This is a genomic window from Undibacter mobilis, assembly GCF_003367195.1.
Classification (GTDB): Bacteria; Pseudomonadota; Alphaproteobacteria; order Rhizobiales; family Xanthobacteraceae; genus Pseudolabrys; species Pseudolabrys mobilis.
Window position 1 is genome coordinate 2903458 of record NZ_QRGO01000001.1, and the last position, 56780, is coordinate 2960237.

Consider the following 56780-nt stretch of genomic DNA (forward strand, 5'->3'; position numbering starts at 1 on the left):
TCGTCAGCCGTCTCGACGGCGGCCGGCGTTTCAATATGCGACTGCCGCAGCGGCGGCAGGTCAAGTTCCTCCGACGTCGGCAGCGGCTGCATGTCGGCAGGTGCTTCAGCGGATGTATCGACGTCGGCCGAAGCCGGAGCGTCGGACAGCGGAAATTCGGTGCGATCGTTCTCGGTCGGCGAGATGCCGCCGAGCGCGGCTTCGGCGATCGCCTCGCTGGAGACTTCGCCCGTCGTCTCGTTCGACGTTTCAGCGACCGCCTCGGAGCGGCTGGCGTCGCGCGAGCGGTCGGAGCGGCGATGACGGTTGCGGCGGCCGCCGCGGCTGGCGCGGTTTTCGTGCTCGGCTTCGGCCTGGCGGGCGTCCTGCTCTTCCTGGGCGAGCAAGGCCTGCCGGTCGGCGACCGGGATTTGATAGTAGTCGGGGTGGATTTCCGCGAAGGCGAGGAAGCCGTGGCGGTTGCCGCCGTAATCGACGAAGGCCGCCTGCAGCGACGGTTCGACCCGGGTGACTTTGGCGAGATAGATGTTGCCGCGAAGCTGCTTGCGGTTAGCGGACTCGAAGTCGAATTCTTCGACGCGATTGCCGCGCAGCACGACCACCCGCGTTTCTTCCGGGTGGGTCGCGTCGATCAACATTTTGTCGGGCATTGGAATATCTCACTGAGGCCGTCCGGCCCGCCGGTTCGCGCAACGATGGCGCGAGCCGGGGCGCGACCCGAAGAACGGATCGGCGGCGCGGGGAGGATGCCTGATGGGGGTTTGAAGGGTGGGGCGCGTTTTCACGCCGGAACAGGTCAAGGCCGCGAAGCCGGCTGAAGCCCAAGCAGTAGCGTGCCGTCACGATGGGTTCGCGAAAGCGATGGACTTCGAATGGCTTGTGCTGCGACCTTGGCAGCATAAATGTGCGACCCGTAGCGCTTGCGGCGACGCCAAAAACAGGGCGCTGCCGAGATTTCTCATCGCTGACCGGCTGGAGCGCGGGTGGCCAATACGGGGCCAATCGCTGTTCCGGGTGTCCTTGCACCAAGAATCTTGAAGAAACTTGGCACCAAGGGTTTCGGCTCGCTTCGCCGTCCGATCGGCCTGCCTCCTTGGGGGGACCGATCTGGACTGGCGGGCCGGGATGCCCGAACGCGGCACAACCGGAACTAAACCGTCAGCCCTGCCTATGTACGGCCGGAATCTGCTGTTGGCAAGCAAGGGGTTGCCGGCCGGGGTCGCAAACGTCACACCTTCGTGGGAAATGACGCCAAAGACGGCCGAAAACTCAACTTCCATTAACCGGCGCAGCCGCTAATGGGGTAAAACGCGTCTCCGGAAGGGTCGGATTCGGTGGCACGTCGGAAAACTGCAATTTTGGCGTTTATCGCTGCCCTCGCAGGCGGCTGGATGGTGGCTGGCCTGGCGATGGCCCAGACCGTCCAGCTTCCGGCCGTGACTGGCGTCCGGGTCGGAGGTGACGGCCAAAAGACCCGGTTCATCATGGACTTGAGCCAGAAGATCGATGTCGCGGCTTTCGCGCTCGCCAACCCGTACCGGGTGGTCGTCGACATGCCGCAGGTCGCCTTCCGCCTGCCGGACAAGATCGGTGAGCAGAGCCGGGGGCTGGTCAAGGCGTTCCGCTACGGCCTGATCATGCAGGGCGGCTCCCGGGTCGTGCTCGACACTGCCGGCCCCGTGAAGATCGAAAAGGCCTTCGTGCTGGAGGCCGAAGCCGGCGAGCCGGCCCGTCTGGTCATCGATCTGGCTGTCACGGACCGCGCCAGTTTCATGCGGGCTCTCACGCTCGACAATGGACCCGAGCGGCGGTTGACCGGCAAGATGCCGGAAATGCCCCCCAAAGCCGACAATGACAGCCGGCCGCTGATCGTGCTCGATCCGGGGCATGGCGGGATCGATCAGGGCGCGCGGGCGCAGACCGGCCAACTGGAAAAGGACCTGGTCCTGCAATTTGCGCAAACCCTGCGCGCCCGGTTGGAGAAGACCGGCAAGTACCGCCTCGCCATGACGCGCACTGACGACACATTCATCCCGCTCACCGACCGGGTGAAATTCAGCCGGTCGAATGGCGCGGCGCTGTTCATCTCGGTTCACGCCGACGCGCTGCCCAAAGGCGAGGGCCAGGCGGAAGGCGCCACGATCTACACCCTGTCCGAAACCGCCTCCGACGCCGAGGCGGCGCGGTTGGCCGAGGCCGAGAACAAGGCCGATGCGATTGCCGGCGTCGATCTGACGGCGGAGCCGGACGACGTTGCCAGCATCCTGTTCGACCTCGCGCAGCGTGAAACCAAAACCTATTCAATGAAGTTTGCCCGTTCAGTGGTCGGCGAACTCAAAACTGCGGCGCGGCTGCACAAGCAGCCCCTGAAGTCGGCCGGCTTTAAGGTGCTGACCGCGCCGGACGTGCCTTCGGTGCTGATCGAACTCGGCTACATGTCCACCAAGGACGACCTCAAGCTCATGATCTCGGATGCCTGGCAGACCAAGACGGCGGGGGCGGTGGCGCAGGCCATCGATAACTTCTTCGGGCCGCGGCTGGCACGCGGTCAGGCGGGGGCCAACTGATGACGCCAAATGACAGGTTTTGCGCTGGAAATCGGCCTCAGTTTCAACATAAAAGCGGTCAAAGTGTCAGTCTTGCCATGGACTTGACCGCCGTGACCGCAAAGTCCGGGATGTCGATGCCCGAAACCTCAGGGGACAGCGCCGCCACGGGCGGCCGTTGCATCGCTCGCTCATGAAATTTCTTCTGCGCTTCCTCGGCTTTCTGTTTGCGGCGGGCACCATCCTGTTCGTCGTCGGCGTAGCCGCGGTGTCGGGCCTGTTGTGGCACTACTCCAAGGATCTGCCGGACTATTCGCAATTGCGCGATTACGAGCCGCCGGTGATGACGCGCGTCCACGCCGCCGACGGCTCGCTGGTCGGCGAGTATGCACGCGAGCGTCGCCTCTATCTGCCGATCCAGGCGGTGCCGAAGCTCGTCATCAGCGCCTTCCTCGCCGCCGAAGACAAGAACTTCTACGAACACGGCGGTCTCGACTTCACCGGCATTGCGCGCGCCGGGTTCAACTACCTCCAGAATTTCGGCTCGAACCGCCGCCCGCAGGGCGCCTCGACGATCACACAGCAGGTCGCCAAGAACTTCCTGCTGACCAACGAACTGTCGATGACGCGCAAGATCAAGGAAGCGCTGCTGGCGCTCAAGATCGAGCGCACCTATTCGAAGGACAAGATCCTCGAGCTCTATCTCAACGAAATCTATCTCGGTCTCGGCGCTTACGGCATCGCCGCCGCCTCGCTGGTCTACTTCGACAAGAGCGTGGGTGAACTGAATATCCAGGATGCCGCCTATCTTGCCTCGCTGCCGAAGGCGCCGAACAACTATCATCCGTTCCGCCAGCGCGAGCGCGCGCTGGAGCGCCGCAACTGGGTCATCGACCGCATGGCGGAGTCAGGCTTCATCAAGACCGCCGACGCCGAAGCCGCCAAGAAGACGTCGCTCGGTGTTTCCACCAAGACCAGCGTCGCGCACACATTCTCGGCCGAATATTTCGCCGAGGAAGTGCGCCGCGAACTTTACGAGCGCTACGGCGAAAAGAAGCTGTACGAAGGCGGCCTGTCGGTGCGCACCACGCTCGATCCCAAGATGCAGGTGATCGCGCGCAAGGCGCTGACCGACGGCCTCGTCAAATATGACGAGGCGCATGGCTATCGCGGGCCCTTTGCCAAGATCGATATTTCCGGCGACTGGGGCACCAAGCTCGCCGATGTGAAGACGTTGAACGACATCGCGCCATGGCGCGGCGCCGTGGTGCTCGAGGTCAGCGACCAGTCAGCCCGCGTCGGCCTGCAGCCGGGCCGCGATCCGGCCGGCCGCGTCGATCGCGCGCGCGACATCGGCATCCTGCCGCTCGACAACATGAAGTGGGCGAGGGTGTCCGGCAAGGCGCCGGCCAAGGTCGGCCAGGTGCTCAACCCGGGCGACGTCATCTATGTCGAGGCCGACGCCAAGAAGGAAGGCACGTTCCGTCTGCGCCAGGTGCCGGAAGTCTCAGGCGGCATTGTCGTGCAGGATCCGTGGACCGGGCGCGTGCTCGCCATGGTCGGCGGCTTCTCTTACGACCAGAGCCAGTTCAACCGCGCCACGCAGGCGCTGCGTCAACCAGGCTCGTCGTTCAAGCCGCTGGTGTACGCCACCGCGCTCGACAACGGCTATACGCCGTCATCGGTGGTGCTCGACGCGCCGATCGAACTCGACCAGGGTCCCGGCCTCGGCGTGTGGAAGCCGGAAAACTACGAAAACAATTTCTTCGGTCCCTCGACCTTGCGCTTCGGCATCGAGCATTCGCGCAACGTGATGACCGTGCGCCTGTCGCAGGACATCGGCATGCCGCTGATCGCCGAATATGCGAAGCGCTTCGGCGTCTATGACAACCTGCCGCCTTATCTGTCGTTCTCGCTCGGCGCCGGCGAGACCACGCTGCTGCGCATGGTCACGGCCTATTCGATGATCGACAATGGCGGCCGCAAGGTAAAGCCGACCTTGATCGACCGCATCCAGGATCGCTACGGCCACACCGTCTATCGTCACGATGAGCGTGAATGTATCGGCTGCGTCGCGGCCAAGTGGGAGAACCAGCCGGAGCCGTCGCTGATCGACCGGCGCCAGCAGGTGCTCGATCCGATGACCGCGTATCAGATCACCTCGATCATGGAAGGTGTCGTGCAGCGCGGAACCGCCGGTGGCGTCGGCTTCCAGAAGGAAGTCGGCAAGCCTGTCGCCGGCAAGACCGGCACTACCAACGACTACAAGGATGCCTGGTTCGTCGGGTTCACCACCGATGTCACTGTCGGCGTCTATTTCGGCTTCGACAAGCCGCGCTCGCTCGGGCGCGGCGAAACCGGCGGCAAGCTTGCCGCGCCGGTGGTCAAGGACTTCATGAAGTATGCGCTCGCCGACAAGCCGGGCGCTCCGTTCCGCGTGCCGCCGGGCATCAAGCTGATCCGCGTCGACGTCAAGACCGGCGTGCGCGCCGGCCCCGATACGCAGAAGGCGATCCTCGAAGCCTTCAAGCCCGGCACCGCGCCGCCGGATGGCTATGCGACGGTTGGCTATGACAACGGGCAGGGCGGTCAGCCGGGCGGTGGTGGCTTCTTCGGCCAGCGCATTTCGCCGGAATCGGGCCGCGCCGTGCGTTCGGGCACCGGCGGGTTGTATTAGCCTCTCGTCATACGATGACGCTTACGCGGCCGGCGCTTGCGCCGGCCGTTGTCTTATGACGCGCCACAGATCGCCGAACAGCGACTTTATCGTCGCTTGTGCGTTCGTCGCCAGCAGCGCCGCCGCGAACACCATGGCGATGGCCGCGGACTCGCTGCGATAGGTGAAGTGCGAATGCGTCTGGGTGTGATTGTTGAGGATCTCGAACCACGCCATCGCAATGAGCGTCGGCCAGCTCAGCAGCAAAAAGCGCCGCCAGTCGAAAGCCTGCCAATGCGCACGCAGGAAGACAAACATCGCGGCGGCGAGTGCGGCGACGACGACGCTGCCGACCGAGATGAAAGATTGCAGGATCATGGTCAGCGTCGGGATCAGCGGATACATCGGCACGACGGAGTCGGCCTCGACGCCGTAAAGACGCAGCGCGATCTGCTTGATGATGGACAGGCCGGCCTGCTGGCCGTCCGGCGACATCCACACCGCGAGCAGCCATTCGGTGGCCCAGGTCACGCCGTAGCCGCCGAACCATGCGAGCGCGACGAACCCGGCCATCAGCAGGGCCGGGATAACCGTCTGCCTGGCGATCGGCATTGGGCTCTTCAATTCGGTCGCGATGACGATGAAGGCGAGCAGCATCGGCATCAGCGGCGGATTGATCAGGAAGTCGACGAAATTGAACACCGCGCCGAACGCGGCCGCCATGACAATGGCCAGCGTGAGATTGCGCGTCCTCGGATAGAGGAAGGCGAACAGCCCGGCGCCGGCGAGGATCAGGATCGTGCTCAGCGTATGCGTGGTGATGTTCCACATGCGCCAGATGTCGGTCAGGCTCATCTGCACGATGAAGAATGCAAGCGCCGGCGTGGCGCCGATCGCGCGACGCATGCCGATGAAATAGAACGCCGTCGCCGCATAGAGGAGTACGAGGTTGATCATGCGCACGGTCTCGAGGCTGAACACGCTCAGCATCGGCCACAGATAGACGCGGTAGCCGTGCCAGTAGCGCGCATAATCGGTGCGCTTGTCGGTCGCGACGCCTTTGGCGAGACTTTCGACTTCGCCGCAGGGGCCGACATAGGGCGAATGCATCACCGGCCGCAGCGCCGCAATCAACGGATCGGATTCGGGGTCGATCGCCACCAGAAGCCCGGCGCATTCGGTGAACTGGTGGCCGCCGCCATGCATGAACCGCGTCGGCTGCTCGTCGTTCGCCAGATAACCGTCGGCGAAGGCCTGGACGATATGGCCGCGGATGGCCGGCAGGTCGGAGGCGCTGCGCGTTGCGACGAGCAGGCCGACAAACAAAGGCTGGAGCAGGAGAACGAGGGCAATGGCCACAAGGCCCGCGGCTAAAACCCGCCGCAGCAGACGGTCGACCGGCAGGGGCGGTATGTCGCCGGTGGCGTTCGGGGCCAATGTCATCAAGGGGTATTCGAGCTCCGCTAGCCTCATCTCCTAGTCAAACCTCGGCGTGGCGTCGAGGCTGTCGGGTGTCCTGCGAAGGAGTTTTTCATGCGGTCTTTAATGTCCTTGACCTGTGTTCTGGGGGTGATCGCTGGCGGCGCTGCCGGTGCTGCGCCGGTCGAAGTTGGCGTGCGGCCGCAATTCCTGATCCGCCAGATCCGCAATCCGGATTTGAAGGCGAAGCTCGAAGCCTGTCTCGACAGACCGCTGGAGCGCAAGTTGTTCTCCATCGCGCATCGTGGCGCGCCCTTGCAGTTTGCCGAGCACACCGCCGAATCCTATGTCGCCGCGCACCGCATGGGCGCTGGCATTCAGGAATGCGACGTTGCCTTCACCAAAGACAAGAAGCTGGTCTGCCGTCACGCCCAGAACGACCTGCATACGACGACCAACATCCTTGGCACCCCTCTCGCCGCAAAATGCACCAAGCCGTTCACGCCGGCCGAAGGCGACAAGCCGGCCTCCGCCGAATGCCGCACCAGCGACATCACGCTGGCCGAGTTCAAGACGCTGACCGGCAAGATGGACGCCGCCGATACAAAGGCGACGAATGTCGCGGATTACATGAACGGCACCGCGCGCTGGCGCACCGATCTCTATGCGGCGGCCGGCGGCACGCTGATGACGCACGCCGAATACATTGCGATGGGCAGGAAGATGGGCGTCAAGTTTACGCCTGAACTGAAGACGCCATCGGTGGCGATGCCCTATGAAGGCTGGACGCAGGAACAATATGCGCAGGCGATGATCGACGAATATAAAGCCGCAGGCGTGCCGGCCGCAGACGTGTTTGCGCAATCATTCCGGCTGGCCGACGTGCTGTACTGGATCAAAGCCGAGCCGGAATTCGGCAAGCAAGCCGTCTATCTCGACGATCGCGATGAGACCGATAAGGCGTTCGATCCGATGAATGCCGCGACCTTCAAGCCGTCGATGAAGGAATTGAAGGCGCAGGGCGTCAATTATATTGCGCCGTCAATGCCGCTGCTGGTCACGGTCGAGAACGGCAAGATTGTGCCGTCGACCTACGCCAAGGAGGCCAAGGCCGCAGGGCTAAACATCATTACCTGGTCGCTGGAGCGCTCCGGCCCACTGCAAAAGGGCGGCGGCTATTACTACAAGTCGATCAACAGCGTCGTGAACAATGACGGCGTGATCTACGAAGTGGTGGACGTCCTGGCGCGGGAGGTCGGCGTTGTCGGCATTTTCTCCGACTGGCCGGCGACGGTGACTTTCTACGCCAATTGCATGGGGCTGAAGTAGGCCGGAGCCGGTCGGGCGCGTTTAAAGCTTGTCGCGAGCCGCCTGGCGCGAGGGGGATGGTCAGGCGGCTCGCGTGATCGACGGCGGCCAGGGAGGAATAAACCGCCGTGCGATCAGCCGTGATGCCCGGGTTCAGCTGTTCCTGAGCGCCTTTTCCAGCACGTCCATCATGCGGGTCAGCCAGCGGCGCGCCTGGCCTTCATTGCCGAAACGTCGATTGGCGAAGTCGGCAATTTTCGTCCAATCGAACGAAGCCGAGGCGAGGGCGGTACGGCCTTGCTGCAATACGTCCTCGTAAGCCGCACGCGTCTCAGGCGTGAGGCCGTTGACGGCCGCTTGCTCGTCGGTTTGGCCGGCGAGATCAGCGTCGGCGAACTGCCCGGCCAGATAGCCGTACAAGGCGTCAGGATGGCTCACGGGCAATGATCTTCCGGTGTGGCGGGCCGCGGAAACGACGTCAGCAGCAGACAATTATTGCCGCCGGTGGCCCGCAGCACAACACGGAAGGCGCAAGTTTGACTCCAGCCGATGGCGTTGGGCGGATTGCCGACCGTGAAGGCCACGGTGCCGATGTTCGCTGCATTGGCGTAGTCGAAGGCGCGCGTGGTGCCGACATTGACGGGGCCGCCGGCGAGGCCGCCGGTTGCGCGCCAGGTGTTGATCGCAACAGCGTTCGCGGCCAGCGCGGCCGTGATCGTTGCCTGCGCGCCAGCGGTCGTCGGGTAGCTGCCGACGGCAGGCACTCCGGCAAGGAAGAGGCGATTGATCATCTGCGCCAGCGGCTGGTTGACGTGTCGGGCGATCGTGTGGCCGCCGGCGGCTTCCTGAGCATTGAGCCATCCGGCGCCGAAGGCGGCGGGTACGCATTGAGCCTGCACAAGGCTGGGCACAAGGGCAGCGGTGCCGGATATCAGTATCGCGGCGAACAGACTTCCTATGCGGGACATAGGGCAGCTCCTTTGATCCGATGGGGGAAGGTGCGAGCCCACCGCGCTACAACGCACCTTGCAGCGCGGGGGCTCGCGGCGAGCGCCGCCCGGGGGAGGCAGCGCTCGCATCACGGTCGGTCTCGTCAGACGAGGCCCTGCGCCAGTGCCCAGTTGTTGCCGCTGTCGAGCGTGGCGGTCATGCCGTAGACATTGACCGGGAAGTCGACCTGCTCGGAGTTCACCATGGTCTGGGTATCGACCACCTGACCGGGCTCGAACGAACCGAACGAGATCCAGTATTCAGGATGGACGCTGAACACCGCGGCGAAGTTCGGCTCGGCCGCCACCACATGCGTGCCCTGGCCCGACATGCCGATACCCACGGTCGCGGCGCCCTTCGGAATGGTGCCGTCGCAATCGACGGTGAGCGAGCCGGCGGTGCCACCTGCGGTCGGGCTGCCGAACTGGAACGCGCCGGCGCTGTCGGTGAAGGTGGTGAGATTGGCCGTGGTCAGGTCGGCCGGAATCACCTGCTGAGCCTTGAAGGTGATGCCAGGCTTGAGCGTGCCTTGCTCGGACCAGACGAACGAGTAGTCGATCGACCAGGTGAAATCGACGTCGACGCCGTTCGCCACCGGCTTGGCAAACCAGGCCAGCGTGTAGATGTAGGGCGTGTTGACGTCGATGCCCTGCTGATAGCAGAGAAAGTCGTGCTGGCTTCCGCTGCGGTTCTTGAAGCGAAGCGTGTAATTCTGGGCAGCCATATTTCGTCTCCTTGACGTTGAGGGCCGCGCTTGAGCGCGGGGTTGCTGCTTGGGGACCGGGAGCGGCGGATGCAGCTCTATGTTCGTTGCCGGACCGAAAGCGTTCCCTTTTGCGGAGGAGGCGTGAGCCGCTCGTCGGCCGTTGGACGGCCGTCCGTCGGATGGGAAAGCGCGCTGTAACCCAAGGTTGTGATTAGGCACGGGTCGACGCTCGGATGCAATTCGCGCTTGACGCCATCCACAAGGCGTGTTCTAAAAAGGAACACTTTTGAGACAGTAATATTATATTATATTGTTGTATTTATTAGATATTATAAGGGGTGCTAAGTATAGAGTTCTGTATAGCGGGTGTTAAAGCGTGGTCATGCGTATCGGCTATGCGCGCATATCTACAGATGGACAGTCGATCGACTTACAGGTCGATGCATTGAAACGTTTCGGTTGCGATCTTATATTTAAAGATGAGGCGTATTCTGGCGCCAGTCGCAATAGACCCGGTCTGGGGCAATGCCTTTTACAACTGAAGGTAGGCGATGACCTGGTTGTGTGGAAACTCGACCGCCTGGGCCGGTCGTTGCCGCATCTCATCGAGGTCGTGAGTGAACTCGACCGCCGCCGTATCGGCCTGGTTTCACTGTCGGAAGCGATCAATACCGGTTCGCCGGGCGGCGTGCTGGTGTTCCACATCATGGCGGCGCTGGCGCAGTTCGAACGCGCTCTGATTTCCGAACGGACAAAGGCCGGGATGCTGTCGGCGCGCCAGCGGGGCCGCCATGTCGGGCGTCCGCGCAAGCTGGACGACGGGCTGGTCATCGCGGCGATCTCCGAAACCGATGGCAAGCCCGGCGGCATCGCCGACGCGGCCATGCGCCTCGGCGTTAGCCGGGCCACCGTCTACCGCGCGCTCAAACGCGTTCATTGCGCCTGAATACGACGGATTTTCTGCCGGGGTTGCGGGACTCCTCCGGGGAGGCTACATGCGCAACGCAATCGAGCACGGAATTTGCAGTTATGCGCGCGGAAACCCAGAATCTCGTCGATGAGATCAAGCAGTCGGTCGGGCTGCTGAGGAGGCATCTTTGACGTCGATGCCGCGACACGACGTCTGGCCGAACTGAACAAGGCGGCCGAAGACCCCAATCTCTGGAACGACCCGATCAAGGCGCAGAAAGCCATGCGCGAGCGGGACGCGCTGGAAGACCAGCTCAAAGCGCTGGCCCGCATCGAGCAGGACCTCGAAGACAATCTGATGCTGATCGAACTCGGCGAGACCGAGGGCGATGCTGCGACCATTGCCGATGCCGAGGTGGCGCTCAAGGGCCTCAAGGGCGAGGTGGCGCGGCGCGAGCTCGAGGCGCTCCTGTCGGGAGAAGCCGACGCCAACGACTGCTATCTCGAAGTTCACGCCGGCGCCGGCGGCACCGAGAGTAACGATTGGGCCGGCATGTTGCTGCGCATGTATGTGCGCTGGGCCGAGAAGAAGGGCTACAAGGTCGACTGGCTCGAAGAGAGCGAAGGCGAGGGCGCCGGCATCAAGTCGGCGACCGTGCAGATCAAAGGTCACAACGCCTATGGCTGGCTCAAGAGCGAGAACGGCGTTCACCGTCTGGTGCGCATCTCGCCATTCGATGCCAATGCGCGGCGGCACACGTCATTCGCCAGCGTCGTCGTCTATCCGGTGGTCGACGACAACATCAAAATCGAGATCAACGAGAAGGACGTGCGCACCGACGTGATGCGCTCGGGCGGCGCCGGCGGCCAGCACGTCAACAAGACGGAATCCGCGGTGCGCCTGACGCACGAGCCGTCCGGCATCGTGGTAAAGTGTCAGCAGGACCGCTCCCAGCATCGCAACCGCGCCATGGCCTGGGACATGCTGCGCGCCAAGCTGTTCGAGCGCGAAGTCAAGAAGCGCGAGGCTGTCGCGGAAGCGGAACAGGACGCCAAGACCGATATCGGCTGGGGCCACCAGATCCGATCTTACGTTTTGCAGCCCTATCAGATGGTGAAGGACCTGCGCACCGGCGTGTCGACGTCCGACAGTTCGGGCGTGCTCGACGGCGACCTCGATCCCTTCATGCAGGCTGCTCTGGCGCAGAAGGCGTTCGGCGGCGGGCCGGAAAGCGTCGAGGACGTGGAGTAAACTCGGCGCGGAAAGGCCGATCTGTGGCCACGGTGCCGCTGTTGCGGCGGCTGAGCTACTGCGCCGCCGCGCCGGTGTCACTTGCGCCCTGCAAGAATTGCAGAACCGTCTCAGTCTGCCCGGGAATGAAATGCCGTGCATCAGGGAGATAGCGCATTGTGAGGTCGGGTACGTTCTGGTCCAGTCGGTGCCGTGTGTCCCGCGCGTCGATGAACACATCCTTCCCGCCAAGGATGGCCATAACCGGCATCTTTAGCCGTTGTAACGCTTCGTCGCTGAACTGAGGAAGCGACGATCTCCTCGGGATAAAGTGCGTGAATATCTTGTTGGAGAGATCAACAATTGCGGCAGCAGATGGCGGCAAAGGTTCGTCCATGCGTCCGCCAATACGTTCAAGCATTTTGCGTCGCCCCCAAGGTCCGAGTAGCAGCAGTGGGATTGCCCAAAGCAGGATGTTTTTGGCTTTGCCCACACCGCCGGGACTGAGTAGCACGAGCTTGCTTACGCGTTCGGGTCTGCGGGTGGCATAGTCGAGCGCCACCCAGCCTCCCAGCGACATGCCGACAAGGGCGGCAGTAGCGAGGGAGAGTCCATTCAAGACATCGTCAAACCATTCCATATGCGCATCGGAATCGTAGGGCGGCCGAATCTGTGCGCTGAGGCCCGCATCACCGATTATGTCGACGCAGAAAACGCGAAAATGTTGACTCCATATCGGAATGTCGACGGTCCAGCTTGCGGCGTTGGCCGCTGTCCCATGCAGTAATATCAACGCCGGCGCATTTTCGGGACCGCTCTCAACGACGAATGTTTCACCGTGGCGGGTGGCAATTCGGTGCTGGCGATGCGCAACCGGCCAGTGTTCCAGGATTTCTTTATAGCGTTCGAGGACGATCTGTTGGCCGTGCGGGGATTTGAAGACTGATGCCAATGGGTCAGGCCTCCACGCACGCGTCGACGAGTCTAAGGAGACCGCTCACGTCCGAGGGCGTTCCGACGACGATCACCTTGACGGCGCGTCGTATCGGATCATGCGCGATGTCAATCGATAAGGCGTCAGGATGCTGCTCGCTGCTTGTTGCAGCGCCAAGCACGACCGACGTGAGCCGGCGCAGAAGCTCCTGATCAACGTCAGGCACATCGATGACCGCTGTGACACGGGTGCCTGATGTCTTCGGTGCCGAACCCGCTCCGGCAAAGGCGTCGAGATCGGAACGCAGGATCCGATATTGCTTGCCGATCTTCGTCGCGCGGAGGCGGCCGTCGTGAATAAAGCGCAGCACGGTCTTGACGTGCAGCTTCAGCCGCTCCGCCGCGGCATCCACAGTAAGGAGATCGCGTGCCATTAATTGCTCCATATTATTCCTTTAAAATGGTATTATAAGGAATAATAGGGAGTCAAGAAGTCGTGACGGAACGTTAGACCCGCCGAGAGGCTTTTCTGACCGTCGGCGAAAGCGTGATGGCCAGCACAGCCGGACCGCGGGAGCCTCTTTAGTCTGACAAATAACAAGGGCCGCTGGACGAAGTGCGGCCGTCAGATAACAGGAGAGTGTCGTGTTCAAAGTGACCCGATCCTTCAACGCCGCTTATGCCGTGATAACGGCCGCGCTCATTGCCGGCATCTTCACCGCCGCGACCGCGCCGGGCAGCCGCCTTGCCATGGCCCCCGGCACCGAAGCGGTGCAGACCGCAGCGAAATCCTGCGCGGGTGAGCCGTGGCCCTATCTCAATTGCACCGGCGGGCAAACCGGCGAACAGACCGTCCGCGTGATCAGGATCAACTGATTGCGAGTGACGAGCGAATGCCAAAAGCGGCGCCAGACGGGCGCCGCTTTTGTTTTATCGGGCCGTTTAGGGATGCCTCAGATATTCGAGCCGAGCACGCCGGAGCCGAGGCGCAGGCCAGCGCGCAGAAATTTCTGCGGGTCGACGGGGCGCTCGTCGATGCGTGTTTCATAATGCAGATGCGGGCCGGTCGAGCGCCCGGTTGAGCCGATGCGGCCGATGGTCTGGCCGATGGCGACCTGCTGACCGACCTTCACCTCGATCTTCGACATATGGCCGTAGCGGGTGGAGAGGCCATTGCCGTGGTCGATCTCGACCATATTGCCGTAGCCTCCTTGCCAGCTCGCTGTGACGACGCGGCCGCTGGCGGTAGCGCGCACCGGGTCGCCGGTATCGCCGCGCAGGTCGATGCCGGTATGGATCGCCGGCCCCCTGAGGAAGGGGTCCATGCGCGAACCGAAAGGTGAGCTCATGTCCATCGAGCCCACCACTGGCTTGCGCACTGGCACATTGGTGAGCGTGCGCATGTAGCGGTCGATCTGCGCGTGGGCGACATTGATACGATAAAGCTGGCGCGCAAAGGCGCTGGTGTCGCCTTTCGGCGCTTTGAGGGGAATGTAGGGCCCGCCGGTCGCGCTCGGCGCTGCGGGCGAGACCTTCGGCACGCTGATGCCGAGATCGGACAGCACGCCGCCGATGGCGCGCGCTTTGCTGTCGGCCTTCTCTTCCATGTCGGTGAGGGTGGCGGTCTGCTTGCGGTCGATGCGGTCGAGCGACAACGACACGCGGGCGAGCATGCCGTCCATGCCGGCGGAATTGGCAGCGTCGGCGAGTCTGGTGTTGCCGCTGGTGCCTTCGCGCGACTGCAGGCGGGCCTCGCGGTCGGGTGGCGCGGTGAAGATCACGGTGTCGCTGATGGGCGAGGGCTTAACGGGCGCGTTGCGCAGTTCCGGCACGCGCGCCGGCTTGATCGAGCCGGTGGTCACGACGTCGCCGGCGATCGCGGCGGTGCGTTGTTCGAGCAGCTGCTGGCGGCGCAGCAGCGCCTGAACTTTCTGATCGAATTGTTCCTGATCGAGCAGTTGCCGGCTGGTGATGCGATCGATCTGGCCGCGCAGTTCGGCGATGCGATCCTCATAGGCGAACTGCATCGAGGCCTGGCGCCCGATCAGACCGGTCAAGACGTCATCACGGAAAGCGAAATAGGTGCCGGTCGCGATCGACCAGACGCCCATGATCACCAGGGTGCCAACCACGATCCAGAACGCTACCGGGCCGACACGTACCTGCCGGCCATGATGGACGAGCGTATAGTCGTGAGCGTGGCCCTTGTTGGCCGCGTGCGCGCGATGGAGATGTCGCGAAACCGATTCTGCCGACGGAGTCCGGGACTGGCCGGGGTGGTCGTACTGGGAATAGGCGACTTGGGACATGAACGCTCCACGCGAGGCCGCCGCCGCGTGGGTCGGGACCATGCCCCGATATCAGCCCGACATGGTTAAGAATCCGGTAAAAAGATGATGTCAGGGGCTGGATTCGTGCCGCATCGTCATGGGCTTAGTCCGCGACCAAAGCGCGCGCGGCCTCCAGCACCGCCTCGGCGTGGCCGGCGACCTTCACCGACGGCCAGACGCCGGCGATCCGGCCCTTGCCGTCGATGAGGAAGGTGCTGCGGATGACGCCGAGGAACTTGCGCCCGTACATCGATTTCTCGCCCCACGCCCCGTAAGCTTGAAGCATTGTGGTTGTCTCGTCCGAGGCAAGCGCGACGCCGAGCTTGTGTTTGGCCTTGAATTTGGCCTGTGCGACGACCGGATCGGCGGAGACGCCGAGGATGTCGGTATTGGCCTTGGCGAAAGCGGTCCGCAGCCGGGAGAAGTCCATGGCCTCCTGGGTGCAGCCGGGCGTGTCGGCTTTGGGGTAGAAGTAGAGGACGAGGTTGCGGCCCTTGAAGCTGGATAGCGACACTGCGCTACCGTCGTCGCGGCTCAATTTGAAGGCGGGGGCCTTGTCGCCGGGTGCAAGCCCGGGCTTTGTCGCAGAAGATTTCGCGGTCTTCTTCACAGCGGGTTTGGCGGCCTTTTTCACAGATGCTTTGACGGACTTTTTCGTGGGCATGTGCCTTCCTTTCGTCGCTTTCGCGCGGTCATTCTCGGCCATGCCATTTGCGTCGGGCGGCTGCAACCGGCCCTCGCGCATGGGGACAAGGCCGGTGCGTGCCAGTGGCCGCCGGTTTCACAGAATGGCATACCGCCGTGGCAGGGGAGGCGCGGCCCGAGTCGATCATCCGACGCCTTTCCACGGATATTTCATGAGGGCATGAGCAGCCAGCCGCATCATCCCGGCCCGCGGGCCGCGCAGGAGATCGAGCCGCATGATGCGGCCGCTCGCGCTCGCCACGATCATGCGCCCAAGGCTCACAAGGATCACGCCGAGCGGCACCGCCATGGCCACGATCTCGCCCATGTGAGGCCGGCCAAGGATGCGTCAAAGACGGGTCGACACCGGCGCAAGCGGAGCGTCAGGCGGCGCTGGAGCCGGCTCCGCCGCAGTGTCGCGCGCGTGTTACGCCATCGTACGTTCCGCCGGCTGTTCTGGAGCCTGACGCTGGCGACGGCGGTGATCATGGTTGCTGCCGCCGGCCTGTGGTGGCGGCTCAATTCCGGCCCCATCGAACTCGACATCGCCACACCGTGGCTCAAGCAGGCGATCGAGGAGAATTTCGGCGCCGGCGACAAGGTATCGGTCGGCGGCACGCAAATCGAACGCGACGAGCGAGGGCGCACCTCGCTGCGCTTGCGCGATATCGAGGTGCGCAACGCCGAAGGCGTCGTGGTCGCCAGCGCACCCAAGGCGGAGGTCGGCCTCTCGGGTCTCGGTTTGCTGTATGGCCGCGTGCGCGCGCAGAGCCTCAATCTGGTCGGCGCGGCGATGTCGATCCGGATCGAAACCGACGGTCGCGTTACCGTTTTCGCCGGCGGCGAAGGACGCCCCATCATGTCCGCGCCGCCAACGCTGGAGCCTGCGGTGGCACCGAAGAGTGACGCACCGCCGCAGGACGCGTCTGCCATCGAGTCGCCCCGCGCTGCCTTCGCCGATCTCGCCGGCATCATGACGTGGATCGACAATGTCGGCGCCAGTGGTCTCGACGGCCACGAGTTGCGCGAGGTGGGTCTCAAGAACGGCAGCCTGATGGTCGACGACCGCCGCACCGGCAAGCGTCTGACCTTCGACCGCATCAATGCCAGCCTGACGCGACCGGAGCAGGGCGGCGTCGTCTTCCGACTTGAATCGGTCAATCCCGAGCGGCCGTGGATCATCAGCGCCGCCATGCGGCCGCTCGGTGATGGTGTCCGCGCGCTCGGCCTGGAAGCGCGCAAGGTGTCGACAAGCGACCTCATGCTGGCGGCTCGCCTCGATACCAGCGGGGTTGAGGTCAACCTCCCGATTTCCGCTTCGGTGCGGGCCGAGGTCGGTGCCGACGGAAAGCCCGGTGTTGTGCAGGGTGAATTCTTCTCGGACCCCGGCACCATCATCGACCATGGCAAGGAGACGGTTCGCTACGACATCGATCGCATCGATGCGCGGTTCAACTGGGACGCGCGGCGCGGCAATCTGATCGTGCCGTTCCAGATCAATGCGGGATCCAACCAGTTCACCTTGCGTGCGACCCTCGAGCCGCCGGCGCCCAACGACGCGGTCTGGCGGCTCGACGTGACGCGCGGCGATCCGGTGATCGATCCGGTCATTCTCGGCGCAAGTAGTCCGAAGGCCAATGACGGCCTGGCGCTCAACCGCGTCAATATCCGCGGCCGCTTCGACCCGGCGAAAAAGCGCTTCGATCTCGATCAGGGCGACATCAGCCGCGTCGACAGCCGTCCCATGTTCAATGTCGCTGTGGCAGTAACGGGCAGCCTGGATTTTTCAGGCGAGCCGCACATCGCTTTCGGCGTTGCCGGTACGCGCATGCAATTGCCGACCATGATGAAGCTGTGGCCGATCTTTGCCGCCCGCGAGGTCCGCGAATGGGTCGACGGCCACATCAGCAGCGGCATCGTCGAGCGCGTCGTCGTCGCCGGCAATGCGCCGATGAGCAATTTCAAGGATGGCGGTCCGCCGACGCCCGAGGATGGCTTGTCGGTCGATATCGAAACCAGCGGCACGACGCTGCGGCCGGTTGACGATCTGCCGGAAATTCGCGACGCCGATCTCACCGTCCGTGTCACCGGCGCCTCTGCCACGGTCAATCTCGGTCGCGGGACGGTCGAAGTTGCGGGTGGCCGCAAGCTGAACGTTGCCAGCGGCGTGTTCTCGATTCCGAATACGCATTTGAAGCCGTCGCCATCGACTACGACGTTTCGCGCCGACGGGACGGTACCGGCAGCTGCGGCGCTGCTGGCGTCCGATACCTTGCGCGACAAGATGGGACTGACCATCGACCCTGCGACCAGCCGGGGCACCATGTCGGCACAAGTGACGATCAAACTGCCGTTGGCCAAACAAATTCCGCCGGATGCCACCAGCTATTCGGTCGATGCCGATCTGCAGAACTTTGCCGCCGACAAGTTGCTGCTCGGTCAGAAGATCGAAGCCCAGGCGCTCAAGGTGAATGCCTCGAACACCGGTTATTCGATCAAGGGCGACGTCAAGGTCAACGGTACCGCAGCGAAGATCGATTTGCGCCGCGGCAAGGGCGACGACAGCGCCCAACTTTCCATGACCGCGTCGATCGACGAAGCGGCGCGGCGGCGGCTCGGTTTCGATTTCGGCGCATCGGTCACGGGTACGATCCCGATCAAGGCGACCGGCGCGGTCGGCGACAACATCAAGGACGAACGGCTTAATATCGATGCCGATCTCACGCCAGTGAAGATCGACAGTCTCTTGCCGGGCTGGGTCAAGCCGGCCGGCAAGCCGGCACGCGCAACCTACGCCATGATCAAGAGCGCCAACCGGACGCGATTTGAGGATCTGAGCATCGAGGGCGCCGGCGCCAGTGTCAAAGGCACGGTCGAGATCGACAATAACGGCAATTTGTTGCTGGCCAACTTCCCGACCTTTGCGCTGTCCGATGGCGACAAGCTGTCGGTGAAGGTCGACCGCGGCGACAATGGCGCACTGAAAGTGCTGATGCGCGGTGACGTCTATGACGGGCGCAATTTCGTCAAGTCGTCGCTGGCGGGCGCCGACGAGGACCCCAAGAGCAAGCAGATGGATCTCGACCTCGATATCCGCATCGGCGCGGTGGCGGGGCACAATGGCGAGACCTTGCGCGGGCTGGACCTGAAGCTGTCGCGCCGGGGCGGGCAGATCCGGACATTCAATCTCAACGCCAAAATCGGCCGCGACACGCCGCTGTCAGGCGACCTGCGCATGCGGGCGCGCGACAATCACCGCGTCGTCTATCTCGAGACCGACGATGCGGGCGCCCTGTTCCGCTTCACCGACACCTATCCGCGCATCTTCGGCGGGCGCATGTGGCTGGCGATGGACCCGCCGACGCAGGAACAGAAGCCGCAGGTCGGCACTATTGTGGTGCGCGATTTCGTGATCCGCGGCGAGCCCGCGCTCGACCGCATCGTGGCGACCAGTGGCGCCAGCGGTCCGCAAGGCATCGGCTTTGCCGAGGCGAGCGCCGGCTTCACCAAATCGCCGGGCCGCATGTCGGTGCGCGACGGCGTGGTGCGTGGTCCGCTGGTCGGCGCGACGGTGGAAGGGCAGGTGGACTTTGCCCGGAGCGAACTTCATTTGCGCGGGACCTTCGTGCCGCTCTACGGCCTCAACAACATCTTCGGCCTCGGGCAGATTCCGATCGTCGGCCTGTTCCTTGGGGGCAGCAATGAGGGTTTGCTCGGCATTACCTATGAGGCGACCGGCGCGCCGGGCGCGCCGCGCATCACCGTCAATCCGGTGAGCGCCATCGCGCCGGGGCTGCTGCGCAAGTTCATTCCCTCGCCGGGCACGTTCGATCCGAAATTCATGCCGGCGCCGCAGTAATCCGGCCTCATGGTTCGAGACGCAGCGCTTCGCGCTGCTCCTCGCTATGAGGCCGGGCGACGGTTACACCGGCTTCAGCAGCACGTGCTTCTTCTTGCCGAGCGAGAGCTTGATGACGCCTTCAGGCGTCAGATCCTTCTGCGTCAGCGTCATCTTTTCATCGGTGACGTTGGCGTCGTTGATTTTCAGGCCGCCGGCCTTGATCTGACGGCGTGCATCGCCATTCGAGGAAACGAGGGCGGTGATCTCGGCAAAGGCGACGAGCACGCCGACGCCGGCCGCGAGCTTGTCGCGCGCGATCTCGACGGTCGGCAGATTTTCCGCGAAGGCGCCTTCGTCGAAGGTCTTGCGCGCGGTCTCGGCGGCTTCGTCCGCCGCGGCGCGGCCGTGCATCAGCGCGGTCGCTTCCGTTGCCAGTACCTTCTTGGCCTCGTTAAGCTCGGCACCCTGCAACGCGCCGAGCCGCGCGATCTCATCGAGTGGCAGAATCGTGAACAGCTTGAGGAAGCGCGTGACGTCGCCGTCCTCGGTGTTGCGCCAGAACTGCCAGTAGCCGTAGGGCGCCAGCAGATCGGCATTGAGCCACACCGCGCCGGCGGCAGTCTTGCCCATCTTGGCGCCGGAGGCCGTGGTGATCAGCGGCGCGGTGAGCGCGAACAAATGCGCGTTGTTGAGCCGGCGGCCGAGATCGATGCCGTTGACGATATTGCCCCACTGATCCGAGCCGCCCATCTGCAGCGTGCAGCCGTAGCGCTTGTTCAGCTCCGCGAAGTCGTAGGCCTGGAGGATCATGTAATTGAATTCGAGGAACGACAATTCGTGCTGGCGCTCGAGCCGCAGCTTGACGCTGTCGAAGGACAGCATGCGGTTGACCGAGAAGTGGCGGCCGACGTCGCGCAGGAAGTCGATGTAATTAAGCGTGTTCAGCCAGTCGGCATTGTTGGCCATGATGGCATTGCCGCCATCGCTCTCGAATTTGAGGAATTTCGAGAAGGTCTTGCGGATCGAGGCGAGGTTCTCGTTGATGACCTCTTCGGTCAGCACCTTGCGGCTCTCGTCCTTGCCGGACGGATCGCCGACGCGGGTGGTGCCGCCACCCATCAGTGCGATCGGCTGGTGACCGGTCTGCTGGAGCCAGTAGAGCATCATGGTCGGCAACAGGTGGCCGATATGCAGCGAGGGCGCCGTGCAGTCATAGCCAATATAGGCCGTGATCCGGCCCTCGGCCGCCTTGGCGTCCAAAGCGTCCGGCTCCGAGATCTGGTGGATGAAGCCGCGCTCGCTGAGAATGTTAAGGAAATCAGACTTATAGGTGCTCATAGGGGGCCTGTTTGCGCTTCGCCTGGCGTGGTGTAACAGGTCCGGCATTGGATTCAACTCAAGGGGATTGGGGCCTTGGCGAGCGGCAACAGGGGGCTGGCGATCGGCCTGATGAGCGGCACCTCGCTCGACGGGGTCGATGTCGCCGCCATTGAGACCGACGGCGAACGCATTATGGCGTTCGGGCCGACCAGTTACCGCGCTTACGCCGACAACGAGCGGGCCCTGCTGAGGCAGGCCTTGATGGACGCGCGGGCGCTGACGTCGCGCACCGCGCGGCCGGGCGTACTGGCCGAAGCCGAAGCCTTCATCACCCGCGCCCATGCCGAGGCCGTCGAGGCGTTTCTCGACGCCGAAGGCATCGCCCGCAAGGCCGTCACCATTGTCGGCTTCCACGGCCAGACCGTGCTGCACCGGCCGGGCGACGGACTGACGGTGCAGATCGGCGACGGCGCGGCTTTGGCCAAGCGCCTCGGCCTGACCGTGGCCTACGATTTCCGCGCCGCCGATGTTGCGGCCGGCGGGCAGGGCGCGCCGCTGGTGCCAATCTTTCATCGAGCATTGGCGCGCAGCATCGAGCGGCCGCATCCGATTGCCGTGCTCAATATTGGCGGCGTTGCCAATGTCACCTGGGTAGACGGTGGCGATCCGGTCGCCTGCGACACCGGGCCGGGCAATGCGCTGATCGACGATTTCATGCGCGCCACCACCGGCGCGCCGCTCGATCGCGACGGCGACCAGGCTGCGCGCGGCAGGGTGGATGAAGACTTCATCGCCCGCGTGCTCAAGCATCCGTTCTTCGACCAGCCGTGTCCGAAGTCGCTTGATCGCAATGATTTTGCGCTGGCCAATGTTGGGCTGCCGGAGCTCTCGGTTGCCGACGGTGCCGCGACATTGTCGGCACTGACCGCGGCGTCGGTGGCGCGCGTGGTCGCGCGGCTGCCGCAAGCGCCGAAAGCATGGATTGTCGCCGGCGGCGGCGCCCGCAATCCGACCTTGATGAAAATGCTAAGTCAGCGCCTTGCGCCCGCCACCGTCGAGACAGCCGACGCGGTCGGCTGGTCGTCGCAGTCGATCGAGGCGCAGGCCTTCGCTTATCTGGCGATGCGCACGCTGGGCGGACTGCCGATCACGTTCCCGCAGACCACCGGCGCGCCGCAGGCGATGAGCGGCGGCGTTATCGCAACGCCATAACTGCGTTGCCGTCAGGCTCCGCGAAGGCGTGGCGTCCAGGAACGCATCCCATGAAATAGCGGACAACCGTGAGTCCTGGATCATCCGCTTTCGCGGATGATGACCGACTTCGTTATGTCGCCGGTGGCTTACGCTGCCGGCTTGCGCTCAGGGGCCTTCAGCCGCTTGTCGAGATACTGCTCGACCGAGCCCAGCAGGGTGTCGACCTTGCCGTCGAAGAAGTGGTTGGCGCCGGGCACGACCTTCTGCTCGATGACAATGCCCTTCTGCGTCTTCAGCTTCTCGACCAGCGTGTTGACGTCCTTGGCCGGCACCACGGCATCCTTGTCGCCGTGGATGATGAGGCCGGAGGACGGGCAGGGCGCCAGGAACGAGAAATCGTAGAGGTTGGCCGGCGGACAGATCGAAATGAAGCCCTCGATCTCCGGGCGGCGCATCAGAAGCTGCATGCCGATCCACGCGCCGAACGAGAAGCCGGCGATCCAGCAGCTCTTGGCTTCCGGATTGATGGTCTGTGCCCAGTCGAGCGCGGCAGCCGCGTCCGACAGTTCGCCGGTGCCGTGGTCGAAGGAGCCCTGCGAGCGGCCGACGCCGCGGAAGTTGAAGCGGAGCGCCGAGAAGCCGCGGTGCACGAAGGCGTAGTAGAGCTGATAGATGATGGCGTGGTTCATCGTGCCCCCGAACTGCGGGTGCGGGTGCAGGATGATGGCGATCGGGGCGTTCTTCTGCCGCGCCGGGTGATACCGGCCTTCAATTCTGCCGGCTGGTCCGGTGAAAATGACCTCAGGCATGATGGTCAACCTCTAATTCAAAGCCGCGGCTCAAGCCTTTGCGGCATCGTGATATTTTACGTCGCTCGCGACCGAACAATACCTCTTTAGAATTGTTCTAATTATATGGTTTTCGCTGGTCAGCGCCGCAACAATGGCTATAAGTGGCCCTTGTGGATGGCGGCTTCTAACACAGGCGCCAGGGCGAAAAGCAAGCTTTTTGCGAGGCCTAGCACCCGGTGCGGGCTGAAAAGGTATTCAGGTACACGAAGGTTTCATGAGCGCGCGTGCCTATTTCGACTGGAATGCGACTGCGTCACTGCGGCCTGAGGCACGGGGCGCGATGCTCGCTGCCCTGGACCTGACCGGGGCGGCGTCCTCGGTTCATTCCGAAGGCCGCGCAGCCCGCGCCTTGGTCGAGAAAGCCCGCGCTCATGTGGCAGCCTTGGTCGGGGGCGAGGCCAAGTCGGTCATTTTCACAAGCGGCGCCACCGAAGCCAACATGCTGGCGCTGACGCCGCACCTGGTCGTCCTCGGCAAGCAGGTGACCTGCGACCGCCTGATCGTGTCGGCCATCGAGCATGCCTCGGTGCTCAGCGGTGGCCGGTTTCCGGTCGAAGCGGTCGAGCGTCTGCCGGTGACGGCGGAGGGCGTGGTCGATCTTGTCGCTCTGCGCGGTCTGCTGACCAAGGGCGGGCGGCCGCTCGTGTCGGTGATGCACGCCAACAACGAGACCGGAGTCATTCAGCCGATCGCGGAGATTGCTGCGCTGGTCCACGAAGCCGGCGGCATTCTCCATGTCGACGCGGTGCAGACGGCCGGCCGGATCGACTGCGATATCGCGACGCTCGGCACGGATATGTTGACGATCTCCTCGCACAAGATCGGCGGCCCGCAGGGCGCCGGCGCGCTGGTGCTGAACGGTCCGCAACCGGCGACACCCTTGATCAAAGGTGGCGGGCAGGAGCGCGGTTTCCGCGCCGGCACCGAAAATGTCGCGGCCATCGCCGGCTTCGGCGCCGCGGCCGCAGCCGCCACTGCCGGCTACCAGGTCGACGCGCAGCGCATGTCGGCCTTGCGCGATCGCTTCGAGACCCAGTTGACGCGCGCGACCCCCGACGCGGTCGTGTTTGGCGCCGAAGTTCCGCGCCTGCCCAACACCACCTATTTTTCGGCTGCCGGTCTGAAAGCCGAAACGGCCGTAATTTCCTTCGATCTCAACGGGGTGGCCGTTTCGTCCGGTTCCGCCTGTTCGTCGGGCAAGGTGACCCAGTCTCACGTCCTGACCGCGATGGCTGCAGACCCGGCGCTGGCCGCCGGCGCGCTGCGCGTCTCGATCGGCTGGACCACGACCGAAGCCGACGTCGAAATCCTTCTAAATGCTTGGAAAAAGGTGTCTGCGTCCCTAACTAAAAGGCACGCGCACGCCGCTTGAACCGAACTCAACCAGGAACGATCGCGACCAGACACGCGAACCGACCATAACCGACTGATCCAACCCGCGGTCCTTGAAACCGTGAGCGGAGGGAAGAATGCCGGCCGTACAAGAGACCGTCGATCGGGTCCGACAGATCGACGTTGACCAATACAAATACGGGTTCGTCACCGATATCGAATCCGAAAAGGCCCCCAAGGGCCTCAGCGAAGACACCGTCCGTTTCATCTCGGCCAAGAAGAACGAGCCGGAGTGGATGCTGCAGTGGCGGCTCGACGCCTTTCGTCGTTGGCTAACGATGAAGGAGCCGACCTGGGCGCGCGTCCACTATCCCAAGATCGATTATCAGGACGCTTACTATTACTCGGCGCCGAAGGCGTTCAAGGCACCGAAGTCGCTGGCCGACGTCGATCCCGAACTGCTGCGCACCTATGAGAAGCTCGGCATTCCGCTGAAAGAGCAGGAGATCCTTGCCGGCGTCCGCAAGCAGAACGAGCCGTCGACGCTCGATGGCGACATGCTGGAAGGCATGCGCTCGTCCGGCCGCGTCGCGGTCGATGCCGTGTTCGACTCGGTGTCGGTGGCAACGACCTTCAAGGAAGAGCTCAAGCGCGCCGGCGTGATCTTCATGCCGATGTCGGAAGCGATCCAGGAGCATCCCGACCTCATCAAGAAGTACCTGGGTTCGGTGGTGCCGACCTCGGACAATTTCTTTGCGACGCTGAACTCGGCCGTGTTCTCAGACGGCTCGTTCGTCTACGTGCCGAAGGGCGTGCGCTGCCCGATGGAGCTGTCGACCTACTTCCGCATCAACGAGCAGAACACCGGTCAGTTCGAACGCACGCTCATCATCGCCGACGAAGGCGCCTATGTGAGCTATCTCGAAGGCTGCACCGCGCCGATGCGCGACGAGAACCAGCTTCATGCCGCCGTGGTTGAACTGGTCACCCTGGATAACGCCGAGATCAAGTATTCGACGGTGCAGAACTGGTATCCCGGCGACGCCAACGGCAAGGGCGGCATCTACAACTTCGTCACCAAGCGCGGCGACTGCCGCGGCAAGAACTCGAAGATCTCGTGGACGCAGGTCGAGACCGGCTCGGCGATCACTTGGAAATATCCGAGCTGCATCCTGCGCGGCGACGGTTCGCGCGGCGAGTTCTATTCGATCGCGATTTCGAACGGCCACCAGCAGGTCGATTCAGGCACTAAGATGATCCATCTCGGCAAGAACACCGTAAGCCGGATCATCTCCAAGGGCATCTCCGCGGGCAAGTCGCAGAACACCTATCGCGGCCTCGTCACCGCGCACCGCAAGGCCACCGGCGCACGCAACTTCACCAATTGCGACTCGCTGCTGATCGGCGACAAGTGCGGCGCGCATACTGTGCCGTACATGGAAGCGAAGAATTCCTCCGCCGTGTTCGAACATGAGGCGTCTACCTCCAAGATCTCCGAGGACATGCTGTTCTACTGCCAGAGCCGCGGCATGTCGGCGGAAGAGGCGACCGCGCTCGTGGTCAACGGCTTCGTCAAGGACGTGCTGCAGCAGCTGCCGATGGAATTCGCGGTGGAAGCGCAGAAACTGATTTCGATCAGCCTTGAAGGCTCGGTCGGTTAAGAGAGTCAGAGAGAAGAAAATGTCACTGCTTGAGATCAAGAACCTGCATGTTGAGATCGAGAATGAGGGCAAGAAGATCCTCAACGGTCTCAATCTGACCATCGAGAAGGGCCAGGTCGCCGCCATCATGGGGCCGAACGGCTCCGGCAAGTCGACGCTGGCTTACGTGCTTGCCGGCCGGCCCGGTTATGCCGTGACCGAGGGCGACGTTTTGCTCAACGGCGAAAGCATTCTCGAGATGGAGCCGAACGAACGCGCCGCCAAGGGCGTATTTCTCGCCTTCCAGTATCCGGTCGAGGTGCCGGGCGTTGCCACGATGACGTTCCTCCGCACCGCGCTCAACGCCCAGCGCAAGCTGCGCGGTGAGAACGAAGTCTCGACGCCGGAATTCATAAAGATGGTGCGCGACACCTCCGACAAGCTCGGCATCAGCCCGGACATGCTGCGCCGCGGCGTCAATGTCGGCTTCTCGGGCGGCGAGAAGAAGCGCGCCGAGATTTTGCAGATGGCGATCCTGCAGCCGAGCCTTGCCGTGCTCGACGAAACCGACTCCGGTCTCGATATCGACGCGCTGAAAACCGTGTCGGAAGGCGTCAACCGCCTGCGCTCGCCGGAGCGCTCGATGATTGTCATCACGCATTATCAGCGTCTGCTCGACTACATTGTGCCGGATGTCGTTCACGTGATGGCCAAGGGCCGCGTCGTGCGCTCGGGCGGCAAGGATCTGGCGCTCGAACTCGAGGCCAAGGGCTACGCGCAATACACGGACGAGGCGGCGTAGGAACGCACGATGGCTGATGTAACTCCCATCAGGACCCCCGCCGAGCAGGCGATCGCAGCCGCCTTCGATAGCGCGCGCGGCACGCTGCCGGGCAAGGGCGCGGTCGCGTCGCTGCGCGAGGACGCTTTCAGGCGCTTTGACGCCACAGGCCTGCCGACGCGCCGCGTCGAGGCGTGGAAATACACCGACCTGCGCACCGGTTTGCGCGAGGCGCTGCCGCTTGCTGCGCCGCCGGATGCGGCAGCGAAGGCAAATGCGAAGAACGCCGGCGCCGTGTTCGCGGCGTTAAAGCCGCGCAAGCTGACTTTCGTCGACGGCGCTTTCGTGCCGGAACTGTCCGACCTGTCGCCGGAAGCGGGGCTGTCCATCGGCTCGATGGCCGAGGCGCTGACCAAGGGCGATGCCGACGTCACGGCCAAGCTCGGCCAGACTTTTGAAACCGACGACATCGCTGTCGCGCTCAACACGGCGCTAATGGGCGACGGCGTGGTGATCCGCGTCGCTGCCAATACGGTGCTGACGCGACCGCTGCATCTCGTCTTCGTGACGCAGAGCGAAGCCTCATCCTTCACGCGCTCGCTGGTCGTGGTGGAGAAGGGCGCGAAGGCGGTCATCGCGGAGAGCCATGAAGGCGTTGCCGCTCAGGTCAACACGGCGCTCGAGCTGATCGTCGGCGACGGCGCGGAAGTCGATTACTACAAGGTGGTCGCCAATCGCGGCATTCATCTCGGTAGCTTGTTGCTGAGCGCCGGCAAGAACGCGCGCTTCGACACCTTCGTGCTCAATCAGGATGTCGGCATTGTGCGCAACCAGAGCTTCGTTCGCTTTGCCGGCGAGCATTCCAAAGGCGCCATGCGCGGCGTCAATCTGGTACGCGGCAAGGAGCATGTCGACAACACGCTGCTGATCGAGCATGTCGCCGCCCATTGCGCCGGCCGCGAGCAGTTCAAGGCGGTGCTGGACGGCGAAAGCCGTTCGGTGTTCCAGGGCAAGATCGTGGTCAAGCCCGGCGCGCAGAAGACCGACTCCAAGATGATGACGCGGGCACTGCTGCTGTCCGACGACGCTGAGGCCGACAACAAGCCCGAACTGGAAATCTTTGCCGACGACGTGGTTTGCGGCCATGGCGCCACCGCCGGCGCGCTCGACCCCATGCTGAAATTTTATCTGATGTCGCGCGGCATCGACGAGCAGCAGGCCGAGGCGCTGCTGATCCAGGCTTTCATTGGCGAGACCGTGGAAGAGATCGCGGATGAGGGCTTCCGCGACGCCATCATGACCGCGGCGCTCGCCTGGCTGGAGACGCGGGGATGACCATGCATCCAGCGGTTACCAACGGTACCTACGACGTCGAGCAGATTCGCGCCGATTTCCCGGCGCTGGCCATGCAGGTCTACGGCAAGCCGCTGGTCTATCTCGACAACGCCGCCTCGGCGCAGAAGCCGCAGGCCGTGCTCGACCGGCTGATGAAGGCCTATACGCGTGAATACGCCAATGTGCATCGCGGCCTGCATTATCTTGCCAATGAGGCGACCGAGGCTTACGAGGGCGCGCGCGAGAAGGTTCAGAAGTTTATCAACGCGCCGCGCAAGGAAGAGATCATCTTCACGCGCAACGCCACCGAGGCGCTCAATCTGGTGGCCTCAAGTTTCGGCGCCGGGCGTTTCAATGCGGGCGACGAGATCGTCCTTTCGATCATGGAGCACCATTCCAACATCGTGCCGTGGCATTTCCACCGCGAGCGCAGTGGTGCGGTGATCAAGTGGGCGCCGGTGGATGAGGAGGGCAATTTCCTCCTCGATGAATTCGAGAAGCTGCTCACGCCGCGCACCAAGATCGTGGCGATCACACAGATGTCGAATGCGCTCGGCACTGTGGTGCCGGTGAAAGAGGTCGTGCGTATTGCCCATGCGCGCGGCATTCCGGTGCTGGTGGACGGTTCTCAGAGCGCCGTACATATGGATATCGACGTCCAGGACATCGGCTGCGATTTCTTCGTCATGACCGGCCACAAGCTCTACGGCCCGACCGGCATCGGCGTGCTCTGGGGCAAGATGGAGCACCTCGAGGCCATGCGGCCGTATAACGGTGGCGGCGAGATGATCCGTGAGGTGTTCGAGGATCGCGTCACTTATGGCGAACCGCCGCACAAGTTCGAGGCCGGCACGCCGCCTATCGTTCAGGCGATCGGCCTGGGCGCTGCACTCGATTACATTCAATCGATCGGCAAGGCGCGCATTCGCGCTCACGAATTGGAATTGTTCAAATATGCCCACGAGAAGCTGGGCCAGATCAACTCGCTGCGCATCATTGGCACGGCCAAGGATAAAGGCCCGATCGTCTCTTTCGAGATGCAAGGCGCACACGCTCATGATATTGCCACTGTGATCGACCGCTCCGGCGTCGCCGTTCGCGCCGGCACCCATTGCACCATGCCGCTGCTCGCGCGGTTCGGTGTTACAGCGACGTGCCGGGCTTCGTTCGGCCTCTATAACACCAAGGCCGAGGTGGATGCTCTGGCCAGTGCGCTGATCAAGGCGCAGGAGTTCTTCGCGTGACTGACAACACCAGCGACGACACCGTGAAGCAGGACGCGCCCATTGCAGTGGCGCCGGAAATCAGCGACCCGAACGCGGCCGTGAGCGGGTCTTCTGCGCTGCCGCAGGAGGAGCTCAACCGGATGACCGACGAGATTATCGCCGGCATCAAGACCGTCTACGACCCGGAAATTCCGGCCGACGTCTACGAGCTCGGCCTGATCTACCGGATCGACATCGGCGACGACCGCACGGTGAAGGTCGATATGTCGTTGACCTCGCCGAACTGTCCGTCGGCGCAGGAACTGCCGATCATGGTCGAGAATGCGGTGTCCGCGGTGCCCGGCGTCAAGGAAACCAAGGTTTCCGTGGTCTGGGACCCGCCGTGGGACCCCAGCCGCATGTCGGACGAGGCTCGCCTCGTTCTCAACATGTGGTGAGTTTAAAATTCAGGAATCGGTGCTTAGATAAGGGTCAACTGACGAGGACAATTATGGCGACTGCCAATCCGAGACCGAGGCCCCAGGTGATGCGGCTGACCGAAGCTGCCGCGACGCGCATCAAGGCAGTCATGGCCAACGCTGACAAGCCGGTCGCGGGCCTGCGCGTCGGCGTCAAGAATGGCGGCTGCGCCGGCATGGAATACACCATGGAATATGCCGATGCGGTGAAGCCGACCGACGAGGTGATCGAGGACAAGGGCGTCAAGATTCTGATCGACCCCAAGGCCGTGCTGTTCCTGCTCGGTACCGAGATGGACTTCAAGACCGAGAAGCTGTCGTCGCAGTTCGTCTTCAACAATCCGAACCAGACCTCGGCCTGCGGCTGCGGCGAGAGCGTCCAGCTCACGCCGGCCAAGGCGGGCGACGAAGCCGCCGCGCATTAGAGAAAGCGCCGGTCATGGACAATGATTTTCTCCATGACCTGTTCGCCGAGTTCGGCGCGATCGAGATCAAACGCATGTTCAGCGGGCGAGGGATTTACGCCCGCGGCGTGATCTTCGGCATCGTCTCAAGCGACGATGCCATCCATTTCAAAACCGATGAGACGACGCGCGAGGCCTACGCGCGCGAAAACACCAAGCCGTTGACCTTCACCAAGAAGAGCGGCCAGCGCATGGTGACCTCCTACTGGCGCTTGCCGGAGCGGCTTTACGACGACCCGGGCGAACTGGCGGAATGGGCGCGCGCCGCGGCGAGGGTGGCGCAGGACGTTACGCGCGAGAAATCCACGAGCAAGAAAAAGCCAGCGACCAGGAAGCCGGCCACCAAGTCACTCAAGACGGTCAAGCCGGCCAAGAAAGTCAAAGGTCGCAAGAAAGTCCCGGCCAAGGCGCGCAGCCGTCCGGTGAAACGCCGCTAGACCTGCTTGACTCCCTCACGGCTTTGCCCGCGGAATGGCAAGGATTTCGGGGGCTGGAAGCGTTATGGCGTGGCGTGGGACTGCCCGGGCAGTCGTCCGGACCGTTGGGGTGGTGTCGTCACTGGCGATGAGCGCGGCCGGCATGGCTCGCGCGGAAGTTCCGGTCACGCCAAGGGCGCCCGGGTTCTGCCAGGATGCCGCGGAGAATGATGACAGCGGTGCCTATTTCGCCATTGGCGAGAATTGCATCAAGGTCAGCGGCAGCATCTCCTACACCTACCAGCAGGCGAAGCAGAGCGCGGGCGTGCCGCGCTTCGTCAACCGCAACGGCACCGTGTCGCAGAATACGGTGTCGCGGACGGCGACCGCCAGCACTGGTCTCGAAGTCAGACGCCAGACGTCGCTCGGCGAATTCAAGTCCACCATCGGCGGAGAATGGTCGAAGTCGACCGACGATGGCACGACCAGCGGCAGCGCCTATTTCACCGGCTGGAGCGTCGGTCTGGCCGGGTTGACGGTTGGCTACACCGGCACACTGATGGGCTTCTGGGAGGGCAGCTTTCTGACCAGCGCCAGTTCGCCGGGGCGTTCTGCGACCTCCGTCGTCTATGAGCACGCGCTGGATGAGCGCAACAAGATCGCCGTTGGCATCGAATCCAGTTTGCCGACCTCGCCCAATGCCAGCACCGACATCTGGAGTTTCGATTTCTCCAACCCGGTCTACGCGATGCGCTGGCGGCGCGAGACCGACGCCTTCACCACGCATGTGTCGGGCGTACTGCGCCGCGCCGACTTTTCGCGCTCGCCTTTGCTGCCGTTCCTGCCGGACACGGCTGCGACCCGCACCGGCTGGGCCCTCAGCGCCGGCATGAAGATTCCGACGCCGTTCATCGCCGAAGACGATGAGTTTAGTTTTCAGGCGACCTATGCGGTCGACGCCTCATCCTATCTCGGCACCACGAACGATCTCGTCGTCTATCAGAGCATCGTGCGCTCGCTCGGCCCGACCAAGGGTTGGAGCGCGGTGGCGTCCTTTCACCACGCATGGTCGGAGCAATTCGAGTCGAACATTTTTGCCAGCTTTGTCTCGGTCAAGGCCGAGCTTCTGGCCGCCAAGCCGCAAAGCGACACCTTCCGCACGGCGGTCAATCTCTACTGGAAGCCGGTCGCCCACCTGAAATTTGGCGTCGAGCTTGGCTATGTCGATATCGCGATCGAGCCGAACGGCTTTGCCGGGTATTTCAGCGGCAACAGTGGCCGCTCGTATATCGGCACATTGTCGGTGTCGGCCGAGCTGTAGCGGGGAGGGCGAGGGATCGCCGCTAGGCGACCTGCATCGCCTGTTCGGGCAGGACTTCCGGATCGGCCTCGCACAGCACGCGGTTGCGGCCGTGGCGCTTGGCGGCATAGAGGCAGTTGTCGGCGCGCTCAATGAGAGCGGCCGCGGTATCGCCGGGCTGCAGGGAGGCGACGCCGATCGAAATGGTGACCCGGCCGAGATGCTCGCCGGTGGAGCGCTTCATCAGTTCCTTGGTCATCACGGCGCGGCGGATGTGGTCGGCGACGGTGAGGGCGGCGCGCAGCACCGTGTTGGGCAGGATCACGGCGAATTCCTCGCCGCCGTAGCGTGCCGCGGTGTCCTGTCCCTTGACGTTCTGCTTCACGGACATGGCAACGAGGCGCAGCACCTGATCGCCGGTCAGATGGCCGAAGGTGTCGTTGAACTTCTTGAAGTGATCGATGTCGGTCAGCATCAGCGACAGCGGCTCGCCGGTATCGCGCGCGAAGGCGATCGCGTCCTGCAACGTCGTATCGAAGAACTTGCGGTTGGCGAGCTGGGTCAGCGGATCCGTCAGGCTCTCGGTGCGCACCGCTTCGAGATTGACCTGAAGCTCGGTGATTTCCTTCTTGGAAGCCGACAGGCGCTCTTCCAGTTTATGGTTCGACTCTTCCATTTCCTTGGCGGTCGCCACCAGGCCTTCGACAATGGCGCGCAGGCCTTCGCGATCGGAGGCGCCGATCATCTCGCTCATGTCGGCCAGGCTCTCGGTATAGGTCGAGGCGCTGCCGGCGGCGGCGTCGATCATCGCCATGACCTGCTCGATCTCGCCCATCACCTTGGAGCCCACGGTGTTGATGCGATCGGTCAGCCGGCTCGGCGCCAGGAAAGTTTCATAGACATTGTCGAGATCGGCCTCCGACAGGGTGCCGTTCTGACTCAGGGTCTCGTTGATTTTCTGATTGAGCGACGGCTGGTAGCCCGTCGCGTAGGAATACCAGATTTCATAATTGCGCGGTGTCGCGGGCTGACGCAGAGCCTTGATCTGGCTCAGCGCGATATCGCAGAACGCCATCGTGCGTTCGTGTTCGTCGCTGTGCCCGCTCATCCGTAAAAAACCCCCTGGAGGCGTCGTTGCCTGTGGGCGTTATGGCGCGTCGCTTCGTGGCCGCGTCGCGTCCCCCGACCGGAACGGTATGCGAGGGATATGAATGAGGGGTAAATACGGAACCAGTTAAGGTGGTAGGTCTGCACCTTAACGCTGGAAACAGCGTAAAGATGCTCAAGCTTTGATGTTTACCGGCCTCAACAGGAACGCCGGCAAATGGCTGCCATCCGTATCGGCGGTTTCGCGGCTGGGACGTTCCCGATAAGGTTGTGACTCTGCGGCTACCGGCGGCGGCGAACTCTCGACGCGCTGCGGCGCGCGCTCCTGCCTGGGCTGTTCCTGCCGGTCGCCACGGCCTTCCTGACGTCCGCCTTCGCGGCCACGACCACCACCACTGCGACCTCCGCGGCCGCCGCGTCCACGGCTGGCGCTGCGATCCTGGCCGCCGCGATGGCGCGGGCGACCATTGGCGTCGTCGGCGCCGACGACAACCGGCTCGCCCATCCACGGAATGGGAGCCCCGATCAGCTTCTCGATCGTCGCAACCGACTTGGCGTCGAACGGCGCTACGAGCGAGATCGCAGTGCCGGTCAGGCCAGCACGGCCCGTCCGGCCAATGCGGTGAACGTAATCGTCCGGATGATGGGGAACGTCAAAGTTGAAGACATGGCTCACCGCCGGGATGTCGAGGCCGCGGGCGGCGACGTCGGATGCGATCAGCAGCTTGGCATCGCCCTTGCGGAAGGCATCGAGCGCGGCCGTGCGCGTCGACTGGTCGAGATCGCCATGCAGCGCCACCGCATTGAAGCCGTGCTTCACCAGCGATTTATGCAGCGCCGCGACTTCGAGCTTGCGGTTGCAGAAGATGATGGCGTTCTTGAAGTTCTCGGCGGTGTTGATGAGATGGCGCAAGGTCGCGCGCTTCTCGTAATCCTCGCGGCCGACGGCGACCTGCAATTGCGTGATCGTGGCGGCGGCGGTGGCGGGCTTCGATACTTCGACGCGCACCGGATTGTGCAGGAAGTTGTCGGCGATGCGCTGGATTTCCGGCGGCATGGTCGCCGTGAAAAACAAGGTCTGGCGCGTGAAGGGCACCAGTTTGCCGATGCGCTCGATGTCCGGGATGAAGCCCATGTCGAGCATGCGGTCGGCTTCGTCGATGATCAGGAGTTCACAACCCGAGAGCAAGAGGCGGCCGCGCTCCGAATGATCGAGCAGGCGGCCCGGGGTCGCGATCAGCACATCGACGCCGCGAACGAGCTTGGTGTCCTGGTCGCCAAAAGAAACGCCGCCGATCAGGAGGGCGACGTTGAGTTTGTGGTTCTTGCCGTATTTCTCGAAGCTTTCATAAACCTGCGCAGCGAGTTCGCGGGTCGGCTCGAGGATCAGCGTGCGTGGCATGCGGGCCCGCGCGCGGCCTTTCTCGAGCATGGTGATCATCGGCAGGACGAAGGCGGCGGTTTTCCCGGTGCCCGTCTGCGCGATGCCGAGAACGTCGCGGCGCGCGAGAACGTGGGGAATGGCCTGGGCCTGGATGGGGGTGGGTGTTTTGTAACCGGTCGCTTCGATAGCGCCGAGAACCTTTTCGGAGAGTCCAAGTTCAGAAAAACTTGTTCCGATTTCAGAAGAGCTCATGAAACCTCAAAGGGCGAACAATCGCCAAGCGCCGCGCCGGACGTAAAACCAGTTGTCAAAACCGGGTACAATGCGCGGGAGCACGGTCGAATCTGATGGGTGCTCGGACCGGCTGCCCGGAACATAGGGTGGACGGCCGTAAAGTCAATCCTTCCGCAGCGCGGTATGGCTAATTTTGGCTGATTTTTCGGGCTTTTTGCCCTCTGGAGGCTCTGAAATGGCAACTTCGCTCCCCCTCGTGCTGGTCCCCGGCCTCCTGTGCAGCGCCCGGCTGTATGCCCCTCAGGTCGAAGCGTTGTGGCCGAACGGCCCGGTGACGGTGGCCGATCACCGGCGTGACGACGATGTCGCGGCGATCGCCAAGCGCATTCTCGACAATGCGCCGCCGCGCTTCGCGCTCGCCGGCCTGTCGATGGGCGGTTACATCGCCTTCGCCATGATGCGGCTGGCGCCCGAGCGTATCGACCGCCTCGCGCTGCTCGATACATCGGCGCGGCCCGACACCGAGGAGGGCAAGGCCGGCCGCGAGAAATTCATCCGCATGGCGCAAGACGGCAAGCTGATGGAGATCGTCGACACGCTGACGCCGAAGTTCCTGCACCGGAACCACGGCGGCGACGAGCGGTTGAAAGGCATCGTTCGTGCCATGGCGCGCGAGACCGGGGTCGAGGCTTTCGTGAGCCAGGAGAGGGCGATCATGGGGCGGCCGGATTCACGTCCGCTGTTGTCGTCGATCAAATGCCCGACTTTGGTGCTGGTTGGCGATGGCGATGAACTGACGCCGCCGGAGCTGGCGCGCGAGATCGCCGGCGGCATTGCCGGATCGAAGCTTGTCATCGTGCCGGACTGCGGGCATCTGTCCACGCTCGAACAGCCGGACGCCGTCAACCAGGCGCTGGCCGCATGGCTCCAATCGTGAGCATGGCAAAGGAAATCGTATGAGCACCGTGCGCGACAATCCCGGCGTCATCGCGCCGCCGCCGCTGATCGCGCTGGCGGTGCTCGTCGCCGGCCTGCTGCTGGACTGGCTGTTGCCGGCGTACCTGCTGAGCGTGTTGCTGTCCTGGGGCACGCGCATTCTGCTCGGCCTCGAACTGATCGGCGGTGGCGCGGCGCTGATCGTCATCGCCATGCGGGCGTTCCGCGCGGCCGGCACGCATGTCGAGCCGTGGAAGCCGTCTACCGCGCTGGTGGCCGGCGGCCTTTACGCTTACGTGCGCAACCCGATCTATGTCGGGATGATCCTGATCCTCGCCGGGCTTGCTGTCCTGCTGGCATCGGACTGGATGCTGGTTCTGACCATTGTCGTCTTCATTCCGGCGATCCATTTCGGCGTCGTGCTGCGCGAGGAGCGCTATCTCGCGGCGAAGTTCGGCGCGCCCTACCGGGGCTATCTGCAAAAAGTACCGCGCTACGGCTGGCCGTTCTGAGCGCGGCGGCACAGCGCACAAAAAAACTGCGACTTTGATCTGGCGCAGATTGTCGCCGCGCCGGCCGTTGCTATGCTGACCAATCAAGGCGAGTCAGCCGGAGTCGACGTTTGTTCGCAAAATCGTTCGCGGTATTATCGTTGCTGGGCGCGCTTTCCGTCGTCCCGGCCATCGCTGCGACCGATCCTGTGCCTCAGCCGGACACGCTGGCGACGCCGCAATTCACCGCCGAGCCGGTGTTCCGCGACCTCAATCTGCTGGGTAACTGGGCCGTCGATTGCGACAGACCGGCGTCACCGGCGAACCCGCACGTCAATGTCAGCGCGCCGGGTGCCGGGCTGATCGTCGAACACCACGACGTCGGCGCGGACTTCGCGCCCAATCTCTATCACGTCGTTGCCGCGCGCCGCGTCGACAAGCGCGACGTGGAAGTGCGCGCGTTATTCCGCCCCGGCACCGAGAGCGAAGACGCGCAGATTTTGGTGCTGCGCATCGGCAAGGCGAAGGGCGCCGATACGCGGCGCACCATGTTCAACCGCGGCGAGGATGGCGTGCGCGTGAAGAACGGCGTCGCGGTGCGGAGTGGGGCGAAGACGGCGGTGTTGAGGAGGTGTGGGTAATCAATATGGTTTCTTGATACCGATCGGCGTTGTCTTAGGCGTTTTCGGGAACCTCTATATCGTCGTCATCTAATTCGATATCGACCCCGCTCGCTGATGGGTCAGATTTGTCGCCTGCGGCGAGTTGTCGTTTAAGCTGCCGTAATGTGTTGATGTAGTAAGCCTCGGCTGCGCGCCAATGGCGGAATATCCGACAGCGTATTTTTGAGACAAATACTTGTGGCTCTAAAGCCAAGAACAAAGCAGAGGTCGAAGAGATGCTAGAGAAAATCTCATTCCGAAGCGCATTGTTTTCCGGGAGGTGTGCAGGGTTGAAGTTCTCGTAGACGAAATTTCGTACAGCCTCCCTGTGGAGACGCCAGTCACGCGCATCAACGCTAACTGGTTTGTGATTATGGAAATCTAGAGCCGGTCCGACGTGATTTAAGTGTTTAAATAATTCATGCGTGCCGCGGTCAAACATGGCGCTTGATATGATAACGACATCGACGTCGGACGTCTCTGCGAATGTTCGCCCAAACTTGTGTGGTGACGGGCTAAATCCGAGCTTGGCGCTTCCAACGATGCAGACGTCTTGATAGCCGATCTCGAACCGATCTGCCACCTGCTCTCTAAATATTAAATACTTCATCGGGCTGCTGGCAAAAACAAACGGAACGCCTTCGAGCAAGAAAACTTTGGCGACTACATCGAAGTTGTCCATTGCCCCCAATAGCGATTTGAGATCGTTGGGTGATAATGAAGTGCTGTTGACTAGAATATCGAGAAGTTTTTTCTGTTGAGGATCGTTCGCTGGGGGTGTTTGAGTCTTAGTCACAATCGTCCTCTCGATAACAGGCGCAAGCAGATTCATAAATATAAGTCGGGCTACTGGCCCTAATTGTCGGGACTTCTTTTTTCATCTGCAAGCCGTTTGCGCGCTTCGGCGCGTAGGGCGGGGAAGTCGGCCTCGTCGGCGCAGCCGCTGGCGATACCGGCATCCCAAAGGCTGCGAAAGCGTTCGACATCGCCGTCGTTTAGCATGAGTGGGCGAGTAGATGTGTCCGACATCGTGTCTACCTCATTCTGCTGCCGCCACTCTCGGACGGCCTTGATCTTTCGACATCAACCGTTTTGCAAAATTCCTCATGGTTTGTGGCCATGAGGTAGTCGTTACTATAATTCAGGTCTTTAGTATCCGAAGAATCTCGACCACAGCGACGGCTGTGAGACAAGGGAAGTGATGACGGCGAGCACTAGGCCGACGGCTATGGGGCCAACGATGAGCGCTTCAAACTTTCCGTATCTGACGAAAATGGCGTGCTTGGGGTTTTTCATGGCTGTCTCGCGTGCTGTTACTTCGAAAATACGCGAGGACGTTTCTTGAGCAATTTATTTTCGGCTACGTTGGTCTGAGGGTATGGGTTTGCTTCCTTGGCGGTTTCTGAAATTCCTACCGCCTGCTAAGTAAGTGTTTGATTTGTTGAGCTACTTCTTAAGTAGCTACGACCTAAGGCGACTGCGGCCTTCTGTTAGAAAGAAACGTCGCCGAAACCCTCTCAAGGCGGCGGTTCCGGGTCCTTGCCGTCACATTCGACGTAAGCCTCTGGCAGAATTTAGGGAATCCGGAGCGCCGGCGAAGGGTAGCCCCGGCGGAAAATTCCCAATGGGAGCACGTCAGTTTTCTCGGCGTTCGGCTTCGCTGCGCTCCTCACGATGTATCCGATTGAACGCAGCACTGGGTCCCCGCTTTCGCGGGGACGAACGGAGAGGGGCCGTCATTCCGGGACGGCCGTAGGCCGGACCCGGAATCCAGAAACGGATTCGGAGCTTGCGTCTGGATTCCGGGTTCGCGCGTTTCACGCGCGCCCCGGAATGACGGGAGATCAAACGTCCAGCAACTCCTCTGACGCAAACTCTGCCTTCTCCTGGATGAACTCGAAACGCGCTTCGGCCTTGTTGCCCATCAGGCGCTCGACCGAGCTGGCCGTGGCTTTCTCATCGCCTTCGGACAAGGTGACCTTGAGCAGCGTGCGCTTGCTCGGGTCCATGGTCGTTTCTTTGAGCTGCGCCGCCATCATCTCGCCAAGGCCCTTGAAGCGCGAGACCTCGACCTTGGCATTGGCGTTGAATTCGGTCTTGAGCAGGTGATCCTTGTGGGCGTCATTGCGCGCATAGAAGATCTTGCCGCCGTGCTGCAGGCGGAACAGGGGCGGCACCGCGAGATAAAGCCGGCCGAGATCGATCAGCTTCGGCATCTGCCGGTAGAAGAACGTGATCAAGAGCGAAGCGATATGCGCGCCGTCGACGTCGGCGTCGGTCATGATGATGATCTTCTCGTAGCGAAGATCGGCCTCGCTGAAATGCGTGCCGGTGCCGCAGCCGAGCGCCTGAATGAGGTCGGCGAGCTGCTGGTTTTGCGCCAGCTTGTCCTTGCCGGCGGAGGCGACGTTCAGAATCTTGCCGCGCAATGGCAGCACGGCCTGCGTGCGGCGATCGCGCGCCTGCTTGGCCGAGCCGCCGGCCGAGTCGCCTTCGACGATGAACAGTTCGGAGCCTTGCTCGGCGGTATTGGAGCAATCGGCGAGCTTGCCGGGCAGGCGCAGTTTACGCACCGCGGTCTTGCGCGCGTGATCCTTTTCCTGTCGGCGGCGCAGGCGGTCCTCGGCGCGCTCGATGACGAAGTCGAGCAGCTTGTTGGCCTGCAGCGGGTTGCCCGACAGCCAGTGATCGAACGGATCCTTGATGGCGCCTTCGACGATCTTCTGCGCCGCGGCGGTGGCGAGGCGGTCCTTGGTCTGGCCCTGGAATTCCGGCTCGCGAATATAGACCGACAGCATCGAACCCGAGCCGACCATGATGTCTTCGCTGGTCACCGGGGCGACGCGTTTTTCCTGGCCGATGCGCGCGGCGTGATCTTTCAGGCCGCGGAGCAGGGCAGAGCGCAGACCTGACTCATGCGTGCCGCCATCCGGCGTCGGGATGGTGTTGCAATAGGAATTGGTGAAGCCGTCGGCGTCGGCGGTCCACGCCACCGCCCATTCCACCGAGCCGTGCTTGCCGCTCTTGCCCGACGCACCGGAGAAAATATCGGGATGCACGAAGGTCGCGCCTTCGAGATTGGCGCGCAGATAGTCGGCAAGACCATTGGCGAAGTGGAAAGTCGCCTGCGGCGGAATGTCGGTGCCTTCGACCAGTGACGGATCGCAGGACCAGCGGATTTCGACGCCGCCATAGAGATAGGCCTTGGAGCGCGCCATCTTGAAGACGCGCGCCGGATCGAACGCCGCCTTCTTGCCGAAGATGTCGGCGTCCGGCTTGAAGCGGATCTTGGTGCCGCGGCGGTTCGGCACGCGGCCGAGCTTTTCCAGTTTGCCCTTCGGCTTGCCGCGCTCGAACACCATTTTGTAGAGCTGCTGCTCGCGCGCGACCTCGACCTCAAGCCGCTCGGACAAAGCGTTGGCGACCGAGACGCCGACGCCGTGCAGACCGCCCGACGTCTCATAGACGTTGGAGTCGAATTTGCCGCCGGCGTGCAGCGTGCACATGATGACTTCGAGCGCCGACTTGTTCTTGAACTTCGGATGCGGATCGACCGGGATGCCGCGGCCGTTGTCGTTGACGGTGAGGAAGCCGTCGGTGTCGAGTTCGACCTCGATCCAGTCGGCATGGCCGGCCAGGGCCTCGTCCATCGAGTTGTCGATGACTTCGGCGAACAGGTGATGCAACGCCTTCTCGTCGGTGCCGCCGATATACATGCCGGGGCGGCGGCGCACCGGTTCCAGACCCTCGAGAACCTCGATGTCCTTGGCGCTGTAGCCGCCGTCGCCGGCGCTCGCCTTGGATGGCTTGCGTGCGGATTCCTTCGGCGCGGGGCGGGCGGCGGCCTGACGGGCAGGGGCCGCGAACAGGTCGTTCTGCTTGCCGGATTTCTTGCTTGCTGCGGATTTGGCCATAGTTACAAGACGTTCGTTGTAGGACTTCGCGGATCGGATGAGGAAAACAGGCCGGACACATAGGCGTTCGGCGAATCGTTTGTCAGCGACTATGCCATGGCCAAGCTTCATTGGCCTGCCTTGGGGTCTAAACCAAGGCGGCGGCCGGGAACCTTGTGTCGCACTGGCGGCGTCCCGGGGGCCGCGCTAGATGAACCTCTGAATGGACTTCCAAAGCATCATTGAAGGGATTGTCGCCTTCGCGCGCGAAAACGCGGCGTGGGCGCCGCCAATCATGTTCGTACTCGCCTTCGGCGAGTCGCTGGCTTTCGTCTCATTGCTGTTGCCGGCCTGGGGCGCGCTGGTGGCGCTCGGCGCGTTGATCGGCAGCAGCGGCATCAGCTTCTGGCCGGTATGGGTCGCGGCTGCGCTGGGCGCGGCGCTGGGCGATTGGTTGTCCTACTGGATCGGGCAGAAGCTCGAATACCGGGTGCAGCATATCTGGCCGCTGTCGCGTCACCCCGACCTGATCCCGCGCGGCGAGCGGTTCATGCGCAAATGGGGCGTGCCGGGCATTTTCATCGGCCGGTTCTTTGGCCCGCTGCGCGCCTCGGTGCCGCTGATCGCCGGCATTTTCGAAATGCCGTTCTGGACGTTCCAGTTCGCCAATGTCGCCTCGGCTTTCGTCTGGGCGGCGGTGTTGCTGACACTAGGCGACGGCATCTCCCGGTTGTTGTCGCTGTGGCCATGGTAACGAGGCCGTGACCGGGGTGCGGCGTATGGCGCAGGAATAGCGCTGGCGGCGTGGTGTTAGCTTGTCAGCCGGCGCCCTCGTGCGGCGCCCATACAGTTTTCCATGGAGATCAGGATGCTCGAGCTTTCACGCCGCAACCTCATGACCGGCGGCGCCGCTGCAGCCGCCGCGGTCACCACCGCGCCGCTCATCCTCGCTGCCGCGAATGCGCAGGCCGCCGGTGGCGCCGTGTCGCCGCTGACCGGCGTCTACGCCTACAAGATGGGCGATGCCGAAATCATCCAGGTGTTCGACGGCGCGCGCACCTTTCCGATTCCAGACAACTTCATCGTCAACCTGTCGAAGGAAGAGACCGCCAAGGCCTATGCCGCGCAATACATGCCGGCCGGACAACTGACGATCACCTTCTCGCCGCTGATCGTGAAGGTCGGCGGCAAGACCATCGCCATCGACACCGGCAACGGCCTTGGCGCCAATGCGGCAACCAAGGGCGCGGTTGGTAATGCGCGGCACAGCATGGCGGCGGCCGGCATCGATCCGAAGTCCGTGGACATCGTGCTGATCTCGCATTTTCACAGCGATCACATCAACGGTCTGAAGAATGCCGATGGCTCGCCGGCCTATCCGAATGCGCAGATCATGGTGCCGTCGGTCGAACAGGCTTTCTGGACCGACGAAAGCAATGCGAGCAAGGCGAACGGCCCGAACAAAGGCAATTTCGCCGGTGTGAAAAAGACCATGGATGGGCTCAAGACCACGCCATTCGATGCCGGCAAAGAAGTTGCGCCGGGCATTACCGCGGTGGCGACGCCCGGCCATACGCCGGGCCACACCTCGTTCGTGATCGCCTCGGGCAACAAGAGCGTGATGGTGCAGGGCGATGTCACCAATCATCCGGGCGTGTTCATGCCGAATCCGGGCTGGCATCTGATGTTCGACAATGACGCCCAGACAGCCGAAGCGACGCGGCGCAAGGTCTACGACATGGCCTCGGCCGACAAGATGCCGATCATCGGCTACCACTTTCCGTTCCCGTCGGCCGGCTTCGTCGAGAAGAGCGGCACTGGCTACCGCCTGGTGCAGGTCCACGCGCTAAGCTGACGCATTTTCCGATTTTGATGCTAAAGGCCGCCCCGCCGGGCGGCCTTTTTGCATTTCGGTTTCGTTTTTGACGGGATTGACCGGTTCCGCCGCGCGCCCTATATCGCCGCTCATGACGACGATTGGCACCCGAAATTTACGTCCACGCCGCCGTACCGGCACGGCGCGGGGACTTTTGCGCGCTTAAAACGTCCCTGTGCCGCTGGATTTGACCGCGGCCTTTTCCTGTCTCCCGACCGCGTCATCCCAGCACCTATCATGTTCCCGTCAACGGGAACGACCACTCTGCTCGGCCGCTTGATGCGGCATCTGAATTCAAGGGTCTAAGATCATGGCGACAAAGGCAAAGATCGGCGTCCTCGGCGCTTCCGGCTATACCGGTTCCGAACTGGTGCGGATGCTGCTGCGCCACCCGCGCGCCGAGATCGTGCTGCTCACTGCGGAGCGTTCGGCCGGCAAGCCGATGCGCGAGGTGTTCCCGCAGTTCTCGCCTTATGAGCTGCCGACGTTGGTCGCCATCGAAGGCCTCGACTGGAAGGCGCTGGCGCTCGACGTCGTGTTCTGCGCGTTGCCGCATGCGACGACGCAGAAGGTGCTCAAGGACCTTCTCGCCGCCGCGCCGGAGACCAAGGTGGTCGATCTGTCGGCCGACTTCCGGCTGTCGGACACCGCGGCTTATGCCAAGTGGTATGGCCACGAACATCATGCGCCGGAGCTGCAGAAGGAAGCGGTTTACGGCCTTGTCGAAATCCACCGGCGTGACATCCGCAAGGCGCGGTTGGTCGCCAATCCCGGCTGCTACACCAGCGGTGCGCAACTGCCGCTGACGCCGCTGATCAAGGCCAAGGCCATCGACCTCGACGAGATCGTCATCGACGCCAAATCCGGCATGACAGGCGCCGGCCGTTCCGCCAAGGAGGCGATGCTGTTCTCGGAAGTGTCCGAAGGCTTCAATGCCTATGGCGTCGGCAAGCACCGGCACATGGCCGAACTCGATCAGGAGTTTTCGCTGGCCGCCGAGCGGCCGGTGACGGTGACCTTCACGCCGCATCTCCTGCCGCAGAACCGCGGCATCCTGTCGACCATCTATGTGCGGGGCCGGCGCGGCCGCACCGCGCAGGATCTGCACGAGATCCTGTCGAAGTTCTACGCGAAGGAACCCTTCGTACATGTTCTGCCGTTTGGCGAAACGCCGCACACGCGGCATGTTCGCGGCTCGAACATGACCATGATCGGCGTTGCTGCCGACCGCATCGAAGGCCGGGCGATTATCATCTCCGCGCTCGACAACCTGGTGAAGGGCGCGTCCGGTCAGGCGATCCAGAACATGAACCTGATCATGGGATACCCCGAAACCATGGGCATCGATCAGGTCGCGCTGTTTCCGTAGCGATCTGTCATTCCGGGACCGCCCGTTAGGGCGGGACCCGGAATCCAGCTACACTGACTGCGTTCGCTTCTGGATTCCGGGTTCGCGCTTTCGCGCGCCCCGGAATGACGAAGGAGAGCCGGGTCATGTTCGAGGTCGCGAACCAGCCGCCGCCGCTGGAGCCCTATAATCTCTTCGCCAGCGACACGGTGCTGCGCGAATGCGTGACGCGCGAGAAGGCGGACTGGGCCGAAGGCGGCCTGCAGGCGCTCGGCGCGACATTGGGCAAGCCCGAGACGATCAAGCTCGGCTTCGATGCCAACAGGTTTCCTCCGCAACTCAAGACGCTCGACCGCTACGGCCACCGGCTCGACGAGGTCGAGTTTCATCCGGCCTGGCACGAACTTATGGCCATCGCGCTGCGCGCCGGGCTGCACTCCAGCCCCTGGGCCAAGCCGCAAGCCGGCGCGCATGTCGCGCGCGCCGCTGGCACCTACATGCTCAACCAGATCGAGAGCGGCGTTTATTGCCCGATCGCCATGACCTACGGCTCGGTGCCGACGCTGCAGCACGCGCCGGACGTCGCTGCGGTGTGGCTGCCGAAAATCTACAGCCGCGACTACGACAAGCGATTCATGACCGTGGGTCAGAAGTCCGGCGCGCTGCTCGGCATGGGCATGACCGAGAACCAAGGCGGCTCTGATCTGCGCACCAACGCCACGCGCGCCGAGGCGACGGGCGACGGTTCGTTCCGGCTATATGGCCATAAATGGTTCATGTCGGCGCCGATGTGCGACGGCTTTCTGGTGCTGGCGCAATCGGGCAAGGGCCTGAGCTGTTTCCTGATGCCGCGCTTTGCGCCGGACGGGACACGCAATGCGATCCGCATCCTCCGCCTCAAGGACAAGCTCGGCAACAAGTCCAACGCCTCGAGCGAAGTCGAATTCGAGGGCGCCTATGCGCAACTGATCGGTGAGGAGGGGCGCGGCATCCCCACCATCATCGAGATGGGCAACCACACGCGGCTCGAATGTTCGATCGGCTCGTCGTCGCTGATGCGCGCCGCCGTCGTGCAGGCGATCCACCATGCGCGGCACCGCGTCGTGTTCCAGAAGAAGTTGGTGGATCAGCCGCTGATGACCAATGTGCTCGCCGACCTGGCGCTGGAATGCGAGGCGGCGACCATGCTGACCTTCCGCCTGGCGCGCGCCTATGACGAGGATGACGACGTCGCCACCGTGTTCCGCCGCGTCGTCACGCCGGCAGCGAAGTTCTGGATTTGCAAGCGCACCCCCAACGTCACGCTGGAGGCGATGGAGGTGCTGGGCGGCTCCGGGTACATCGAGGAAAGCGTCATGCCGCGGCTTTACCGCGAAGCGCCGGTCAACTCGATCTGGGAAGGGTCGGGCAATGTCATGTGCCTCGATGTGCTGCGCGCGCTCGGCCGCACCGCCAATGCGGCGGAGATTCTCCACACCGAGTTGCGCGTGCCGGGCGAGCCGCGGCTCAAGGCTTTTGCTGGCGCGCTCGAGCAAAGGCTGCTCGGCGCCGAGCGCAATGACGAGGCGCAGGCTCGCGCGCTGGTGCGCGATCTGGTGCTCGCTTTGCAGGCGGCGCTGCTGATCAAGCATGCGCCGGCCGTTGTTGCCGACGCGTTCTGTGCCTCGCGCCTCAGCGGTGAGAGTGGCGGTGCTTTCGGCACGCTGCCGCGCGGCGTCGATACGCGCGCCATCATCGAGCGCGCGGGGCCGGTGCATTGAAAACGCTTGTGCCGGGCGCGCTGCGGCATTGATACCGCCGCGCTGACCCGGGATCGTTCAACATTCAGCGTTCTTGGCGGTGCCGGTTCTGCTGTGCATGGTTTCGCTTCGCGGCACGATGCACGGCGCCCGAGACAAGATTCAAAGCTTGCCGATGATCGCCAGTGCCAGCGCGACCTGCGCGCCAAATCCGACGGCGAATGTCAACGTGCGCAACACCGGCACACCGAGCGCATAGACGATGGCATGCGCCAGCCGCGCCCAGAAATAGACCGCGCAGGCGATTACGGTGCCGCGCGTCGAATAGCCGATATTGTCGAGGATCAGCACCAGCGGTGCAAAGACGACGAGATTATCGACGGCGTTGGTGTGCGCGAAATACAGCCGTTGCGCCCACGGAGTTTGCGGTTTGTCGTCGCGCGACGGGTTGGCGAGGGTGCCCCAAAGGCCGCGCACCATGATGCGGTCGAGGATATAGGGAATCCACAGCACCCCGGTCAGGATGACCGTGAAGGTGAGCCACATCAGTTCGCGCGACATCGCAGCCTCCGTGTCCGACGCCGGCACCGGCCGGCGGCTCGGAGACTAGCCGATCCAACGGACGTCGGCCATCGAGCCGCGGTGGATAATCATCCGAAGATGGAACGGGCGATCACATACAGCCCGACGACGATGACGATGCCGGAAAAGACACGGGTCAGCGCGTTCTTGTGGCCGGACAGATGTCGGGCCAGGCGCGTGCCCGCAAGTCCGCCGACGGCGCCGCCGGCAATGAACAGCAAGGCCAGCGGCCAATCGACGAGGCCGGACCAGGCATAGCTGGCTGCGGTGGTCAGGCCGAAGGCCGTCACCGAAACCAATGACGATCCGATGGCGTTGATGAGCGGCATGGCGGTGGCGCCGATCAAGCCGGGAACAATGAGGAAGCCGCCGCCAATGCCGAAGAAGCCGGACAGCACACCGACCACGAGGCCGCCGCCGATCAGCCAGGGCAAAAGCTCACCGACGCTTTCCTGGGTGAGCTTCACGTCCGGATTGTCGCCGGACCGGCGCGGCCGCAGCATCAACACGCCGATCACGACCATCAGGCCGCCGAACAAGGCCAGCAGCCGCGATCCATCCACCATTTTGCCGAGCTGAGCGCCGATCGCCGCGCCGGCGATGCCGGACATCGCGAACACCAGCGCGCAGGGCCACTTCACCGTCCGGGCGCGGGCATGGCCGGCAAGATTGGCGGCGGCGCTGGCCGCGACTGCAATAGCGCTGGTGCCGATCGCAACATGCGGCGACGGCACGCCGACGACATAGACCAGCAGCGGCACGGCGAGGATCGAGCCGCCGCCGCCGATCAGGCCAAGCGTGAAGCCAACCAAGCTTCCCGAGCCGAGGGCGAGTATCGTCTGCAATGTCGTCATGGCGGGCTTTGATGGCTCAGGCGCTGTGCATCCGCCGGTTCCAGGGCATCAGCGCCAGCACGCGCGCCATGCCGCAGAATCCGGTGACGCCGGCGACCAGAAGACCGGCGCCGACAAAACCGGAGAGAGCGTAGAAAACCGGATTGACGAGAAAGCCGAGCAGGGCGCCGAGCAGCGCCAGACTGCCGGCGCCGATCTGCACCTGCCGCATCATGTCGATCGGCTGCTTGCGGTCGAGCGATACGGGCAGGCCGGCTTTCTTCCAGGCGTCGATGCCGCCTTCAAGGATAAAGGCCTCGCAGCCACCGGCAACGTTGGCGAGCTTTCCGGCATTTGTTTTCGTCCGCATGCCCGAACGGCAGTGAAAGATGAGCACGTCATCGCCGGGCCGCGCCGGCATATCGCGATCGAGAAGGCTCAAGGCGTGGTGCCGCGCGCCCGGAATATTCTCGCGGGCGTGTTCGTCGGCTTCGCGAATATCGACGAGCACGGCGCCCGTCTGCATCAGCTCGGCGGCGCGGGTGGGCGATATGGTTTTTAGTTCAGTCATGGCGGTTTTCCCTGTGTGCGCCCGTGTTACGGGCAATAGATATCTTTGAGCAGCGCGAGCAGGCGCGCCGCGTTCTTGTCGGCGATGCGGTAGTAGATGGTCTGGGCATCGCGCCGCGTGGCGAGAAGGCCGTCGTCGCGCATCTTGCCGAGATGCTGCGACAGCGCCGACTGGCTCAGATCCACCGCGTCGGCGAGCGCGCCGACCGACATCTCGCCGACGATGGCGAGCCGGCACAGGATCAGCAGCCGGTTCTCATTGGCGAGCAGTTTCAACAGCCCGGCCGCTTCCGCCGCCTTGCGTTCAAGCTGTGCCATGCTCTTATCGCCGGACGAGATCTTGATCGCCGTGGCTTCAGGCATCGAAGTCTCCATAAATTAGATGTTGCTAAATTAGTGTCTGCTAATATATACGTCAAGTCCAAGAATGGACGTTGAGGCAAAAATTCAAGGAGACGTGCGATGTCAGCGGTCGCTAACACACTGAAAAAGCCGAAAATAAGGGCTTTTTTCGACGAGCCGACCAATACCGTGAGCTATCTCGTCTGGGACGGCGACACCTTGGACGGCGCGGTGATCGATCCCGTGCTCGACTACGATTTCCGCACCGGCGACTGTTCCACCAAGTCCGCCGACGCCATTCTTGCCGAAGCGAAAAAGCTCGGCGTTAAAATCGGCCAGGTGCTGGAAACCCACGCCCATGCCGACCATCTTTCGGGCGCGCCTTACATCAAGCTCAAGACCGGCGCGACGGTCGCGATCGGCGAACATATCCGCGACGTGCAGCGCATCTTCCGTCCGGTGTTCAACGCCATTGACGTATCGGGAGACGGCTCGGAATTCGACCGCCTGTTCAAGGATGGCGAGACATTTACGATCGGCGGTCTCGGCGGCGAAGTCATGCACACGCCCGGCCATACGCCGGCTTGCGTGTCTTACAGAATCGGCGATGCCGTGTTTGTCGGCGACACCATGTTCATGCCGGATTACGGCACCGCGCGCGCCGACTTCCCCGGCGGCAATGCGCGCGATCTTTATCGCTCGATCAAGCGCGTGCTGTCATTGCCTCCCGAGACGCGGCTGTTTATGTGCCATGACTACAAGGCGCCGGGCCGCGACAATTATGCCTGGGAGACGACCGTCGCCGAGGAACGAGCCCGCAACGTGCATGTGCATGAGGGTGTGAGCGAGCAGGATTTCGTGTCGATGCGCGAAGCGCGCGACGCCACCTTGGCCGCGCCCTTGCTGCTGCTGCCGTCGATCCAGGTGAATATCCGCGCCGGCAAGTTTCCGCCCGCGGAAGTGGACGGCGTGCATTATCTGAAGGTGCCGATCAAGCTGGCGTCATAAAGCGTGCTTCAGTCCCGGACTTTCACATAAGAGCCCGGCGCGTCCTCGATCGGCTCCAACTGGCCGCCGCCGATCGTGCGCGCCGGCACTTTCTCGTCGCTCAGCTGGCCAATCCAGTCGATCCAGTCCGGCCACCATGAGCCGGGGTGCTCGATCGCGGTCTTGAGCCACTGATCGACGTCATCGCCCTTGGGCGCTCCGCCAAGCCAGTACTGGTATTTGATCTTCGGACCTGGCGGGTTGATGACGCCGGCAATGTGGCCCGAGCCGGCGAGCACGTAGCGCACCGGACCGCCGAAGAACTGCGAGCCGTACAGCACCGATTTGGCCGGGGCGATGTGATCCTCGCGCGTCGCGAGATTGTAGACCGGCACCGTGACGTCGCTGAGCTTGAGTTTGGTGCCAGCGATTTCCATCTCGCCTTTGGTGAGGCGGTTGGTTTGATAGCAGTTGCGCAGATAGAAAGAGTGGTTGGCCGCCGGCATGCGTGTGGCGTCCGAATTCCAATAGAGAAGATCGAACGGGTAGGGCTTCTTGCCCTTAAGGTAGTTGTTGACGACGTAAGGCCACACCAGATCGTTCGAGCGCAGCATGTTGAACGTATTCGCCATGCGCGAGGCTTCGAGATAGCCCTGTTCCTGCATCTGCTGTTCAAGGGCGCGGATGCGATCTTCATCAACGAAAATCTTGAGGTCGCCGGCGAAGGTGAAATCGACCTGCGCCGCGAACATCGTCGCAGAGACGACGCGATCCCGTTTCTGGGCTGCGAGCCAGGCCAAAGTCACGGCGAGCAGCGTGCCACCGACGCAGTAGCCGATGGTGTGGACCTTGCTCTCGCCGGTGATTTTCTCGATCACGTCCATGGCCTCGAGCGGGCCTTCCTTCATGTACTGCTCGAAGCTCTTCTGGGCGAGATGCGCGTCGGGATTGACCCATGAAATCACGAACACCGTGAAGCCGCGGTCGACGCACCATTTGATGAAGGATTTTTCCGGCGTCAGGTCGAGGATGTAAAATTTGTTGATCCAGGGCGGCACGATCAGCAGCGGGACCTTGAGCACCTCGTCCGTCGTCGCTTCGTACTGGATGAGCTGCATCAGATCGTTCTGATAGATCACCTTGCCGGGCGTGAGTGCGAGGTTGCGGCCAACCTCAAAGTTGGAGGGATCGGTCTGGCGGATCTTGAGATTGCCGTGCCCGGCGACGATGTCCTCGCTCAGCATCTGAAGGCCGTTGGCAAGGTTTTCGGCGTTCGAAGCGAGCGTCTCGCGCATCAGTTCGGGATTGGTCAGCACAAAATTGGACGGCGCTAGGGCATTGGCGAACTGCTTGATATAGAAATCGGCCTTGCGCCGCGTGAGCTCATCAACGCCTTCGGCGTCGCTCACCAGCTTTTCGCTCCACTGCACCGTGAGCAGATAAAGTTGCTTGAGGAAGTCGTAGAACTGGTTCTGCGTCCATTCCGGATCGGCGAAGCGCTTGTCTTTTGGATCGGCGGTGACGATCGGCGTGAATTCTTCGCCCGAGAGGCGATGCATCGCGCTCGCCCACAGATCCAGATAGGAACGGCCGATGTCCTGCTGCAGTTGCAACGTGCGCTCGGGGGCGGACAGCCAGTATTCGAGGACCTTGGAGACGGTCTTGACGATGTCGGCGATGTCGGCGGCGAAGGCGTCCTCGACCTTGCCTTCCTCGCGCGGCTTCATGTAGGCGGCCAGCGCCTTGCCACCTTGCTCGATGGCACGAGCGAGATTGCGCGAGAACACCTCGACATCGACGGAGCCGAACGCCATCTGCTCGGCGGACGCCTTGCCATTTCCGGATGTGGCGGTTTGCGCTTTGTCGTTACCGCGCTTGTCGGCGGCCGGTTTGGCGGCCACAGGCGGTTTGAGTGTCACGACATTGCCGGCCTCGTTTTCGGAGGCGGCTCGGGTCCCGGAACTGGGCGTTTCCATCGTCATTCTTTGTTCGTCCCCGGGGCTCTCTTGGACCGGGTGCGCGAGGCATCGCAAGGCAGGATATTAGGCAAAATCACGCGCCATCGTCCCGAATGTTAGGCGACCCGCCCAACACCTTGCTGGCGCCATATTAGCCGGTTAGCGCGTTTATGCTATAATTCATTGAGTCTGCGTCGTTTTTTTGGCAATCGGCTTTCGGCAATGCAGCGACATGCTGAGATTGTAATGAGGTGCTTGGTGAGGATGTGGCGGCCATCGACCATGGTGCTGGCGATTGCAGTACCGCTGGGTGCCCAACTGGCGCTGTCCGGCTGCGCCGCCGGCGGTATGGGCGATCAACTGCCGCATGCGATGGGCGGTCTGCCGCAAAGCGCGCCGGCGCGGCCCGACAAGCCCTATGCCTATCCGGGCGTTTACGACACGCCGGCCGCGCGCAGCACCAAGCCGCTCGATGACACCGAGCAACTCAGGCTGCAACGGGAGCTTCAGGGCGTGCGCGACCGCCAGGAAAAAGTGACGGCCGACCCGGACGCGCCGCCGCCGGCGGACCAAAAGCCCACTAAAAAGAACGCCACCGGCCCGAAATCCGGGCAGGCCACTGGCGCAAAAACGAACCCGTGATAAAAGCCAGCCGGGGTTACCAAGGCCAGCCGGAGAGGGCGGCCCAGGCTCCAGCCAAGGTCTGAGAACGATGGAAGAATTCTACCGAATCCGCCGCCTGCCGCCCTATGTCTTCGAAGAGGTGAATCGCGCCAAGGCCAAGGCTCGGAACGCCGGCGCAGATATCATCGACCTCGGCATGGGCAACCCGGACTTGCCGGCGCCGCAGCACGTTCTCGACAAGCTCAAAGAGACGCTCGGCAAGCCGCGTACCGACCGCTATTCCGCCTCGCGCGGCATTCCCGGCCTGCGCAAGGCCCAGGCCGCCTATTACGAGCGCCGCTTCGGCGTGAAGCTCAATGCCGATACCCAGGTGGTCGCCACCTTGGGTTCGAAGGAAGGCTTTGCCAACATGGCGCAGGCCATCACGGCGCCGGGCGACGTCATCATCGTGCCCGACCCGAGCTATCCGATTCACGCGTTCGGCTTCCTGATGGCCGGCGGCGTCATTCGTTCGGTGTCGTCGGACCCGACGCCGGATTTCTTCGTCCAGGTCGAGCGTGCGATCCGTCACTCGATTCCGAAGCCGATCGCCATCGTCGTCTGCTATCCGTCTAACCCGACCGCCTTCGTGGCCAGCCTCGACTTCTACAAGGACCTCGTCGCCTTCGCGAAGAAGCACGAGATCTTCATCCTGTCGGATCTGGCTTACGCCGAGGTCTTCTTCGACAACGACCCGCCGCCGTCGGTGCTGCAGGTGCCCGGCGCCATCGATGTCGCCGTCGAGTTCACCTCGATGTCCAAGACGTTCTCGATGGCCGGCTGGCGCATGGGCTTTGCCGTCGGCAATGACCGGCTGATCGCCGCGCTGGGCCGCGTGAAGTCCTATCTCGATTACGGCGCCTTCACGCCGATCCAGGTCGCGGCTGCTGCCGCGCTCAACGGCCCGGACGATTGCGTGCGCGAGATGCGCGCCATCTACACCAAACGCCGCGACGTCATGGTCGACAGCTTCTCGCGTGCGGGATGGGACGTGCCGCCGCCGACCGCGTCGATGTTCGCCTGGTCGCCGATCCCCGAACCGTTCCGCAGTATGGGCTCGGTCGAGTTTGCCAAGCTTCTGGTCGAGAAAGCCGAAGTCGCCGTGTCGCCCGGCACCGGCTTCGGCGAGCGCGGCGAAGGCTATGTGCGCATTGCGCTGGTCGAGAACGAACAGCGCATTCGTCAGGCTGCCCGCAACATCAAGAAATTCCTCGAGACGGCGCCGACACAGCTTCACAACGTCGTGCCGCTGGCGAACCGGCGCTAATTCCATGGTCGAAACGTTGAGAGTAGGGGTTGCCGGCCTCGGCACCGTGGGGGCTGCCTTGATCGCCCAGATCGGGAAGCAGCGCGAGGCTATCGCCGCGCGCTGCGGCCGCCGCATCGAGGTGGTCGCGGTGTCGGCTCGCTCGCGCAATAAGAACCGCGGCGTCGACCTCAAGAAGATGAAGTGGTTTTCGGACCCGGTCGAGCTTGCCGGCTTCGACGGCATCGACGTCTTCGTCGAGCTGATGGGCGGCTCGGGCGATCCGGCCAAGACCGCGGTCGAATACGCGCTCGCCTCCGGCAAGTCGGTGGTCACCGCCAACAAGGCGCTGCTGGCCAAGCACGGCTTCAAGCTGGCGCAGCTGGCCGAAAAGGCCGGCGTCGCGCTCAACTATGAAGCCGCGGTCGGCGCCGCCATTCCGGTGATCAAGACCTTGCGCGAGGGGCTTGCCGGCAATTCGATCAACCGCGTCTACGGCATTCTCAACGGCACCTGCAATTACATCCTCACCCGGATGGAGCAGGAGGGCTTGTCCTATGCCGACTGTCTGGCCGATGCGCAGCGCCTCGGTTATGCCGAAGCCGATCCGACCTTCGACGTCGAAGGCTACGACACCGCCCAGAAGCTGGCGCTGCTTGCGAGCCTCGCCTTCGGCACCAAGGTCGATGAGGGTGCCATCTATGTCGAGGGCATTTCCTCGATTGCGCCGGCCGATCTCGCGGCCGCCGACGAGCTTGGCTACCGCATCAAGCTGCTCGGCGTTGCCGTGCGCACGGGCAAGGGCATCGAGCAGCGCGTGCATCCGACCATGGTGCGCAAGGACTCTTCGATCGCGCAGGTGATGGGCGTCACCAACGCCGTCACCATCGACGCCGAGGGCATCAACCCGATCACGCTGGTTGGTCCCGGTGCCGGCGGCGCCGCGACTGCCTCCGCCGTGCTGTCCGACATCGCCGATGTGGCGCGGGGTCTGAAAGCGCCGCCGTTCGGCCGGCCGACCGGTAAGCTTGTCGCCGTGCAGAAGGCGCCGATGCAGCGCCACGAAGGCGGTTACTACATCCGCCTCGAAGCGCGCGACAAGCCGGGTACGGCGGCGACCATCGCCACCAGGCTCGCCGAGCAGGAGATTTCGCTGGAGTCTATCGTGCAGCGTCATCCCAAGGGCGAAGTGCCGAAGTCGAAAAACGGCTCGGTGCCGGTTATTCTTATTACCTACGCCACATCCGAAGATGCAGTGCGCAAGGCGCTCGCCGCCGTAGGCCGCGACAAGGTGATCTCGGGCCGGCCGCAGGTCATCCGCATCGAGAAGAATTAGTCAGTTACGAGGGGACCATCCGATGGCTTCGATTACCATTCAGCCCGAACTGCTGCTGGAGCGCATTCTGACGCTGGAGATCGTGCGCGTGACCGAACGCGCGGCGGTGTCGGCGGCGCGGCTGCGCGGCCGCGGGCTGGACAAGGCCTCCGATCAGGCGGCGGTGGACGCTATGCGGCGTGAGCTCAACAAGCTGCCGATCGACGGCACCGTGGTGATCGGCGAGGGCGAGATCGACGAAGCGCCGATGCTGTTCATCGGCGAGAAGGTCGGCAACAAGTCGGGCCCGAAGGTCGATATCGCCGTCGATCCGCTCGAAGGCACTGTGCTGTGCGCCAAGAACATGCCGGGCTCGATCGCCACTATCGCCATGGCCGACGGCGGCACGCTGCTGCACGCGCCGGACTGCTACATGGACAAGATCGCCATCGGCCCGGGCTATCCCAAGGGCACCGTCGATCTCGACGCGCCGGTTGAAGAGAACATCATCAACCTCGCCAAGGCCAAGGGCGTGAAGCCGTCAGAGATTACGGCGATCCTGCTCGACCGTCCGCGCCATGCCGACAAGATCGCGGCGATCCGCAAGATCGGCGCCGCGGTGTCGCTGATTTCCGACGGCGACGTTGCCGGCGTCATTCACTGCGCCGAGGCCAAGACCGGCATCGATATCTATCTCGGCTCGGGCGGCGCCCCCGAAGGCGTGCTGTCGGCGGCGGCGTTGCGCTGCATCGGCGGCCAGATGCAGACGCGTCTGGTCATCGACACCGAGGCGCTGCAGGAGCGCATCAAGAAGATGGGCATCAAGGATGCCAAGAAGAAATACGAGATCGAGGACATGGTGAAGGGCGACTGCCTGTTTGCCGCCACCGGCGTCACCACTGGTGCGATGCTCAAGGGTGTCGTGTTCGGCAAGGATGTGATCGAGACAGAGACCGTGGTCATGCGTTCGACCACCGGCACCGTCCGCCGCGTTATCGCCGAGCACCGCCAGCTCGAGAAGTTTCATCTGGATTGAGTCGTAGACCTCGCCGCTGTCATTTCGGGGCGAGACCGTAAGGTCGCGAGCCCGAAATCCACATCCCCAGCGCTGCGGCGTATGGATTCCGGGCCCGCCACTGCGCGGCGTCCCGACATGATGGTGCCGGCTATACACAGGCCGTCCGCGCCGCCGTGCAGCGGCTCCTTAAACCTCCTATATTCCCGGCATGGCCCTGCCTGCCGCCAGCTTCGACGATCGCGACCGCTGTTTCCTCGGCGTGGAGAAATCCGCGACCGGACGGGCCTGGCGCGACCGGCTCGACGATCGCGGGCTCGCCCGCGCCACCACCATCACGCAGCGCCTCGGCACGCCGGAATTGCTGGCGCGGGTGCTGGCCGGGCGGAATGTCGAAGTCGATGAGGTCGAGGCCTATCTCGATCCGACGGTGAAGAACCTGATGCCGGACCCGTCGGTGCTCACCGCCATGGATGCGGCGGCGGCGAGGCTTGCGGATGCCGTTCAGCGCGGTGAGAAGGTCGCGATCTTTGGCGACTACGACGTCGACGGTGCGACCTCGTCGGCTTTGCTGGCGCGTTATCTCCGGCAATGCGGGCTCGATCCGATCGTCCACATTCCCGATCGCATTTTCGAAGGCTACGGCCCGAACGCGGACGCCATCCGCTCCTTCGCCGAGCGTGGTGCGACTCTGCTGGTCACGGTCGATTGCGGCACCACGAGCCATGTCGTGCTCACGGAAGCTGCGGCGCTCGGCCTGCAAAGCATCGTGCTCGATCACCATCTTGCCGATGAAGTGCTGCCCCCCGCGGTGGCGGTGGTGAACGCCAACCGCGCCGACGACATCTCCGGGCTCGGCTATCTCGCCGCCTGCGGCATTGTGTTCATGACTTTGGTGGCGCTGACACGCGAGCTGCGCCGCCGCGGCTATTTCGACGCACGCAAGGCGCCCGATCTGCTGTCGATGCTCGATCTGGTTGCGCTCGGCACCGTCGCCGATGTCGTGCCGCTCAAGGGGCTCAACCGCGCCTTCGTCGCCAAGGGGCTCATTGCCATGCGCCGCCGCGAGCAGGTGGGGCTCACCGCGTTGATGGACGCTGCGCGTCTGAATGGCCCGCCGGAGGCGTTTCATCTCGGTTTCCTGCTGGGCCCGCGCATCAATGCCGGCGGCCGCATTGGCCGCGCTGATCTCGGTGTGCGCTTGATGCTGGAAGACGACGCCACCGAAGCGGCGCGCATCGCCGTCGAACTCGACCGGCTCAATCACGAGCGTCGCACCATCGAGGTGGCGGCGGTGGAGCAGGCCGAGGCCGAGGCGCTGGCCGCGCTCGGGCTGGAAGAGAAGGGCGCAGTGGTCGTCACGGCGCAGGCCGGCTGGCATCCGGGCGTCGTCGGTCTGGTTGCGGCGCGGCTGAAGGAGCGCTTCGGCCGGCCGGCATTTGCGATCTCGCTGGAGCCCGGCGGGACCGGCACCGGCTCGGGCCGCTCCATTGCCGGCGTTGATCTCGGCCGCGCCGTGCGTGAGGCGGTGCATCAAGGCCTGCTGGTGAAGGGCGGTGGCCACGCCATGGCCGCCGGCATCACTGTGCGCAAGGACGGTCTAGGGCCGTTCCGCGCCTTTATGGAAGAGACGTTGTCGGCGGCGGTTGAGGCGGCGCGGCGCGAGACCGCGCTGTTCGTCGACGGCGCGGTTAGCGCCGGCGGCGTCAATCCCGATCTCTGCGCCATG

At 63.3% G+C, this 56780-nt stretch carries 52 protein-coding genes (2 of these 52 only partly in view); 30 read left to right on the top strand and 22 right to left on the bottom strand.

Annotated elements, in window-relative coordinates; all coding sequences use genetic code 11:
- On the bottom strand, window positions 1–650 hold the 5' end (the start) of the coding sequence (locus tag DXH78_RS13825) for an Rne/Rng family ribonuclease (RefSeq protein ID WP_115517581.1). The gene continues 2341 nt to the left of window position 1, outside the view; 650 of the gene's 2991 nt are visible here — the first part of the coding sequence; it begins with the start codon at window positions 648–650; its stop codon lies beyond the left edge, outside the window.
- A gap of 741 nt (window positions 651–1391) precedes the next feature.
- Here DXH78_RS13825 and DXH78_RS13830 point away from each other — a divergent pair.
- Window positions 1392–2567 (top strand): N-acetylmuramoyl-L-alanine amidase, encoded by a 1176-nt coding sequence (locus DXH78_RS13830; protein ID WP_115517582.1) that lies wholly within the window; start codon window positions 1392–1394, stop codon window positions 2565–2567.
- A gap of 172 nt (window positions 2568–2739) precedes the next feature.
- On the top strand, window positions 2740–5223 hold the full coding sequence (locus DXH78_RS13835; RefSeq protein ID WP_115517897.1) for a penicillin-binding protein 1A: 2484 nt from the start codon (window positions 2740–2742) through the stop codon (window positions 5221–5223).
- Window positions 5224–5244: 21 nt separating this feature from the next.
- Here DXH78_RS13835 and DXH78_RS13840 read toward each other — a convergent pair whose 3' ends face one another.
- Complete coding sequence (locus DXH78_RS13840) at window positions 5245–6645, bottom strand: hypothetical protein (protein WP_115517583.1); 1401 nt, start codon at window positions 6643–6645, stop codon at window positions 5245–5247.
- Between the two features lie 90 nt (window positions 6646–6735).
- Between DXH78_RS13840 and DXH78_RS13845 the strand changes: the two genes are divergently transcribed.
- On the top strand, window positions 6736–7950 hold the full coding sequence (locus tag DXH78_RS13845) for a glycerophosphodiester phosphodiesterase family protein (protein WP_115517584.1): 1215 nt from the start codon (window positions 6736–6738) through the stop codon (window positions 7948–7950).
- A gap of 132 nt (window positions 7951–8082) precedes the next feature.
- On the opposite strand, the gene DXH78_RS13850 is transcribed toward DXH78_RS13845, so the two are convergent.
- The 3 genes from DXH78_RS13850 to DXH78_RS13860 all read right to left on the bottom strand — a co-directional run bounded on the left by DXH78_RS13850 (window position 8083) and on the right by DXH78_RS13860 (window position 9643).
- Window positions 8083–8367: a hypothetical protein gene (locus DXH78_RS13850; RefSeq protein ID WP_147292645.1), complete on the bottom strand. Its 285-nt coding sequence runs from the start codon at window positions 8365–8367 to the stop codon at window positions 8083–8085.
- Window positions 8364–8897: an RNase A-like domain-containing protein gene (locus DXH78_RS13855; RefSeq protein WP_147292646.1), complete on the bottom strand. Its 534-nt coding sequence runs from the start codon at window positions 8895–8897 to the stop codon at window positions 8364–8366. The genes DXH78_RS13850 and DXH78_RS13855 overlap by 4 nt, the downstream gene beginning before the upstream one ends.
- Before the next feature lie 125 nt (window positions 8898–9022).
- Window positions 9023–9643: a protein rhiA gene (locus DXH78_RS13860; RefSeq protein WP_115517587.1), complete on the bottom strand. Its 621-nt coding sequence runs from the start codon at window positions 9641–9643 to the stop codon at window positions 9023–9025.
- 364 nt (window positions 9644–10007) lie between these two features.
- Here DXH78_RS13860 and DXH78_RS13865 point away from each other — a divergent pair, with 364 nt between their 5' ends.
- Window positions 10008–10571 carry a recombinase family protein gene (locus DXH78_RS13865; protein WP_115517588.1) on the top strand — a complete coding sequence of 188 codons (564 nt, stop codon included), beginning with the start codon at window positions 10008–10010 and terminating at the stop codon, window positions 10569–10571.
- A gap of 83 nt (window positions 10572–10654) precedes the next feature.
- A protein-coding gene (gene prfB, locus DXH78_RS13870; RefSeq protein ID WP_115517589.1) for a peptide chain release factor 2 occupies window positions 10655–11786 on the top strand; the annotation gives its coding sequence in 2 pieces (ribosomal slippage) (window positions 10655–10723 and window positions 10725–11786; 1131 coding nt in all).
- A gap of 55 nt (window positions 11787–11841) precedes the next feature.
- Here the strand turns inward: prfB and DXH78_RS13875 are convergent.
- Complete coding sequence (locus tag DXH78_RS13875; RefSeq protein ID WP_115517590.1) at window positions 11842–12717, bottom strand: alpha/beta fold hydrolase; 876 nt, start codon at window positions 12715–12717, stop codon at window positions 11842–11844.
- Between the two features lie 4 nt (window positions 12718–12721).
- Complete coding sequence (locus DXH78_RS13880; protein WP_168192812.1) at window positions 12722–13132, bottom strand: helix-turn-helix domain-containing protein; 411 nt, start codon at window positions 13130–13132, stop codon at window positions 12722–12724.
- A 211-nt stretch (window positions 13133–13343) separates the two neighbouring features.
- Here DXH78_RS13880 and DXH78_RS13885 point away from each other — a divergent pair, with 211 nt between their 5' ends.
- Complete coding sequence (locus DXH78_RS13885; protein WP_115517592.1) at window positions 13344–13574, top strand: hypothetical protein; 231 nt, start codon at window positions 13344–13346, stop codon at window positions 13572–13574.
- 77 nt (window positions 13575–13651) lie between these two features.
- On the opposite strand, the gene DXH78_RS13890 is transcribed toward DXH78_RS13885, so the two are convergent.
- From DXH78_RS13890 to DXH78_RS19925, 3 genes are all read right to left on the bottom strand, one after another.
- The gene (locus tag DXH78_RS13890) at window positions 13652–15007 is read right to left on the bottom strand and encodes a M23 family metallopeptidase (protein WP_115517898.1); all 1356 of its coding nucleotides are present in this window, start codon (window positions 15005–15007) and stop codon (window positions 13652–13654) included.
- Between the two features lie 124 nt (window positions 15008–15131).
- Window positions 15132–15692 carry a peroxiredoxin gene (locus tag DXH78_RS13895; protein ID WP_245416821.1) on the bottom strand — a complete coding sequence of 187 codons (561 nt, stop codon included), beginning with the start codon at window positions 15690–15692 and terminating at the stop codon, window positions 15132–15134.
- A gap of 165 nt (window positions 15693–15857) precedes the next feature.
- Window positions 15858–16040, bottom strand: coding sequence for a hypothetical protein (locus tag DXH78_RS19925; RefSeq protein ID WP_168192813.1), 183 nt, complete (start codon window positions 16038–16040; stop codon window positions 15858–15860).
- Between the two features lie 96 nt (window positions 16041–16136).
- Here DXH78_RS19925 and DXH78_RS13900 point away from each other — a divergent pair, with 96 nt between their 5' ends.
- A complete protein-coding gene (locus DXH78_RS13900; protein WP_168192814.1) occupies window positions 16137–19571 on the top strand; it encodes a DUF3971 domain-containing protein in 3435 nt (1144 codons plus the stop codon).
- Between the two features lie 63 nt (window positions 19572–19634).
- Here the strand turns inward: DXH78_RS13900 and tyrS are convergent, their stop codons facing one another.
- On the bottom strand, window positions 19635–20891 hold the full coding sequence (gene tyrS, locus DXH78_RS13905) for a tyrosine--tRNA ligase (protein WP_115517595.1): 1257 nt from the start codon (window positions 20889–20891) through the stop codon (window positions 19635–19637).
- Window positions 20892–21002: 111 nt separating this feature from the next.
- Here tyrS and DXH78_RS13910 point away from each other — a divergent pair, with 111 nt between their 5' ends.
- On the top strand, window positions 21003–22085 hold the full coding sequence (locus DXH78_RS13910) for an anhydro-N-acetylmuramic acid kinase (RefSeq protein WP_115517899.1): 1083 nt from the start codon (window positions 21003–21005) through the stop codon (window positions 22083–22085).
- Between the two features lie 128 nt (window positions 22086–22213).
- Here the strand turns inward: DXH78_RS13910 and DXH78_RS13915 are convergent, their stop codons facing one another.
- Entirely contained in the window at window positions 22214–22876 is a 663-nt protein-coding gene (locus DXH78_RS13915) for an alpha/beta hydrolase (protein ID WP_115517900.1), read from the bottom strand.
- 256 nt (window positions 22877–23132) lie between these two features.
- On the opposite strand from DXH78_RS13915, the gene DXH78_RS13920 reads away from it, so the two are divergent.
- The 9 genes from DXH78_RS13920 (at window position 23133) to DXH78_RS13960 (ending at window position 31891) form a co-directional block, all read left to right on the top strand.
- On the top strand, window positions 23133–24290 hold the full coding sequence (locus DXH78_RS13920; RefSeq protein ID WP_115517596.1) for a cysteine desulfurase family protein: 1158 nt from the start codon (window positions 23133–23135) through the stop codon (window positions 24288–24290).
- A 97-nt stretch (window positions 24291–24387) separates the two neighbouring features.
- Window positions 24388–25911 carry a Fe-S cluster assembly protein SufB gene (gene sufB / locus DXH78_RS13925; protein ID WP_115517597.1) on the top strand — a complete coding sequence of 508 codons (1524 nt, stop codon included), beginning with the start codon at window positions 24388–24390 and terminating at the stop codon, window positions 25909–25911.
- Between the two features lie 19 nt (window positions 25912–25930).
- Complete coding sequence (sufC, locus tag DXH78_RS13930) at window positions 25931–26692, top strand: Fe-S cluster assembly ATPase SufC (RefSeq protein WP_115517598.1); 762 nt, start codon at window positions 25931–25933, stop codon at window positions 26690–26692.
- Window positions 26693–26701: 9 nt separating this feature from the next.
- Window positions 26702–28006 carry a Fe-S cluster assembly protein SufD gene (gene sufD / locus DXH78_RS13935; protein WP_115517599.1) on the top strand — a complete coding sequence of 435 codons (1305 nt, stop codon included), beginning with the start codon at window positions 26702–26704 and terminating at the stop codon, window positions 28004–28006.
- Complete coding sequence (locus DXH78_RS13940; RefSeq protein ID WP_115517600.1) at window positions 28003–29250, top strand: cysteine desulfurase; 1248 nt, start codon at window positions 28003–28005, stop codon at window positions 29248–29250. Before sufD ends, DXH78_RS13940 begins: the two co-directional genes overlap by 4 nt.
- Window positions 29247–29669: an SUF system Fe-S cluster assembly protein gene (locus tag DXH78_RS13945; RefSeq protein ID WP_430727487.1), complete on the top strand. Its 423-nt coding sequence runs from the start codon at window positions 29247–29249 to the stop codon at window positions 29667–29669. The genes DXH78_RS13940 and DXH78_RS13945 overlap by 4 nt, the downstream gene beginning before the upstream one ends.
- Window positions 29670–29722: 53 nt before the next feature.
- On the top strand, window positions 29723–30115 hold the full coding sequence (gene sufA / locus DXH78_RS13950; RefSeq protein WP_115517601.1) for a Fe-S cluster assembly scaffold SufA: 393 nt from the start codon (window positions 29723–29725) through the stop codon (window positions 30113–30115).
- Between the two features lie 14 nt (window positions 30116–30129).
- Window positions 30130–30591 carry a TfoX/Sxy family protein gene (locus tag DXH78_RS13955; RefSeq protein ID WP_115517602.1) on the top strand — a complete coding sequence of 154 codons (462 nt, stop codon included), beginning with the start codon at window positions 30130–30132 and terminating at the stop codon, window positions 30589–30591.
- Window positions 30592–30733: 142 nt separating this feature from the next.
- Entirely contained in the window at window positions 30734–31891 is a 1158-nt protein-coding gene (locus DXH78_RS13960) for a porin (protein ID WP_168192815.1), read from the top strand.
- A 22-nt stretch (window positions 31892–31913) separates the two neighbouring features.
- Here DXH78_RS13960 and DXH78_RS13965 read toward each other — a convergent pair whose 3' ends face one another.
- Together DXH78_RS13965 and DXH78_RS13970 are read right to left on the bottom strand one after the other, a co-directional pair.
- Window positions 31914–32978, bottom strand: a complete 1065-nt coding sequence (locus DXH78_RS13965; protein ID WP_115517604.1) for a GGDEF domain-containing protein — start codon at window positions 32976–32978, stop codon at window positions 31914–31916.
- Window positions 32979–33152: 174 nt separating this feature from the next.
- Entirely contained in the window at window positions 33153–34613 is a 1461-nt protein-coding gene (locus DXH78_RS13970) for a DEAD/DEAH box helicase (RefSeq protein ID WP_115517605.1), read from the bottom strand.
- 217 nt (window positions 34614–34830) lie between these two features.
- Between DXH78_RS13970 and DXH78_RS13975 the strand changes: the two genes are divergently transcribed.
- From DXH78_RS13975 to DXH78_RS13985, 3 genes are all read left to right on the top strand, one after another.
- On the top strand, window positions 34831–35532 hold the full coding sequence (locus DXH78_RS13975; RefSeq protein ID WP_115517606.1) for an alpha/beta fold hydrolase: 702 nt from the start codon (window positions 34831–34833) through the stop codon (window positions 35530–35532).
- A gap of 19 nt (window positions 35533–35551) precedes the next feature.
- Window positions 35552–36043, top strand: a complete 492-nt coding sequence (locus DXH78_RS13980) for a methyltransferase family protein (protein ID WP_115517607.1) — start codon at window positions 35552–35554, stop codon at window positions 36041–36043.
- Between the two features lie 110 nt (window positions 36044–36153).
- Entirely contained in the window at window positions 36154–36663 is a 510-nt protein-coding gene (locus DXH78_RS13985) for a hypothetical protein (protein ID WP_115517608.1), read from the top strand.
- A gap of 34 nt (window positions 36664–36697) precedes the next feature.
- Here DXH78_RS13985 and DXH78_RS13990 read toward each other — a convergent pair whose 3' ends face one another.
- From DXH78_RS13990 to parE, 3 genes are all read right to left on the bottom strand, one after another.
- Window positions 36698–37480, bottom strand: a complete 783-nt coding sequence (locus DXH78_RS13990) for a hypothetical protein (RefSeq protein ID WP_147292647.1) — start codon at window positions 37478–37480, stop codon at window positions 36698–36700.
- Between the two features lie 59 nt (window positions 37481–37539).
- Window positions 37540–37713, bottom strand: coding sequence for a hypothetical protein (locus DXH78_RS19930; RefSeq protein ID WP_168192816.1), 174 nt, complete (start codon window positions 37711–37713; stop codon window positions 37540–37542).
- An 815-nt stretch (window positions 37714–38528) separates the two neighbouring features.
- Window positions 38529–40598 (bottom strand): DNA topoisomerase IV subunit B, encoded by a 2070-nt coding sequence (gene parE, locus DXH78_RS13995; protein WP_115517610.1) that lies wholly within the window; start codon window positions 40596–40598, stop codon window positions 38529–38531.
- A 202-nt stretch (window positions 40599–40800) separates the two neighbouring features.
- Between parE and DXH78_RS14000 the strand changes: the two genes are divergently transcribed.
- The 4 genes from DXH78_RS14000 (at window position 40801) to DXH78_RS14015 (ending at window position 45561) form a co-directional block, all read left to right on the top strand.
- The gene (locus DXH78_RS14000; RefSeq protein ID WP_115517611.1) at window positions 40801–41331 is read left to right on the top strand and encodes a DedA family protein; all 531 of its coding nucleotides are present in this window, start codon (window positions 40801–40803) and stop codon (window positions 41329–41331) included.
- Between the two features lie 114 nt (window positions 41332–41445).
- A complete protein-coding gene (locus DXH78_RS14005) occupies window positions 41446–42432 on the top strand; it encodes an MBL fold metallo-hydrolase (protein ID WP_115517612.1) in 987 nt (328 codons plus the stop codon).
- 331 nt (window positions 42433–42763) lie between these two features.
- Window positions 42764–43822 carry an N-acetyl-gamma-glutamyl-phosphate reductase gene (gene argC / locus DXH78_RS14010; RefSeq protein WP_115517613.1) on the top strand — a complete coding sequence of 353 codons (1059 nt, stop codon included), beginning with the start codon at window positions 42764–42766 and terminating at the stop codon, window positions 43820–43822.
- 125 nt (window positions 43823–43947) lie between these two features.
- On the top strand, window positions 43948–45561 hold the full coding sequence (locus DXH78_RS14015; protein WP_245416822.1) for an isovaleryl-CoA dehydrogenase: 1614 nt from the start codon (window positions 43948–43950) through the stop codon (window positions 45559–45561).
- Between the two features lie 141 nt (window positions 45562–45702).
- Here the strand turns inward: DXH78_RS14015 and DXH78_RS14020 are convergent, their stop codons facing one another.
- From DXH78_RS14020 to DXH78_RS14035, 4 genes are all read right to left on the bottom strand, one after another.
- A complete protein-coding gene (locus DXH78_RS14020; protein WP_115517902.1) occupies window positions 45703–46101 on the bottom strand; it encodes an MAPEG family protein in 399 nt (132 codons plus the stop codon).
- Window positions 46102–46190: 89 nt separating this feature from the next.
- Window positions 46191–46976: a sulfite exporter TauE/SafE family protein gene (locus tag DXH78_RS14025; RefSeq protein WP_115517615.1), complete on the bottom strand. Its 786-nt coding sequence runs from the start codon at window positions 46974–46976 to the stop codon at window positions 46191–46193.
- Between the two features lie 16 nt (window positions 46977–46992).
- A complete protein-coding gene (locus tag DXH78_RS14030; protein ID WP_115517616.1) occupies window positions 46993–47526 on the bottom strand; it encodes a rhodanese family protein in 534 nt (177 codons plus the stop codon).
- A gap of 26 nt (window positions 47527–47552) precedes the next feature.
- The gene (locus tag DXH78_RS14035; protein ID WP_245416823.1) at window positions 47553–47888 is read right to left on the bottom strand and encodes an ArsR/SmtB family transcription factor; all 336 of its coding nucleotides are present in this window, start codon (window positions 47886–47888) and stop codon (window positions 47553–47555) included.
- A 99-nt stretch (window positions 47889–47987) separates the two neighbouring features.
- On the opposite strand from DXH78_RS14035, the gene DXH78_RS14040 reads away from it, so the two are divergent.
- Window positions 47988–48875 carry an MBL fold metallo-hydrolase gene (locus DXH78_RS14040; RefSeq protein WP_115517617.1) on the top strand — a complete coding sequence of 296 codons (888 nt, stop codon included), beginning with the start codon at window positions 47988–47990 and terminating at the stop codon, window positions 48873–48875.
- Between the two features lie 8 nt (window positions 48876–48883).
- On the opposite strand, the gene DXH78_RS14045 is transcribed toward DXH78_RS14040, so the two are convergent.
- Window positions 48884–50668 carry a PHA/PHB synthase family protein gene (locus DXH78_RS14045; RefSeq protein ID WP_245416877.1) on the bottom strand — a complete coding sequence of 595 codons (1785 nt, stop codon included), beginning with the start codon at window positions 50666–50668 and terminating at the stop codon, window positions 48884–48886.
- Between the two features lie 402 nt (window positions 50669–51070).
- On the opposite strand from DXH78_RS14045, the gene DXH78_RS14050 reads away from it, so the two are divergent.
- The 5 genes from DXH78_RS14050 to recJ form a co-directional block, all read left to right on the top strand.
- Complete coding sequence (locus DXH78_RS14050) at window positions 51071–51454, top strand: hypothetical protein (protein ID WP_147292648.1); 384 nt, start codon at window positions 51071–51073, stop codon at window positions 51452–51454.
- Between the two features lie 70 nt (window positions 51455–51524).
- Complete coding sequence (locus tag DXH78_RS14055) at window positions 51525–52742, top strand: LL-diaminopimelate aminotransferase (RefSeq protein WP_115517620.1); 1218 nt, start codon at window positions 51525–51527, stop codon at window positions 52740–52742.
- A gap of 4 nt (window positions 52743–52746) precedes the next feature.
- Window positions 52747–54057 (top strand): homoserine dehydrogenase, encoded by a 1311-nt coding sequence (locus tag DXH78_RS14060; protein ID WP_115517621.1) that lies wholly within the window; start codon window positions 52747–52749, stop codon window positions 54055–54057.
- Window positions 54058–54079: 22 nt separating this feature from the next.
- The gene (glpX, locus tag DXH78_RS14065; protein ID WP_115517622.1) at window positions 54080–55072 is read left to right on the top strand and encodes a class II fructose-bisphosphatase; all 993 of its coding nucleotides are present in this window, start codon (window positions 54080–54082) and stop codon (window positions 55070–55072) included.
- 190 nt (window positions 55073–55262) lie between these two features.
- Window positions 55263–56780 carry the 5' portion of a single-stranded-DNA-specific exonuclease RecJ gene (gene recJ / locus DXH78_RS14070; RefSeq protein ID WP_115517623.1) on the top strand. It continues 294 nt past the right edge of the window, so the window shows 1518 of its 1812 coding nt (coding positions 1–1518); its start codon is at window positions 55263–55265; its stop codon lies beyond the right edge, outside the window.

What these genes read in the sequence shown, in the direction of transcription:
- DXH78_RS13970 (WP_115517605.1), bottom strand. Translation starts at nt 34,613, where the DNA reads ATGAGCTCTTCTGAAATCGGAACAAGTTTTTCTGAACTTGGACTCTCC.
- DXH78_RS14025 (WP_115517615.1), bottom strand. Translation starts at nt 46,976, where the DNA reads ATGACGACATTGCAGACGATACTCGCCCTCGGCTCGGGAAGCTTGGTT.
- DXH78_RS14015 (WP_245416822.1), top strand. Translation starts at nt 43,948, where the DNA reads ATGTTCGAGGTCGCGAACCAGCCGCCGCCGCTGGAGCCCTATAATCTC.
- sufA (WP_115517601.1), top strand. Translation starts at nt 29,723, where the DNA reads ATGGCGACTGCCAATCCGAGACCGAGGCCCCAGGTGATGCGGCTGACC.
- DXH78_RS13955 (WP_115517602.1), top strand. Translation starts at nt 30,130, where the DNA reads ATGGACAATGATTTTCTCCATGACCTGTTCGCCGAGTTCGGCGCGATC.
- parE (WP_115517610.1), bottom strand. Translation starts at nt 40,598, where the DNA reads ATGGCCAAATCCGCAGCAAGCAAGAAATCCGGCAAGCAGAACGACCTG.
- DXH78_RS13965 (WP_115517604.1), bottom strand. Translation starts at nt 32,978, where the DNA reads ATGAGCGGGCACAGCGACGAACACGAACGCACGATGGCGTTCTGCGAT.
- DXH78_RS13880 (WP_168192812.1), bottom strand. Translation starts at nt 13,132, where the DNA reads ATGGCACGCGATCTCCTTACTGTGGATGCCGCGGCGGAGCGGCTGAAG.
- DXH78_RS13920 (WP_115517596.1), top strand. Translation starts at nt 23,133, where the DNA reads ATGAGCGCGCGTGCCTATTTCGACTGGAATGCGACTGCGTCACTGCGG.
- DXH78_RS19925 (WP_168192813.1), bottom strand. Translation starts at nt 16,040, where the DNA reads ATGGGCGAGATCGTGGCCATGGCGGTGCCGCTCGGCGTGATCCTTGTG.
- sufB (WP_115517597.1), top strand. Translation starts at nt 24,388, where the DNA reads ATGCCGGCCGTACAAGAGACCGTCGATCGGGTCCGACAGATCGACGTT.
- DXH78_RS14045 (WP_245416877.1), bottom strand. Translation starts at nt 50,668, where the DNA reads ATGGCGTTCGGCTCCGTCGATGTCGAGGTGTTCTCGCGCAATCTCGCT.
- DXH78_RS14035 (WP_245416823.1), bottom strand. Translation starts at nt 47,888, where the DNA reads ATGCCTGAAGCCACGGCGATCAAGATCTCGTCCGGCGATAAGAGCATG.
- DXH78_RS13860 (WP_115517587.1), bottom strand. Translation starts at nt 9,643, where the DNA reads ATGGCTGCCCAGAATTACACGCTTCGCTTCAAGAACCGCAGCGGAAGC.
- DXH78_RS13960 (WP_168192815.1), top strand. Translation starts at nt 30,734, where the DNA reads ATGGCTCGCGCGGAAGTTCCGGTCACGCCAAGGGCGCCCGGGTTCTGC.
- DXH78_RS13835 (WP_115517897.1), top strand. Translation starts at nt 2,740, where the DNA reads ATGAAATTTCTTCTGCGCTTCCTCGGCTTTCTGTTTGCGGCGGGCACC.
- glpX (WP_115517622.1), top strand. Translation starts at nt 54,080, where the DNA reads ATGGCTTCGATTACCATTCAGCCCGAACTGCTGCTGGAGCGCATTCTG.
- DXH78_RS13890 (WP_115517898.1), bottom strand. Translation starts at nt 15,007, where the DNA reads ATGTCCCAAGTCGCCTATTCCCAGTACGACCACCCCGGCCAGTCCCGG.
- DXH78_RS13840 (WP_115517583.1), bottom strand. Translation starts at nt 6,645, where the DNA reads ATGACATTGGCCCCGAACGCCACCGGCGACATACCGCCCCTGCCGGTC.
- DXH78_RS14020 (WP_115517902.1), bottom strand. Translation starts at nt 46,101, where the DNA reads ATGTCGCGCGAACTGATGTGGCTCACCTTCACGGTCATCCTGACCGGG.
- DXH78_RS13830 (WP_115517582.1), top strand. Translation starts at nt 1,392, where the DNA reads ATGGTGGCTGGCCTGGCGATGGCCCAGACCGTCCAGCTTCCGGCCGTG.
- DXH78_RS13855 (WP_147292646.1), bottom strand. Translation starts at nt 8,897, where the DNA reads ATGTCCCGCATAGGAAGTCTGTTCGCCGCGATACTGATATCCGGCACC.
- argC (WP_115517613.1), top strand. Translation starts at nt 42,764, where the DNA reads ATGGCGACAAAGGCAAAGATCGGCGTCCTCGGCGCTTCCGGCTATACC.
- DXH78_RS13865 (WP_115517588.1), top strand. Translation starts at nt 10,008, where the DNA reads ATGCGTATCGGCTATGCGCGCATATCTACAGATGGACAGTCGATCGAC.
- DXH78_RS13845 (WP_115517584.1), top strand. Translation starts at nt 6,736, where the DNA reads ATGCGGTCTTTAATGTCCTTGACCTGTGTTCTGGGGGTGATCGCTGGC.
- DXH78_RS14030 (WP_115517616.1), bottom strand. Translation starts at nt 47,526, where the DNA reads ATGACTGAACTAAAAACCATATCGCCCACCCGCGCCGCCGAGCTGATG.
- DXH78_RS13940 (WP_115517600.1), top strand. Translation starts at nt 28,003, where the DNA reads ATGACCATGCATCCAGCGGTTACCAACGGTACCTACGACGTCGAGCAG.
- DXH78_RS14040 (WP_115517617.1), top strand. Translation starts at nt 47,988, where the DNA reads ATGTCAGCGGTCGCTAACACACTGAAAAAGCCGAAAATAAGGGCTTTT.
- DXH78_RS14060 (WP_115517621.1), top strand. Translation starts at nt 52,747, where the DNA reads ATGGTCGAAACGTTGAGAGTAGGGGTTGCCGGCCTCGGCACCGTGGGG.
- tyrS (WP_115517595.1), bottom strand. Translation starts at nt 20,891, where the DNA reads ATGAGCACCTATAAGTCTGATTTCCTTAACATTCTCAGCGAGCGCGGC.
- DXH78_RS14000 (WP_115517611.1), top strand. Translation starts at nt 40,801, where the DNA reads ATGGACTTCCAAAGCATCATTGAAGGGATTGTCGCCTTCGCGCGCGAA.
- sufC (WP_115517598.1), top strand. Translation starts at nt 25,931, where the DNA reads ATGTCACTGCTTGAGATCAAGAACCTGCATGTTGAGATCGAGAATGAG.
- DXH78_RS13895 (WP_245416821.1), bottom strand. Translation starts at nt 15,692, where the DNA reads ATGCCCACGAAAAAGTCCGTCAAAGCATCTGTGAAAAAGGCCGCCAAA.
- DXH78_RS13910 (WP_115517899.1), top strand. Translation starts at nt 21,003, where the DNA reads ATGAGCGGCACCTCGCTCGACGGGGTCGATGTCGCCGCCATTGAGACC.
- DXH78_RS13915 (WP_115517900.1), bottom strand. Translation starts at nt 22,876, where the DNA reads ATGCCTGAGGTCATTTTCACCGGACCAGCCGGCAGAATTGAAGGCCGG.
- sufD (WP_115517599.1), top strand. Translation starts at nt 26,702, where the DNA reads ATGGCTGATGTAACTCCCATCAGGACCCCCGCCGAGCAGGCGATCGCA.
- DXH78_RS19930 (WP_168192816.1), bottom strand. Translation starts at nt 37,713, where the DNA reads ATGTCGGACACATCTACTCGCCCACTCATGCTAAACGACGGCGATGTC.
- DXH78_RS13980 (WP_115517607.1), top strand. Translation starts at nt 35,552, where the DNA reads ATGAGCACCGTGCGCGACAATCCCGGCGTCATCGCGCCGCCGCCGCTG.
- DXH78_RS14005 (WP_115517612.1), top strand. Translation starts at nt 41,446, where the DNA reads ATGCTCGAGCTTTCACGCCGCAACCTCATGACCGGCGGCGCCGCTGCA.
- DXH78_RS13975 (WP_115517606.1), top strand. Translation starts at nt 34,831, where the DNA reads ATGGCAACTTCGCTCCCCCTCGTGCTGGTCCCCGGCCTCCTGTGCAGC.
- DXH78_RS14055 (WP_115517620.1), top strand. Translation starts at nt 51,525, where the DNA reads ATGGAAGAATTCTACCGAATCCGCCGCCTGCCGCCCTATGTCTTCGAA.